Origin of the sequence: Streptomyces hygroscopicus subsp. hygroscopicus (genome assembly GCF_030269125.1) — a bacterium.
GTDB classification, from domain to species: Bacteria; Actinomycetota; Actinomycetes; order Streptomycetales; family Streptomycetaceae; genus Streptomyces; species Streptomyces hygroscopicus_C.
In genome coordinates this window covers 1-56,315 of the sequence record NZ_BSSM01000011.1, presented here as the reverse complement: position 1 = coordinate 56,315, position 56,315 = coordinate 1, and the positions used below count along the sequence as shown (strand labels likewise).

52 protein-coding genes, 1 pseudogene and 2 riboswitches (1 of these 55 running past the window's edge) are annotated in these 56,315 nt (G+C 71.6%); of the genes and pseudogenes, 17 read left to right on the top strand and 36 right to left on the bottom strand.

The window, feature by feature from the left end; translation table 11 throughout:
- The 3 genes in view from QSK45_RS23620 to QSK45_RS23610 are tightly spaced (at most 31 nt apart) and all read right to left on the bottom strand, a layout consistent with a single transcriptional unit that may run on beyond the window.
- Positions 1-526 carry the 5' portion of a methionine synthase gene (locus tag QSK45_RS23620; RefSeq protein ID WP_285560050.1) on the bottom strand. It extends 482 nt beyond the left edge of the window, so 526 of the gene's 1,008 nt are visible here — the first part of the coding sequence; the start codon lies at positions 524-526; its stop codon lies beyond the left edge, outside the window.
- Between the two features lie 31 nt (positions 527-557).
- The gene (locus QSK45_RS23615) at positions 558-1,256 is read right to left on the bottom strand and encodes an SDR family oxidoreductase (RefSeq protein ID WP_285560048.1); all 699 of its coding nucleotides are present in this window, start codon (positions 1,254-1,256) and stop codon (positions 558-560) included.
- Positions 1,257-1,263: 7 nt separating this feature from the next.
- Entirely contained in the window at positions 1,264-1,803 is a 540-nt protein-coding gene (locus tag QSK45_RS23610) for an LOG family protein (RefSeq protein ID WP_285560046.1), read from the bottom strand.
- A gap of 51 nt (positions 1,804-1,854) precedes the next feature.
- Between QSK45_RS23610 and QSK45_RS23605 the strand changes: the two genes are divergently transcribed.
- Together QSK45_RS23605 and QSK45_RS23600 are read left to right on the top strand one after the other, a co-directional pair.
- Positions 1,855-2,178 carry a DUF427 domain-containing protein gene (locus QSK45_RS23605; protein ID WP_285560044.1) on the top strand — a complete coding sequence of 108 codons (324 nt, stop codon included), beginning with the start codon at positions 1,855-1,857 and terminating at the stop codon, positions 2,176-2,178.
- Between the two features lie 37 nt (positions 2,179-2,215).
- Positions 2,216-2,998: an alpha/beta fold hydrolase gene (locus QSK45_RS23600; protein WP_285560042.1), complete on the top strand. Its 783-nt coding sequence runs from the start codon at positions 2,216-2,218 to the stop codon at positions 2,996-2,998.
- Between the two features lie 26 nt (positions 2,999-3,024).
- On the opposite strand, the gene mnmA is transcribed toward QSK45_RS23600, so the two are convergent.
- The 4 genes from mnmA to QSK45_RS23580 form a co-directional block, all read right to left on the bottom strand.
- Positions 3,025-4,146, bottom strand: coding sequence for a tRNA 2-thiouridine(34) synthase MnmA (gene mnmA / locus QSK45_RS23595; protein ID WP_285560041.1), 1,122 nt, complete (start codon positions 4,144-4,146; stop codon positions 3,025-3,027).
- Between the two features lie 315 nt (positions 4,147-4,461).
- Positions 4,462-5,631 (bottom strand): cysteine desulfurase family protein, encoded by a 1,170-nt coding sequence (locus QSK45_RS23590; protein ID WP_285560039.1) that lies wholly within the window; start codon positions 5,629-5,631, stop codon positions 4,462-4,464.
- 390 nt (positions 5,632-6,021) lie between these two features.
- Positions 6,022-6,300 (bottom strand): DUF4190 domain-containing protein, encoded by a 279-nt coding sequence (locus QSK45_RS23585; protein ID WP_285560037.1) that lies wholly within the window; start codon positions 6,298-6,300, stop codon positions 6,022-6,024.
- A 30-nt stretch (positions 6,301-6,330) separates the two neighbouring features.
- Entirely contained in the window at positions 6,331-6,498 is a 168-nt protein-coding gene (locus tag QSK45_RS23580) for a hypothetical protein (RefSeq protein ID WP_285560035.1), read from the bottom strand.
- Between the two features lie 145 nt (positions 6,499-6,643).
- On the opposite strand from QSK45_RS23580, the gene QSK45_RS23575 reads away from it, so the two are divergent.
- Positions 6,644-7,270 (top strand): TetR family transcriptional regulator, encoded by a 627-nt coding sequence (locus tag QSK45_RS23575; protein ID WP_285560033.1) that lies wholly within the window; start codon positions 6,644-6,646, stop codon positions 7,268-7,270.
- Positions 7,271-7,297: 27 nt separating this feature from the next.
- Here the strand turns inward: QSK45_RS23575 and QSK45_RS23570 are convergent, their stop codons facing one another.
- The 5 genes from QSK45_RS23570 to QSK45_RS23550 form a co-directional block, all read right to left on the bottom strand.
- Positions 7,298-8,077 carry an ABC transporter permease gene (locus QSK45_RS23570; RefSeq protein ID WP_285560031.1) on the bottom strand — a complete coding sequence of 260 codons (780 nt, stop codon included), beginning with the start codon at positions 8,075-8,077 and terminating at the stop codon, positions 7,298-7,300.
- On the bottom strand, positions 8,074-9,069 hold the full coding sequence (locus QSK45_RS23565; protein ID WP_285560029.1) for an ATP-binding cassette domain-containing protein: 996 nt from the start codon (positions 9,067-9,069) through the stop codon (positions 8,074-8,076). Before QSK45_RS23565 ends, QSK45_RS23570 begins: the two co-directional genes overlap by 4 nt.
- An 83-nt stretch (positions 9,070-9,152) precedes the next feature.
- Positions 9,153-9,992 carry a DUF4097 family beta strand repeat-containing protein gene (locus tag QSK45_RS23560; protein ID WP_285560027.1) on the bottom strand — a complete coding sequence of 280 codons (840 nt, stop codon included), beginning with the start codon at positions 9,990-9,992 and terminating at the stop codon, positions 9,153-9,155.
- Between the two features lie 78 nt (positions 9,993-10,070).
- The gene (locus QSK45_RS23555; protein ID WP_285560025.1) at positions 10,071-10,577 is read right to left on the bottom strand and encodes a toxin-antitoxin system HicB family antitoxin; all 507 of its coding nucleotides are present in this window, start codon (positions 10,575-10,577) and stop codon (positions 10,071-10,073) included.
- 197 nt (positions 10,578-10,774) lie between these two features.
- Entirely contained in the window at positions 10,775-11,653 is an 879-nt protein-coding gene (locus QSK45_RS23550) for a LysR family transcriptional regulator (protein WP_285560023.1), read from the bottom strand.
- Between the two features lie 140 nt (positions 11,654-11,793).
- On the opposite strand from QSK45_RS23550, the gene QSK45_RS23545 reads away from it, so the two are divergent.
- Entirely contained in the window at positions 11,794-12,159 is a 366-nt protein-coding gene (locus QSK45_RS23545) for a YybH family protein (protein ID WP_285560019.1), read from the top strand.
- A 24-nt stretch (positions 12,160-12,183) separates the two neighbouring features.
- Here QSK45_RS23545 and QSK45_RS23540 read toward each other — a convergent pair whose 3' ends face one another.
- Positions 12,184-13,047, bottom strand: coding sequence for a thioesterase family protein (locus QSK45_RS23540; RefSeq protein ID WP_285560017.1), 864 nt, complete (start codon positions 13,045-13,047; stop codon positions 12,184-12,186).
- Positions 13,048-13,211: 164 nt separating this feature from the next.
- Between QSK45_RS23540 and QSK45_RS23535 the strand changes: the two genes are divergently transcribed.
- On the top strand, positions 13,212-14,510 hold the full coding sequence (locus QSK45_RS23535; RefSeq protein WP_285560014.1) for an alpha/beta hydrolase: 1,299 nt from the start codon (positions 13,212-13,214) through the stop codon (positions 14,508-14,510).
- On the opposite strand, the gene QSK45_RS23530 is transcribed toward QSK45_RS23535, so the two are convergent.
- Both QSK45_RS23530 and QSK45_RS38600 read right to left on the bottom strand, forming a co-directional pair.
- Positions 14,419-15,078: a trimeric intracellular cation channel family protein gene (locus tag QSK45_RS23530; protein WP_285560012.1), complete on the bottom strand. Its 660-nt coding sequence runs from the start codon at positions 15,076-15,078 to the stop codon at positions 14,419-14,421. The genes QSK45_RS23535 and QSK45_RS23530 overlap by 92 nt on opposite strands.
- Positions 15,079-15,125: 47 nt before the next feature.
- The gene (locus QSK45_RS38600) at positions 15,126-15,296 is read right to left on the bottom strand and encodes a hypothetical protein (protein WP_490993608.1); all 171 of its coding nucleotides are present in this window, start codon (positions 15,294-15,296) and stop codon (positions 15,126-15,128) included.
- Positions 15,297-15,330: 34 nt separating this feature from the next.
- Here QSK45_RS38600 and QSK45_RS23520 point away from each other — a divergent pair, with 34 nt between their 5' ends.
- Entirely contained in the window at positions 15,331-15,522 is a 192-nt protein-coding gene (locus tag QSK45_RS23520) for a hypothetical protein (protein WP_285560010.1), read from the top strand.
- 945 nt (positions 15,523-16,467) lie between these two features.
- Here QSK45_RS23520 and QSK45_RS23515 read toward each other — a convergent pair.
- The 8 genes and pseudogenes from QSK45_RS23515 to QSK45_RS23480 all read right to left on the bottom strand — a co-directional run.
- Positions 16,468-17,584, bottom strand: a pseudogene (locus tag QSK45_RS23515) (ABC transporter ATP-binding protein); the annotation flags it as partial.
- Positions 17,581-18,666, bottom strand: a complete 1,086-nt coding sequence (locus tag QSK45_RS23510) for an ABC transporter ATP-binding protein (protein ID WP_285560008.1) — start codon at positions 18,664-18,666, stop codon at positions 17,581-17,583. The pseudogene QSK45_RS23515 and the gene QSK45_RS23510, both read right to left, overlap by 4 nt.
- Positions 18,663-19,670 carry an ABC transporter permease gene (locus tag QSK45_RS23505; protein WP_285560005.1) on the bottom strand — a complete coding sequence of 336 codons (1,008 nt, stop codon included), beginning with the start codon at positions 19,668-19,670 and terminating at the stop codon, positions 18,663-18,665. Before QSK45_RS23505 ends, QSK45_RS23510 begins: the two co-directional genes overlap by 4 nt.
- A gap of 72 nt (positions 19,671-19,742) precedes the next feature.
- A complete protein-coding gene (locus QSK45_RS23500; RefSeq protein WP_490993607.1) occupies positions 19,743-21,491 on the bottom strand; it encodes an ABC transporter substrate-binding protein in 1,749 nt (582 codons plus the stop codon).
- A 53-nt stretch (positions 21,492-21,544) separates the two neighbouring features.
- Complete coding sequence (locus tag QSK45_RS23495; protein ID WP_285560001.1) at positions 21,545-22,543, bottom strand: ABC transporter permease; 999 nt, start codon at positions 22,541-22,543, stop codon at positions 21,545-21,547.
- A 297-nt stretch (positions 22,544-22,840) separates the two neighbouring features.
- Positions 22,841-23,665 (bottom strand): enhanced serine sensitivity protein SseB C-terminal domain-containing protein, encoded by an 825-nt coding sequence (locus QSK45_RS23490; protein WP_285560000.1) that lies wholly within the window; start codon positions 23,663-23,665, stop codon positions 22,841-22,843.
- A gap of 151 nt (positions 23,666-23,816) precedes the next feature.
- Positions 23,817-24,602, bottom strand: coding sequence for an enhanced serine sensitivity protein SseB (locus tag QSK45_RS23485; protein ID WP_285559999.1), 786 nt, complete (start codon positions 24,600-24,602; stop codon positions 23,817-23,819).
- 44 nt (positions 24,603-24,646) lie between these two features.
- A complete protein-coding gene (locus tag QSK45_RS23480; RefSeq protein WP_395484921.1) occupies positions 24,647-25,327 on the bottom strand; it encodes an AAA family ATPase in 681 nt (226 codons plus the stop codon).
- 179 nt (positions 25,328-25,506) lie between these two features.
- A riboswitch (glycine riboswitch) is annotated at positions 25,507-25,604 on the top strand.
- Positions 25,605-25,717, top strand: a riboswitch (glycine riboswitch). It begins immediately after the preceding riboswitch.
- A 44-nt stretch (positions 25,718-25,761) separates the two neighbouring features.
- Here QSK45_RS23480 and gcvT point away from each other — a divergent pair.
- From gcvT to QSK45_RS23455, 5 genes are all read left to right on the top strand, one after another.
- Positions 25,762-26,880: a glycine cleavage system aminomethyltransferase GcvT gene (gcvT, locus tag QSK45_RS23475; RefSeq protein ID WP_285559998.1), complete on the top strand. Its 1,119-nt coding sequence runs from the start codon at positions 25,762-25,764 to the stop codon at positions 26,878-26,880.
- A 131-nt stretch (positions 26,881-27,011) separates the two neighbouring features.
- The gene (gene gcvH, locus QSK45_RS23470; RefSeq protein ID WP_285559996.1) at positions 27,012-27,392 is read left to right on the top strand and encodes a glycine cleavage system protein GcvH; all 381 of its coding nucleotides are present in this window, start codon (positions 27,012-27,014) and stop codon (positions 27,390-27,392) included.
- 14 nt (positions 27,393-27,406) lie between these two features.
- A complete protein-coding gene (gene glyA / locus QSK45_RS23465) occupies positions 27,407-28,672 on the top strand; it encodes a serine hydroxymethyltransferase (RefSeq protein WP_285559995.1) in 1,266 nt (421 codons plus the stop codon).
- Between the two features lie 55 nt (positions 28,673-28,727).
- Positions 28,728-30,095 (top strand): L-serine ammonia-lyase, encoded by a 1,368-nt coding sequence (locus QSK45_RS23460; RefSeq protein WP_285559994.1) that lies wholly within the window; start codon positions 28,728-28,730, stop codon positions 30,093-30,095.
- Between the two features lie 442 nt (positions 30,096-30,537).
- Positions 30,538-31,092, top strand: a complete 555-nt coding sequence (locus QSK45_RS23455; protein ID WP_285559992.1) for a glycoside hydrolase family 25 protein — start codon at positions 30,538-30,540, stop codon at positions 31,090-31,092.
- Between the two features lie 51 nt (positions 31,093-31,143).
- Here the strand turns inward: QSK45_RS23455 and QSK45_RS23450 are convergent, their stop codons facing one another.
- Together QSK45_RS23450 and QSK45_RS23445 are read right to left on the bottom strand one after the other, a co-directional pair.
- Positions 31,144-31,356: an EF-hand domain-containing protein gene (locus QSK45_RS23450; protein ID WP_285559990.1), complete on the bottom strand. Its 213-nt coding sequence runs from the start codon at positions 31,354-31,356 to the stop codon at positions 31,144-31,146.
- 59 nt (positions 31,357-31,415) lie between these two features.
- The gene (locus QSK45_RS23445) at positions 31,416-32,327 is read right to left on the bottom strand and encodes a MerR family transcriptional regulator (protein WP_285559988.1); all 912 of its coding nucleotides are present in this window, start codon (positions 32,325-32,327) and stop codon (positions 31,416-31,418) included.
- 49 nt (positions 32,328-32,376) lie between these two features.
- On the opposite strand from QSK45_RS23445, the gene QSK45_RS23440 reads away from it, so the two are divergent.
- The gene (locus QSK45_RS23440; RefSeq protein WP_285559986.1) at positions 32,377-33,069 is read left to right on the top strand and encodes a GNAT family N-acetyltransferase; all 693 of its coding nucleotides are present in this window, start codon (positions 32,377-32,379) and stop codon (positions 33,067-33,069) included.
- Here the strand turns inward: QSK45_RS23440 and QSK45_RS23435 are convergent.
- The 6 genes from QSK45_RS23435 to QSK45_RS23410 form a co-directional block, all read right to left on the bottom strand.
- Positions 33,040-34,227: a YncE family protein gene (locus tag QSK45_RS23435; RefSeq protein ID WP_285559984.1), complete on the bottom strand. Its 1,188-nt coding sequence runs from the start codon at positions 34,225-34,227 to the stop codon at positions 33,040-33,042. The two genes, QSK45_RS23440 and QSK45_RS23435, sit on opposite strands and share 30 nt — an antisense overlap.
- Positions 34,227-35,027: a polysaccharide deacetylase family protein gene (locus tag QSK45_RS23430; RefSeq protein ID WP_285559983.1), complete on the bottom strand. Its 801-nt coding sequence runs from the start codon at positions 35,025-35,027 to the stop codon at positions 34,227-34,229. Before QSK45_RS23430 ends, QSK45_RS23435 begins: the two co-directional genes overlap by 1 nt.
- A gap of 67 nt (positions 35,028-35,094) precedes the next feature.
- Positions 35,095-35,598, bottom strand: a complete 504-nt coding sequence (locus tag QSK45_RS23425) for an ATP-binding protein (protein WP_285559981.1) — start codon at positions 35,596-35,598, stop codon at positions 35,095-35,097.
- 315 nt (positions 35,599-35,913) lie between these two features.
- Positions 35,914-36,681, bottom strand: coding sequence for an enoyl-CoA hydratase/isomerase family protein (locus QSK45_RS23420; RefSeq protein WP_285559980.1), 768 nt, complete (start codon positions 36,679-36,681; stop codon positions 35,914-35,916).
- A gap of 147 nt (positions 36,682-36,828) precedes the next feature.
- A complete protein-coding gene (locus QSK45_RS23415; RefSeq protein WP_285559979.1) occupies positions 36,829-38,055 on the bottom strand; it encodes a L,D-transpeptidase in 1,227 nt (408 codons plus the stop codon).
- A 172-nt stretch (positions 38,056-38,227) separates the two neighbouring features.
- Positions 38,228-39,451, bottom strand: coding sequence for a L,D-transpeptidase (locus QSK45_RS23410; RefSeq protein ID WP_285559977.1), 1,224 nt, complete (start codon positions 39,449-39,451; stop codon positions 38,228-38,230).
- 268 nt (positions 39,452-39,719) lie between these two features.
- On the opposite strand from QSK45_RS23410, the gene glgX reads away from it, so the two are divergent.
- A complete protein-coding gene (glgX, locus tag QSK45_RS23405) occupies positions 39,720-41,951 on the top strand; it encodes a glycogen debranching protein GlgX (protein ID WP_285559975.1) in 2,232 nt (743 codons plus the stop codon).
- Positions 41,952-42,568: 617 nt separating this feature from the next.
- Positions 42,569-43,066, top strand: a complete 498-nt coding sequence (locus tag QSK45_RS23400; protein ID WP_285559973.1) for an RICIN domain-containing protein — start codon at positions 42,569-42,571, stop codon at positions 43,064-43,066.
- A 187-nt stretch (positions 43,067-43,253) separates the two neighbouring features.
- Here QSK45_RS23400 and QSK45_RS23395 read toward each other — a convergent pair whose 3' ends face one another.
- From QSK45_RS23395 to QSK45_RS23385, 3 genes are read right to left on the bottom strand one after another with little or no spacing between them, the layout of a single operon-like run.
- Positions 43,254-43,811 carry a GNAT family N-acetyltransferase gene (locus QSK45_RS23395; protein ID WP_285559971.1) on the bottom strand — a complete coding sequence of 186 codons (558 nt, stop codon included), beginning with the start codon at positions 43,809-43,811 and terminating at the stop codon, positions 43,254-43,256.
- 14 nt (positions 43,812-43,825) lie between these two features.
- Positions 43,826-45,640: an ABC transporter ATP-binding protein gene (locus tag QSK45_RS23390; protein WP_285559969.1), complete on the bottom strand. Its 1,815-nt coding sequence runs from the start codon at positions 45,638-45,640 to the stop codon at positions 43,826-43,828.
- Positions 45,637-47,424 (bottom strand): ABC transporter ATP-binding protein, encoded by a 1,788-nt coding sequence (locus QSK45_RS23385; protein WP_285559968.1) that lies wholly within the window; start codon positions 47,422-47,424, stop codon positions 45,637-45,639. The genes QSK45_RS23390 and QSK45_RS23385 overlap by 4 nt, the downstream gene beginning before the upstream one ends.
- A gap of 1,468 nt (positions 47,425-48,892) precedes the next feature.
- Here QSK45_RS23385 and QSK45_RS23375 point away from each other — a divergent pair.
- Positions 48,893-50,542: a M4 family metallopeptidase gene (locus QSK45_RS23375; protein ID WP_285559966.1), complete on the top strand. Its 1,650-nt coding sequence runs from the start codon at positions 48,893-48,895 to the stop codon at positions 50,540-50,542.
- A gap of 72 nt (positions 50,543-50,614) precedes the next feature.
- Entirely contained in the window at positions 50,615-51,136 is a 522-nt protein-coding gene (locus QSK45_RS23370) for a DUF1990 domain-containing protein (protein WP_285559964.1), read from the top strand.
- Positions 51,137-51,184: 48 nt separating this feature from the next.
- Here the strand turns inward: QSK45_RS23370 and QSK45_RS23365 are convergent, their stop codons facing one another.
- Both QSK45_RS23365 and glgP read right to left on the bottom strand, forming a co-directional pair.
- Positions 51,185-52,177, bottom strand: coding sequence for a GNAT family N-acetyltransferase (locus tag QSK45_RS23365; protein ID WP_285559963.1), 993 nt, complete (start codon positions 52,175-52,177; stop codon positions 51,185-51,187).
- Positions 52,178-52,312: 135 nt separating this feature from the next.
- On the bottom strand, positions 52,313-54,931 hold the full coding sequence (glgP, locus tag QSK45_RS23360) for an alpha-glucan family phosphorylase (protein WP_285559962.1): 2,619 nt from the start codon (positions 54,929-54,931) through the stop codon (positions 52,313-52,315).
- Between the two features lie 324 nt (positions 54,932-55,255).
- Here glgP and QSK45_RS23355 point away from each other — a divergent pair.
- The coding region (locus QSK45_RS23355; protein ID WP_285559960.1) for a maltotransferase domain-containing protein at positions 55,256-56,315 on the top strand (1,060 nt) is incomplete at its 3' end.

Below are 56,315 nucleotides of genomic sequence, written 5' to 3'. Positions count from 1 at the left end.
GTACGGCGGTGAGGGACGGCTCGTCGAGCTGGAGCACGATCCGGGCGCCGGGGACGCGGCGCCGGACCTCGTCGAGGTGGAGCCTCAGCCCCTCGGCGAGGGAGGCGGCGAGGTCGCGGCACGCCCCGGGGTCGGAGAGGGCGGCCTCGCCGTTCTTCAGCTCCAGGGCGGCGGCGAGCGTCCACGGCCCGACCGCCTGCACCTTGAGGTCGCCCTCGTACCCCTGGGTGAACTCCTCCAGGGCGTCCAGGTCCTCCCCCAGCCAGGCCCGCGCCCGCCGGGTGTCCCTTCCCGGCCGGTCGCCGATCCGCCACCCGCTGGGCTCCACGCGCGCGTACAGCTCGACCAGCATCCCGGCGGTACGGCCGATCATGTCGGCGCCGGGCCCCCGGGCGGGCAGCTCGGGCAGGTACGGGAAGTCCTCGAAGGACCCGGTGACGGTCTTGGCGGCCTCCCGGGCGTCGCCACCGGGCATGGACCCGATCCCGGTGGCCCCGGCGAACCTGAACACGCTGTTTTCGCTCACCAGGGAAGCCTACGGAACCCGTCGGCCCCGGTCAGCGGCCCGGTCGGACCGTCAGGTCGTTGACCTCCGCGTCCCGCGGCAGATCCAGCGCCATCACGATGGTCGTGGCCACCGACTCGGGATCGATCCACCGGGACTCGTCGTACTCCTTGCCCTCCTGCTGGTGCACCTTGGCCTGCATCGGGCTGGCGGTGCGGCCCGGGTACACGGAGGTGACGCGGAGGCCGGCGGCGTGTTCCTCCTGGCGGAGGGCGTCGGCGAGGGCCTTGAGGCCGTGCTTGGAGGCGGCGTAGGCGGCCCAGCCCGCGTGGGCGGAGAGTCCGGCGCCGGAGTTGACGAAGAGCACGTGGCCGCGGGCGGCACGCAGCTGGGGCAGCAGCAGGCGGGTCAGCTCGGCGGGGGCGACGAGGTTGACGGAGAGCTGGTGGTGCCAGGACTTCGGGGTCAGGTCGCCGACCTCGCCGAGGTCCACCACGCCCGCGATGTGCAGCAGGGAGTCCACCCGGTCCGGCAGCGTCTGGTGGGAGAACGCCCAGGAGAGCCGGTCCGGTTCCGCGAGGTCGCCCACCAGGGTGCGCGCCCCCGGGAACTCCGCGGCCAGTTCCTTCGCACGGCCCGCGTCCCGCGCGTGCAGGACGAGTTCGTCGCCGCGTGCGTGCAGCCGGCGGGCGACGGCCGCGCCGATGCCGGAACCGGCCCCGGTGATCACATGTGTAGCCATACCCGCCATGCTCGCATCAGCGGATGCCCGCCTGCTCCTCCAGGTAGGCCAGCGCCCCGACCGGCTCCTCCGCGAAGAACACCAGCTCGGCCAGGGGGCGGGGCAGGAAGCCCTCCTCCTCCATGCGGCGGAACTGCTCGCGCAGGCCGTCGTAGAAACCGGCCGTGTTCAGCAGCACCACCGGCTTCTGCGTGCGGCCGTGCTTCTTCAGCTCCAGGATCTCCGTGGCCTCGTCCAGCGTGCCGGTGCCGCCCACCATGATCACCACGGCGTCGGCCTTGGCCAGCAGCAGCTTCTTGCGCTCGGCGAGGTCGGAGGCGATCACCATCTCGTCGGCGGCGGGCCGCGTCTTGTTGGCCAGGAACTCCACGGACACGCCGACCAGCCGGCCGCCCGCCTCCTCCACCCCGTCGGCGACGACCTTCATCAGACCGACGTTGGAGCCGCCCCAGACCAGGGTGTGGCCACCCTTGCCGAGCAGTTTCGCGAACTCGCGGGCGGGGCGGGTGTACCGCTCGTCGAGGTCGGCGGCGGAGAGGAAGACGCAGATGTTCATGCCCCCTACCGTACGCGGGAAGAACCGACCGCCCGACGGCGCTGTCCGGGTATGACCGAAGGACACACCATCACCATCGAGGCCGACGAGCGGCACGTGCGCGTGGTGCGCGGCGACCAGGTGCTCGCGGAGACCGACCGCCCCCTGCTGCTGCGTGAGACGGGCTGCCCGGTGCGGTACTACATCCCGGCCGAGGACGTGCGCCTCGACCTGCTGACCCCCTCGGAGACCCGTACGGTCTGCCCGTTCAAGGGCACGGCGTCCTACTGGTCGCTGCCGGACGCGCCCGATCTCGCCTGGGCGTACCCGGAGCCGAAGCCGGACGTCGCGCCGATCAAGGACCACCTCTGCTTCTACGACGTCGACGTGTCGTGACCGGTGACTCCGCCGTCGTGCGGCAGTCTGCACGGACATGGACAAGAAGACGACTTCCCGCGACGGCACCCCCCTCGCCTATTCGGTGACCGGCCGGGGGCCCGTGGTGATCCTGGTGAGCGGCGCGATGTCCACCGGCGGCACCCTGGCCCCCCTGGCCGAACGGCTCGCGGACCACTGCACGGCCGTCGTCTACGACCGCCGGGGCCGCGGCAGGAGCGGCGACACGGCGCCGTACGCGGTGGAGCGCGAGGTCGAGGACCTGGCCGCGCTGCTGGACGCGGTCGGCGGCGACGCGGCGCTGTTCGGCGTCTCCTCGGGCGGCGCGCTGGCCCTGGAGGCGTCGGCGAGCGGGCTGCCGTTCACCCGTACGGCGGTGTACGAGGTTCCGTACGCGGATCATCTGCCGGGCGGCGCCGAGCGCGAGGCCGCGTACAAGCGGGATCTCGGGCAGGCGCTCGCGGAGAACAGGCGCGGGGACGCGGTCGAGCTGTTCCTGCGGCTCACCGGGCTCGGCGAGCAGATGATCCAGCGGGCCCGCCAGTCCCCCATGTGGCCCGGCATGGAGGCCGTCGCGCCGAGCCTCGCGTACGACGACGCCGTGATGGGCGACGGACTGCTCCCCCGCGCGCGGCTGGCCGCCGTCGCCGTGCCCCTGCTGGTGGTCACGGGCGGCGCGAGCCCCGAGTGGATGCGGCAGGCCGGCCGGGACGTCGCGGACGCGGCGCCGCGGGGCGAGTACCGGGTCCTGGAGGGGCAGACCCACATGGTGGAGCCGGAGGTGCTCGGTCCGGTGCTGGCCGGGTTCTTCGCGGGTTAGCCGGGTCCCCCGCGGGTCGGGAGGGCCTACGCCGCCGTCGTCGCCCGGGTGGTGGAGGCGATCGTGGCGGAGCCGACGACACGCGTGCCGTCGTACAGGACGATCGCCTGGCCGGGGGCGACGCCGCGGACCGGTTCGGCGAAGGTGACGCGCAGTTCGCCGTCGACGGGCTCCGCGGTCACCTCGGTCTCGCCGCCGTGGGCGCGCAGCTGGGCCGTGTAGGTGCCCGGGGCGGTGGGGGCGGTGCCGCACCAGCGGGGCTTGATCGCGGTGAGGGCGGTGACGTCCAGGGCGGCGGCCGGGCCGACGGTGACGGTGTTGGTGACCGGGGAGATGTCGAGGACGTAGCGCGGCTTGCCGTCGGGGGCCGGGGTGCCGATGCGCAGGCCCTTGCGCTGGCCGATGGTGAAGCCGTACGCCCCCTCGTGCGTGCCGAGACGGGCGCCGGACTCGTCCACGATGGCGCCCTCGGCCTTGCCCAGCCGCTCGGCGAGGAAGCCCTGGGTATTGCCGTCGGCGATGAAGCAGATGTCGTGCGAGTCGGGCTTCTTGGCCACCGCGAGGCCGCGGCGCTCGGCCTCGGCACGGATCTCCTCCTTGGTGGTGACCGTGTCGCCGAGCGGGAACATCGCGTGCGCGAGCTGCTTCTCGTCCAGGACGCCGAGGACGTACGACTGGTCCTTGGCCATGTCGGAGGCGCGGTGCAGTTCGCGGGAGCCGTCCGCGCCGACGAGCACCTTGGCGTAGTGGCCGGTGCAGACGGCGTCGAAGCCGAGGGCGAGCGCCTTGTCCAGGAGCGCGGCGAACTTGATCTTCTCGTTGCAGCGCAGGCAGGGGTTGGGGGTGCGGCCGGCCTCGTACTCGGCGATGAAGTCCTCGACGACGTCCTCGCGGAAGCGGTCGGCGAGGTCCCAGACGTAGAAGGGGATGCCGATGACGTCGGCGGCGCGGCGGGCGTCGCGGGAGTCCTCGATGGTGCAACAGCCCCGCGCGCCGGTACGGAAGGACTGGGGGTTCGCGGAGAGCGCGAGATGGACGCCGGTGACGTCATGGCCGGCTTCCGCGGCGCGCGCGGCGGCGACGGCGGAGTCGACGCCGCCGGACATGGCGGCGAGGACGCGGAGGGGGCGCTGCGGGGTCTCAGTCATAACGCTTCCAGGGTACGGGGCCACGGGAACCGGGCGGCGGGTACCGGACCCCGGAAAAATCATGGATGAGGCCCTTTTATGTCTGGTATGGGTGGGTCTATCCTCTTAGTAGACCTACGGGACGAGTGAGGGAGTTCAAGCGGAGTAGCCGACGTCAGCGTGAGACCGCGAGGGATCCGCTGGTGCCGACGTCGACGCTCGGGCTGAGAGGCTGGAAGGTCGTGAGACCGGAAGGCGACCCCCAGGACCTGATCCGGACAATGCCGGCGAAGGGAACCCGCCTCGTAGGTCGCTTTTCTGCGCTCTCGGTGGGGATCAGGTGAGGCCGGCCGCGCGGGCGCGCTCCACCGCCGGGCCGATGGCCTTGGCGACCGCCTCCACGTCCGCCCGGGTGGAGGTGTGGCCGAGGGAGAAGCGCAGGGTGCCGCGGGCCAGGTCCGGGTCCACACCGATGGCGAGCAGGACATGGCTGGGCTGGGCGACGCCCGCCGTGCAGGCGGAGCCGGTGGAGCACTCGATGCCCTGGGCGTCCAGCAGGAGCAGCAGGGAGTCGCCCTCGCAGCCGGGGAAGGTGAAGTGCGCGTTGGCCGGCAGCCGGCCGCCGGGCGCGGGGTCGCCGCCGAGGACGGCGTCCGGTACGGCGGCGCGCACGGCGTCGGTCAACTGGTCGCGCAAGGCGCCCACTTCCCGCGCGAACCGGTCGCGCTGCCGCGTGGCGATGCGGCCGGCGACGGCGAAGGAGGCGATGGCGGGGACGTCGAGGGTGCCGGAGCGCACGTGCCGCTCCTGCCCGCCGCCGTGCAGGACCGGTACGGGGGTGTACTCGCGGCCCAGCAGCAGGGCGCCGATGCCGTAGGGGCCGCCGATCTTGTGGGCCGAGACGGTCATCGCGGCGAGCCCCGAGGCGCCGAAGTCGACGGGGACCTGGCCGACGGCCTGGACGGCGTCGGCGTGCAGGGGGATACCGAACTCGGCGGCGACGTCGGCGAGTTCGCGGATCGGCATGATCGTGCCGATCTCGTTGTTGGCCCACATGACGGTGGCCAGCGCGACGTCCTCGGGATTGCGGGCGACGGCCTCGCGCAGGGCGTCCGGGTGGACGCGGCCGTGGGCGTCGACGGGCAGGTACTCGACGGTGGCGCCCTCGTGCTCGCCGAGCCAGTGCACGGCGTCGAGGACGGCGTGGTGCTCGACGGGGCTGGCCAGGACGCGGGTGCGGGCGGGGTCGGCGGCGCGGCGGGACCAGTACAGGCCCTTCACGGCGAGGTTGTCGGCCTCGGTGCCGCCGGAGGTGAACACGACCTCGCTGGGGCGCGCGCCGAGCGCTTCCGCGAGGGTCTCGCGGGATTCCTCGACCGTACGACGGGCCCGGCGGCCGGAGGCGTGCAGGGAGGAGGCGTTGCCCGTAACGCCCAACTGTGCGGTCAGAGCCTCTGCCGCCTCCGGGAGCATGGGGGTGGTCGCGGCGTGGTCGAGGTAAGCCATGGTGGGGAGAGTCTACTTTGACCGGGTGGCGTAGCAGGGTCCCAGGCCCGGTGGCGGGGCGCCCGGCACTGCCCGCCACGCCCACCCTCCGCTCACGCGGCGGCCGGTCGTCCTGTGGAACGTCGGCCCACGGCGGGAATCGGAAGACCGCTCACCGCGGGGAACCGGCGGCTGCCACACGGCGGGGAACGGGGACCGCTCACCGCAGGGCATCGGCGGTCGGACGCGGGGGGCATGTCGACCGCTGCGGACTGCGAGCGGCAGCCGGTCGCGTTGCGTGGTGGGGGCGCGGGCCGAGGCGGCAAGGAGCCGGGGGCGCTTGGGGCAGGGGTGGTGTGGCCGGGTCGCGGGGTGCGGGTGCCGCGGGGCGGGGCCGGGGAAGAGCCGGTGTCACAGGCTCCAGGACACCGTGTTCGAGATCTGCATCGCGATCAGCAGGACCGCGAGGTCGGCGACGCCCAGGGTGAGGCCCAGGTAGGCCCGGCCCCGGCGGGACGTGCCGCGCCACAGGGAGACCGCGGCGAGGGCGATGGCGACCGGGCCGAGGAAGATGTTGAGGACGAGGAGGCCGAGGAGGCCGAGGATGAAGGACGCGACGGCCATGCCGTCGGCGTCGCGGTTGCGGGCGGGGGCCGTGGAGCGGCCCGTGGCCGGTGCGGTGAGTTGCATGGTGCTCGACTCCTGATGGTCGGTGGGCGGTCAGTGGGCCGAGGTGCGCCGGCGGCGGCCGATCCGCTCGCGGACGGCGAAGACGCCGAGCCAGACGGCGATGACGGCGGCCAGTGCGCCGGTGACGGTCAGCGGTGCGTGGGCGACGGTGCCCAGCACCACACCGAGCAGCATGAGTGCGGCGACGAGGAACAGCATGGGATCAGATCCCCCTCCGAGATGCCTCGCGTTCCAGGCTCTGTGAAGTTTCGGTGAACAGTTGTAGTAACACTTGTTCACTGACTTCGAGTCTAGCGCGTCCGACGGCTTTTCAATTCCAGAGAACAGTTGTTAACTGGATGACATGAGTCACACCCTCGGCATCCGGCAGGCGCAGAAGCAGAAGACCCGGCAGGCGTTCCTCGACGCCGCGCTCGCGCTGCTGGAGGAGCAGAGTCTGAGCAGCCTGGGCCTGCGCGAGGTCACCCGGGCCGTCGGTGTCGCCCCCACCGCCTTCTACCGGCACTTCCGTTCGATCCCCGACCTCGGTGTCGCCCTGGTCGACGAGGCCCTCGGCAGCCTGCACCCGATGGTGCGCGAGACGGTGTCCACGACCGGCGACAGCGAGGAACGCATCTCGCGCGCCGTGGAGTTGATCGCCCGTCACGTCGCCGCGCACCCCTCGCACGTCCGCTTCATCGCCCGCGAGCGGCACGGCGGGGTGCAGCCGGTGCGCGAGGCCATCGGCGGCCAACTGGCCCGGTTCGCCCTGGAGGTGAAGGCCGAGCTGGCCAAGGACCCCGAGGCGGCGGGCTGGAGCGACGACGACGTCCTGATGCTCGCACGCCTGTACGTCGACCAGATGCTGATCAGCGCCTCCCTGTTCCTGGAGGCGCTGGAGGGTTCCGCGGAGGAGCGGGACCGGGTGACCCGGCTGGCCACCCGGCAGTTGCGGCTCATCACCATCGGCCGGGACCACTGGCTGGACTGAACTCCCGTACGGCCCGGCCCGCTTGGCTCAGCGCTTGGTGTCGCTGTTGAACAGCGACCTCGACCAGAGGTAGCCGGCCAGGGCGATACCCGCGCACCAGGCCAGCGAGATCCACCCGTCATTGCCGATCTCCGTGCCGCAGAGCAGTCCGCGCAGCGTCTCGGTCATCGGCGTGAACGGCTGGTTCTCGGCGAACCAGCGCAGCCCCGGCGACATCGACCCGGCCGGCACGAACGCCGAGCCGAGGAACGGCAGGAACTGGATCAGCAGCGGCTTGTTGCTCGCCGACTCGACCGTCTTGGAGACCAGGCCGAGCGCCACCGACAGCCAGGTCACCGCGAACGCGATGGCCGTGAGCAGACCGGCCGCGGCGAGCCACTCCAGCGGGCTCGCCCCCGAGCGGAAACCGACCGCGAGGGCGGCGCCCACGACCAGCACGGAGCAGAGCATCGTCTGGACGACGCTGCCGAGGACATGCCCCGTCATGAACGACGACCGCGTGATGTCCATGGTGCGGAAGCGGTTGATGATGCCCTCGGTCATGTCGTTGCAGACCGCGATCGAGGTCGACATCGAACCGGCGGCCACCCCCATGATGACGATGCCGGGGGTGAGGTAGCCGATGTACGCGTCCCGGCCGCCCATGCCCGCGCCGATCGAGCCTCCGAAGGCGTACACGAACAGCAGCATCATCAGGATCGGCATCATGGCCGCGCCGAGCCCCACGGACGGGTAGCGGATCGCGTGCTTGAGGTTGCGCCGCAGCATCGTCCTCGAGTCCTGCACGGCGTGGGCGAGCGTGCTCATCGGGTCTCCTTGAGGTGCGGCGGGGTGGCGCCGGAGGCGGTGCCCTCGCCGGTCAGGGCGAGGAAGACGTCGTCGAGGTCGGGGGTGTGCACGGAGAAGCCGGCGGCCCTGATGCCGGCCGCGTCGAGCCGGTCGAGCAGGGCGCGCAGCGCGTCCAGCCCGGCGTCGCCCGCCACCCGCAGGGCCAGGTTGTCGTCGTCCCGGGCGGCCCCGGGGAAGGCGGCGGCCGCGCGCTCGTAGTCGGCGGACTCGGTGAACCGCAGCCGTACATGACTGCCGGGGATGCGCGCCTTCAGCTCGTCGGCGGTGCCCTCGGCCACGATCCGGCCGCCGTCGAGCACGGCGATCCGGTCTGCCAGCTGGTCGGCCTCCTCCAGGTACTGGGTGGTGAGGAAGACCGTCGTACCGCCCGCGACCAGCGCCCGCACCATGTCCCACATGGTGCGGCGGCTGCGCGGGTCGAGCCCCGTCGTCGGCTCGTCCAGGAAGATCACCTCGGGGTCGCCGACCAGTGTCATGGCGAGGTCGAGCCGGCGCCGCATGCCCCCGGAGAAGGTCGCGGCCCGCTGGTGGGCGACGTCCGCGATGCCGAAGGTGTCGAGCAACTCCTTGGCGCGGGCGCGCCCTTCGCGCTTGCCGAGGCGGAGCAGGTCGGCCATGAGGAGCAGGTTCTCCTCGGCGGTGAGCAGGTCGTCGAGCGCCGCGAACTGCCCGGTGACGCCGATCGCGGCGCGCACCCCGTCCGGCGAGGTGGCGACGTCGTGGCCCGCGACCTGGGCCTGCCCGCCGTCGGCGGCGACGAGCGTGGACAGGATCTGCACGGTGGTGGTCTTGCCGGCCCCGTTGGGTCCGAGCAGCGCGAACACGGTTCCGGCCGGGATGCGCAGATCGATGCCGTCGAGGACGGTCTTGTCGCCGTACGACTTGCGCAGGTCGACGGCGGAGACGGCGGCGGGTGACTGCGCGTCACCGTGCCGTCTTGGTGTGGGCATGACAGAAGAAGGCATGGTGCCCCCCGTTCGAAGGCTGGAGTGGGGTGAGGAGGGAGCGAGCCGACGGAGCCCGCTACGACGGCTCAGTGCCGGGCGCGGCGCACGTCGATGTTGCCGTAGCGGGTACGCGCGCGGACCTTGACGGTGTCCTCGGTCCGCTCGGGCGCCTCGGCGGCGGTGAGCGTGTTGCGCACGTGCCCGCGCTCGGAGCCGGCGTCGAGCCAGGCGGCGGTGCCCTCGCGGACGCCGATCTCGATGGCGCCGTAGGAGGTCTCCAACTGCACCTCGCCACGGGCGACTTCGGCAACCCGCAGCGCCCCGTGGGCGGTGGTGGCGACGACGTCGCCCTCGGCGCGCTCGATGTCGATGTCGCCGTTGGCGCCGCTCACCCGCAGATCGCCCGTCACGACGCCGACCCCCGTGCTGCCGTGCGAGTTCTTCAGGGTGGCGGGGCCGTGGACGGTGCCGACGCGCAGGCTGCCGGAGCTGGTGGTGATCTCGGCCCCGCCCTCGGCCCGGCCGACGGTGATCGAGCCGTGGGAGACGGTCAGCCTGAGCGGTCCGGCCTCGTCGAGGCGGACGTCGCCGACCGAGGTCTTCACCCGGGCCTCGCCGAGGCCGCCCTCGCCGAACACTTGGACCCAGGAGCCGTTCACGTCGATGCGCGAGCCCGTCGGCAGTTCGACCGTCACCTCGACGGCGCCGGTGGGTCCGATGAAGGTGCGCTCCTTCGTCCGGACGGTCAGGGCGCCGCCCGCGTACGCGACCTCGGTCTGCTCGGCGGCCCGCACGTCCCGGCCGCGCTTGCCGCCGGGGGTCACCTCCACGACGGTGTCGAGGCGGTCGCTCGCGATGAACCGGATGGATCCCGCGCCCACGTGTGCGGTGACGGAGATCGGTTCGGGAGTGTCGAAAACAGGCATGGCTGTGCCGTCCTCATGAGTCCTCGGGACGTCCCCGCAGGTGGGACGTGGGGTGAAGTGGTCGGGCGTCGGGCGCGGCTAGCGCACCCAGCCCGTAAAGCTCTGTCCGATGGTCTGGACCCTCTCCGCCGGGCGCGGCCGGGCGCCGCCGTCGACCGCCGCCGACACGGCTCGCACGAGCCAGGCGTTGACCGACAGCCCCTCCCGGCTCGCGGCCTCCTCGGCCCGCGCCTTGAGCTGCGCCGGCAACCGCAGATTGACCCGGGCGGTGCCGCCCTCGTCGGCGTCGGCGGGCACCTGTGGCACCGGGACCGGCTCGGCGGCCGCCACGGGCGCCCCGGCGTCCGGCAGCGACACCACGAAGTCGGGGTCCAGCCCCCGCAGCCGCACATCGACCGAGCCGGGCGCCAGATCCCGCGTGACCTCGTCCATCGCCGCGGACAGCACATTGAGCATCGTCAGCCGAGCCGCCGACTCCAGCGGGGCCGTCAGCCGCTCGGCCAACTCCCGGGCTTCCTCTCCACCGGCCTCGGCGGCCACCGAGAGTTCGCGACGGAGGTTGTCGACATAGGGGGTCAGGTCCATGACGCCATAATGGCACCACCATGGCGCCATGCGCAAGGCCCGGTGCTGCCACCCCTTTCGCGGGCCTTCGAATAACGCCTCTGAGCTGGGAAAACATGGCTGCCATCCGATGTCACCGTGATGGCGAGACGAACGCACGGCGCCCAGCCTCGCGCCAGAATGGCACCATGTGGCACCACGCGATGCCACCCATGGACCTATTCGGCGAACGCCCGCCGGCCGTGCGCCACCAGCTCACGCACCGCGGGGCCGGAGGCACCCCTCCACACCAGCGCGAGCACCGCCGGCGTCCCGGCGTCCTCGATCAGGCGCGCGGTGAGCCGCTCGGCGTGGCGGGCCGCCATGGACTCGCTGAGGACGGCGACGGCGAGGCCGCGGGCGGCGAGGTCGGCGACAGCGTCGGCGGCGGTGGCCTGAAGGGTGATCACGGGGTGGAGACCCCGCGCGGCGCAGTCCCGGTCGAACACCGCGCGCAGGCCGGTGCCGGGCGGCATGCAGACGATCGGGTGGGCGAGCAGGTCGGACAGGCGGACCCGGGGCGACCGGGCCAGGGGGTGGCCGGACGGGACGGCCGCGACGAGCCGCTCGCTGACGAGGGTCAGCGCGTCCAGGCCCTCCGGGGCGGAGGCCGCGGCACCGACGAGCGCCAGGTCGACGGTGCCCGCGCGCACCCCCTCGACCAGACGCTCGGAGTCGTCCTCCACGAGCGAGATCTCCACACCGGGATGCGCCCGGTGGAACGCGGCGAGCGCGTCGAACAGCGGGGTCACGGTGCAACCGACGACCATTCCGACGGTGAGCCGGCCCCGGATCAGATCGGTCACCTCGCCGACCGCCTGGCCGACCGCCCCCGCGGCCGCGAGTGCGGCACGGGCGTGTTCGAGCGCGGCCTTGCCCGCGACCGTGAGGGTGACGGCACGCGCCGAGCGGTCGAACAGGTCGGCCCCGAGCTCCCGCTCCAGTTGGCGGATCTGGGCGCTGACGCCGGACTGGCTGATGTGCACGCGCTCGGCGGCCCGGGTGAAGTTCCGCTCCTCGGCGACCGCCACGAAGTACTCCAGCTGCCTCAGCTCCATGACTGAGGATTCTAGTTTCCAGAAGTTCCATTCGTTGGACTTCTGATCGGGGTGCGGCCAGGCTGGATCACGCCGGAATCAGGCGTCAAGCGTCAAGCGTCAAGCGTCAAGCGTCAAGCGTCAAGCGTCAGGAGGAAGCCGTGCCCGAGTACGAGAAGGCCATGCGCCCCGAGGACATCACCCGCTTGTTCGTCGAGCGGTCCAACGCGGGGGACGCGGCCGGCGTCGCCGCGCTCTACGAGGAGGACGCGGTGCTGGCCTACCCGCCGGGCGAGCGCACGGTGGGGCGGGAGGCGATCCGGGTCCTGTGGGAGAAGGTGCTGGCGGGGCGCCCCCGTTTCGAGCCGGAACCGCCGCTGCCGACGCTGGTCAGCGGCGACATCGCGCTCACCGCGACCCCGCCGGGGGACGGGACCGGCGCCCGCGCCCAGGTCGCCCGGCGCCAGCCCGACGGGAGCTGGCTGCGCCTGCTCGACCAGCCCGAGTTCGTCACGCCCGCCCGCTGAACCCGGCGCGCGGGCGGACCCGGCTCAGGCCAGCCTGACCCGCGCCAGCTGCCGGGACTGGGCCACCAGCCGGTCCTCGCCGTCCCAGACCTCCGCGTCCTCCTCCAGGAAGCCGCCCGCGAGATTGCGCGTGGTGATGGAGACGCGCAGCGGGCCGGGGGCGGGGCGGTGGCGGATGTGGGCGGTGAGTTCGACGGTGGGAACCCAGCCCTTGAGGCCCATCTCGAAGGCGGTGGGGGGCAGGGCGTCCACGGCCAGCAGGAGGGAGAGGGGGTCGGCGTCGCGGCCGTCGGCGAGACCGAACCAGGCGCGCATCTCGCCCTTGCCGGAGGGCCGGCCGAGCGCCCAGCCGAGGGTCGAGGGGTCCAGCCCGAGCATCAGGCGCTCGGCGATCGCGGAGGTGCCCTTGAGCGGGTCGGGTCCGTCCGCGGGGCCGAAGCACTCCTCCGGCGACGGGATCGCCGGGGGCACCGCGGTCGTGCGGACGTCGTCGGGCAGGGAGGCGAGGTCGCCGTAGGAGGCGAGGACGCGGATGCGCTCGACCTCGTTGCCCTCGTCGTCGTACTGGAAGAGGGACGCCTGGCCGGTGGAGAGGGTGCGGCCGGTGCGGACGGTCTCCGTGCGGATCACGGCCTTGCCGGGGCGCGACGCGGTCAGGTAGTGCGCGGAGATGGTGAAGGGGTCCGGGTGCGGGAGGGCGTCGCCGAGGGCCCGGCCGAGCACGGCCAGCAGATAGCCGCCGTTGACGGCTCCGAGGATGGTCCAGCCGGCCGACAGATCGATGTCGTAGACGCCGGGCGCGCGGCGGACGACGGCGGTGTCACGGTCGAACTCGCTGTCACCGATCACGGCCCGCGACGGGGCGGGCGCGGAAGCTGCTTCTGCCATGACCGAACGGTACAACAGGTAATTACTAAGCGGTAGCTTTTCCAGGACTCCCGCTGCGCCTTCGACGCGCACGCGGTCTCCTCACAGGTGAGGCTTCGGCAATTTCTCGGTAAGTGTCAGGACACGTCCGTAACCTCGGACCCCTGTTTTCCCTCTATCGGGACATGAGCCTCACCGGGACTCCGTTCCTCTACACGACCGTCGTACTGGCCGTGGTCGCACTCATACTGCCGCTCCTCCTGTGGTCGAAGATGCGCGGCCCCCGGCACCTGCGCACCGCGGCCCGGGTGCTGATGCTGCTGTTCGCCCAGGGTACGGCCGTCACGCTGGTCTTCGTGCTGGTGAACAACCAGAACAACCTGTACGACAACTGGGCCGACCTCTTCGGCACCGGCAACCACGTCCAGCAGGCCGCCGACCTCGGCCGCGACGGCACCGGCGGCATAGCGGTCAAGCGACTGCCCAAGGTCAGGCAGACCTTCACCCAGGCCACGGGGCCCGGTATGCACGCCGCCGGCGGGGTCCGCGTCACCCAGCTCAAGGGCCGGGTCTCGGGCGTCAACGCCGAGGTCTACGTCTGGCTGCCGCCGCAGTACGACGAGCCGGCCTACCGGCACAAGAAGTTCCCGGTGGTCGAGGTCCTGCCCGGTTACCCCGGCTCGGCACGGGCCTGGTTCGGCTCGATGAAGGCCCACGAGCAGTTGCTGCCGCTGATGCGGAGCGGCCAGGTGGCCCCCTTCATCATGGTCGCCCCGCGCACGAACCTGCTGGCCGGCGTGGACACCGGCTGTGCCAACATCCCGGGGCAGGTCAACGCGGACACCTGGCTCAGCATCGACGTGCCCAAGATGGTCATGGACAACTTCCGCGCCCAGCCGGCCCCGCAGGGCTGGGCCATCGCCGGGTACTCGGCCGGCGCCCAGTGCGCGGTCAAGCTGGCCGTCGCGCACCCGGACCGGTACCGGGCCGCGGTGAGCATGTCGGGCTACAACGACCCGATCGGCGAGCGCAACTCCCTCGCCGCCCAGAACCCCGCCCTGCGCGCCGAGAACAACCCGTACCTGCTGCTGAAGAAGGCCGCGGTGCCGCCGCCCGTCGCGCTGTACGTCTCCGGCGAGTCCGGCGACGGCTACGAGGCGGGCATGGCTCTGGAGTCCGTCGCCAAGGCGCCGACCACCGTGCACGTGGTCTTCCTGCCGCGCAGCGCGGGCGGTCACACGATGGCGCTGTGGCGGCCGCAGGTGCCCGCGGTGTTCCGCTGGCTCACCCTCCAGATGGGCCAGAACCACGCCAAGGGGCGGGACCACTCGGTCACCGGGACCCCCGGGACCGGCGTCGGGACCCCCGCGGGTGCGGTCGGCGCCGCCGGTACTACTCCTCGGTCACCGTCGACCGGCGGTTCCACGCGCGCGGAGCTCGCCAGTGGTACCGCATCGCGAGCAGGCGCAGCACAAAAGCCGTGACGGCGGCGAACCCACTGGTGAGGGGGGTCAGCGCGTCGTAGCGGATGCACAGCACCACCATGCCCGCGCCGACCATCGCCGGGACCGCGTACAGGTCGCGGTCCCAGCGCAGCAGCGAGGGCACCTCGTTGGCGAGCACGTCGCGCAGCACACCGCCGCCGACCGCGGTGGCGAGGCCGAGCGTCGCCGAGGCGGTCAGGCCGAGGCCGTAGCCGTACGCCTTCGTCGTGCCGCTGACGCAGAACAGGCCGAGGCCGGCCGCGTCGAAGACGAGCACCGCCGTCTGGATGCGCTCCACGTGCGGGTGCAGGAAGAAGACGACGAGCGTGGCGAGCAGCGGCGTGACGAAGTACCCGAGGTCCGTGAAGGCCGCCGGGGGCACGGCCCCGATCACCACGTCGCGGAAGAGCCCCCCGCCCAGCGCGGTGACCTCGGCGAGCACGGCGATGCCGAACACGTCGAAGTTCTTCCGGACGGCCAGCAGCGCGCCGGAGATCGCGAAGACGAAGATACCGATCACGTCGAGCGTGTGCTGGACGGAGGGGCTGAAGAACTGTTGGAACTGCACCCTGACATTCTCACCTGTCCAGCGGGCTGAACCTTACAAAGCCAGGCTCACAGGGCGGGTTTACCTCTGGTGAACAGCCAGGTGTCGAACAGGTCGCCGAGCCTGGTCCGCTCGGCGAGCCGGACGAAGTCGGCCGTGTCGGCGTCGCCGTGCCGGTGGAGCCTGATCCAGACCGGGAGCAGCCCGAAGAAGGACTCGCGGAGCACCTGGAGGGTCATGGCGCCGCGATCGTAGACGGCGTCGGAGAACATCGTGCCGCGCTTCGGGTCGGCCGCCTCGATCGGCCAGAAGGGCGAGTCGGCGGGCAGCGCGTCGGAGAGGTCCTGGGTGGCGCGCGGTGAGGGTCGTACGACCGTTCAGGCGACCGGTGCCGGGGGCGTACGCGAGGTCGAGGTCGTCGTGCAGCGCGTCGCGAAGCTGCCGTTGCCCCGCTCAGGGACGTAGGGGTCGCCGGGGGCGCCGGGGGTGGGGCCGGGGCGGCGGTCAGGTGGAAGGAGGCCACGGGGTGGCCAGGGCCCCTGCACGTGCCGAACGGGAGAGTGCCATGAGTCGTCCTTTCGGGCGTGTACCGATCAGGTGTCGGACACGGACGACTCCGCACTCCCCCGTTCAGGCATGCGCATGCCCTTCCTCGGCCGTTTCCCGGCTACTTGCCCTTCGGCTTCCGGGACTTGGGGGCCTCGTCGGACTCGGGCTCGGCCTCGGCCTCCGGCTCCGGCGCGGCTTCGGGCTCCGGGTCGGTGGCGGCCTCGGCCTCCGGCTCCGGCGCGGCTTCGGGCTCCGGGGCGGTAGCGGGCTCCGGGTCGGAGTCGGTGGCGGCCTCGGCCTCCGGCTCCGGCGCGGCTTCGGGCTCCGGGTCGGTAGCGGGCTCCGGGTCGGAGTCGGTGGCGGCCTCGGCCTCCGGCTCCGGCGCGGCTTCCGGCTCCGGGTCGGTAGCGGGCTCCGGGTCGGAGTCGGTGGCGGCCTCGGCCTCCGGCTCCGGCACGGCTTCCGGCTCCGGGTCGGTAGCGGGCTCCGGGTCGGAGTCGGTGGCGGCCTCGGCCTCCGGCTCCGGCACGGCTTCGGGCTCCGGGTCGGTGGCGGCCTCGGGCTCCTCCGCGGAGGCGGCCTGCGGCTCCGACTCGGTCCCGGCCTCGGAGTCGGCCTCGTCCTCGGATTCGGCCTCGGAGTCAGCCGCGTCCGCAGCCCCGGACTCGGAGTCAGCCGCGTCCGCAGCCCCGGACTCGGGCGCGCCCTCCGCCGCGTTCGGCTTCGGTTCCGCCTGAGCCTCCGGCTCGTTCTCCGACTCGGCCTCGGTCTCGGCCGCGCGCTCCGCCGCCGGCTCAGCCGCGGCCGGGGTCTCGGACCCGGCCTCCGCCGCGTCCTCCGGACGCCCGGAGATCACCGCGTCCGGCACCAGCTCCGACGCCTCCTTCGCCGCCGACAGCAGGACCGTGTCCTGCGGGGCCTGGTCGGCGAAGTTCTCCGGGTGGTGGCAGGCGACCCGCTGGCCCGGCTTCAGCTCCAGCAGCTGCGGCTCGGTCGTCCGGCAGATCTCCGTCGCCTTCCAGCACCGGGTGTGGAAGCGGCAGCCCGACGGCGGGGCGATCGGCGAGGGCACGTCGCCGCGCAGCAGGATGCGCTCGCTCTTCTGGCCCCGGCGCTTGGTGTCCGGCACCGGCACCGCCGACATCAGCGCCTTGGTGTACGGGTGCATCGGCGCCTCGTACAGCGCGGTGCGGTCGGCCAGCTCGACGATCTTGCCGAGGTACATCACCGCGATCCGGTCCGAGACGTGCCGGACGACGGAGAGGTCGTGCGCGATGATGACGTAGGTCAGGCCCAGCTCCTGCTGGAGGTCGTCCATGAGGTTGACGACCTGGGCCTGGATCGACACGTCCAGCGCGGACACCGGCTCGTCGGCCACGACCAGCTTCGGCTTCAGGGCGAGCGCGCGGGCGATACCGATGCGCTGGCGCTGGCCGCCGGAGAACTCGTGCGGGTAGCGGTTGTAGTGCTCGGGACTCAGACCGACCAGTTCGAGCAGCCGCTGGACCTCCTTCTTCACCCCGCCCTCGGGCTCGACGCCCTGGAGCCGGAAGGGCGCCGAGACGATCGAGCCGATGGTGTGACGGGGGTTCAGGGAGCCGTAGGGGTCCTGGAAGATCATCTGGATGTCGCGGCGCATCGGGCGCATGTCCCCGACGGACAGCCGCGTGATGTCCCGGCCCTCGAAGGTGATCTTGCCGCCGGTCGGGTCCTGGAGGCGGGTGATGACCCGGCCCATGGTCGACTTGCCGCAGCCCGACTCGCCGACGACGCCCAGGGTCTCGCCCTTGCGCACCTCGAAGTCGATGCCGTCGACGGCCTTCACCGCGCCGACCTGGCGGCGCAGGATGCCCTTCTTGATCGGGAAGTGCTTGGTCAGGTTCTCGACCTTGAGCAGCACCTCTCGCTCGTCCGGAGCCGACGCCTGCTCGGGGACCGCGGCCTTCGCGGCGGGGTCCGTCTTCTTCGTCTCACTCACAGCTTCGGCGCAATCTCTTCGGTCCAGATCCGCTCACGGTCCTCGGCCGACAGGTGGCAGGCGGACCAGTGTCCGGCGCCGACCAGCTCCAGCTCGGGACGCACCGTGCGGCTGACGTTCTCCGCGGGGATGTCCGCGTACGGGCAGCGCGGGTGGAAGGCACAGCCCGAGGGGATGTTGATGAGGCTCGGCGGCTGGCCCTTGACCGGGATGAGCCGTTCGGAGGTCTCGCGGTCGATGCGCGGCATCGAGCCGAGCAGGCCCCAGGTGTAGGGGTGCTGGGGCTTCTCGAAGACCTCGGCGGCGGCGCCGCGCTCCACGCACCGGCCGCCGTACATCACGAGGACGTCGTCGGCGATCTCGGCGACCACGCCGAGGTCGTGCGTGATCATGATGACCGCGGAGCCGAACTCCTTCTGCAGATCGCGGATCAGGTCGAGGATCTGCGCCTGGACGGTCACGTCGAGGGCGGTGGTCGGCTCGTCCGCGATGAGCAGCTCGGGGTTGTTCACCAGGGCCATGGCGATCATGGCGCGCTGGCGCATACCGCCGGAGAACTCGTGCGGGTAGCCGTCGACGCGCTTGGCCGGCTCGGGGATGCCGACGCGGTCGAGCATCTCGATGGCGCGCTTGCGGGCTTCCTTCTTGCCGACCTTGTGGTGCACCCGGTAGGCCTCGACGATCTGGTCGCCGACCTTGTAGTAGGGGTGCATGGCGGACAGCGGGTCCTGGAAGATCATCGCCATCTCGCGGCCGCGGAGCTTGCGCACCTCGTCAGGGGAGGCGCCGACCAGTTCCTTGCCGTTCAGCCAGATCTCGCCGGACATCCGCACGTTCTTGCCGCGCGCGCCGAGCCGGTGCAGGCCCATGACGGCGAGCGAGGTGACGGACTTGCCGGAGCCGGACTCGCCGACGATGGCGAGGGTCTTGCCCTTCTCCACCGAGAAGGAGAGCCCGTCGACGGACTTGACGATGCCGTCGTCGGTCGGGAAGTGCACCTTGAGGTCGCGGACCTCCAGGAAGGCCGAGGGCGCCTTGGCGGTGGCGGTCTCGCCCGTGGCGGTCTTGGAGAGTTCGGTCACGAGAGCCTCACCCGCGGGTCGGCGGCGGCGTAGAGCACGTCCACCAGGAGATTTGCGATGACGACGAAGATGGCGGCGAGCAGGGTCACGCCGAGGATCTTCGGCAGGTCGTTGTCGGAGATGCCCTGCACCGCGTACTGGCCGACACCGGGCAGCGAGAACACGTACTCGGTGATCACCGCACCGCCGAGCAGCAGGCCGAGGTCCATGCCGAAGACGGTGATGATGGGGGTGAGGGCGGCCCGCAGGCCGTGCCGGACGACGACCGTGCGTTCGGGCAGGCCCTTCGAGCGGGCCGTGCGGATGAAGTCCTCGTTCATCGTCTCCAGCATGCCCGAGCGGGTGAGCCGGGCGTAGATCGCGGAGTACAGCAGGGCGAGCGAACACCACGCCGGGATCAGGGTGTTGGCCCACTGCGCCGGGTTCTCGGTGAACGGGACGTAGGTGCGGCCGAAGATCGGCCACTTGTAGGTGAAGAGCAGGATCGCCAGGTTGCCCGTGAAGAACATGGGCAGCGAGACGCCGGCGAGGGCGACGCCCATGAAGGTGCGGTCGAACAGCGAGCGCGGCTTGAGCGCGGAGACGACACCGATGGCGACACCGGAGAGCAGCCAGAGCACGGCGGCACCCACCGCCAGCGAGAGGGTGATCGGAATGCGCGAGGTGAGCTGCGGCCAGACCGCGACGTGATCCTTGAAGGAGTAGCCGAAGCAGGGAACGTCGCAGTGCACCGTCTTGGGGCCGAGATTGTAGTCGGCACCGACCACGATCCCCTTGATGAAGTGCCAGTACTGGACATAGACGGGCTGGTCCAGACCGAGGTTGTGCTTGACCGCGACGATGTCCGCCTTGGACGGGCTCTTTCCGATGTACTGCTGCGCCAGCTGGTCCGCTGTCTGGCCCACGAGCCGTGGCAGCAGGAAGAAGATGGCGAAGGTGACCGCGGTGACGACCAGCAGCAGGATCACTGCCGCGAACGTCCGGCGGAGGATGTACGAGATCACGGGGACCGGCGCTGGTGCCCGCGGGCCGCGAAGCCCGCGGGCACCAATGCCTTCACCTGCCTTCCGGGGCTGCTACTTCTTCGTGGTGCCGAGGTTGAGGTAGTCGTACTGACCGCTGAAGGCGGCCGTGGAGACCACGTTGGTGGCGTACGGCGAGCGGTACAGCAGGACCTTGAAGTAGGTCAGCGGGACCAGCACGGCGTCGTCCATCGCCTGGGTGTCGATCTGCGCGTACAGGGCGTTGCGCTTGGCCGGGTCCGGCTCGGCGATCGCCTGCGCGAGCAGGCCGTCGACCTTCTTGTTCGTGTACTGCGACAGGTTGGTGTTACCGGACTGGCTGATCGCCTTGCTGTTCAGGATCTGCTGCAGGAAGCCGTAGCCGGAGGGCCAGTCGGCACCCCACTGCATCATCATCAGGCCGATGTTCTGCTTCTTGTCGAAGCTCGGCACACCCGCGTAGTCGGTGAAGTACTTGCCCTGCGGGTACTGCTTGAGGGTGGCGTTGATGCCGACCTTCTTCAGCGAGTTGATGATCGCGGTGGCCGCGTCCACCTCGCCGGGACGGTCGGAGCGGGCCGTGATGTTGGTGTTGATCGTCTTCTGGCCGCAGGCCTTCAGCTGCTCCTTGGCCTTGGCGACGTCGCCCTTGTTGCCCGCGGTCGCGTAGACGTCCGCCTTCTGGTAGCCGGTGATGTCCGGCGGCAGGACGGTGGAGGCGATGTCACCGCGGATCGGGCCGCCCATGGCGGTCTGCACGGAGACCTTGTCGATCGCGTACTCGACGGCCTTGCGGCAGGCGACGTTGTCGAACGGCTTCACCTTGGTGTTGATCGCCGCGTAGACCAGGCGGCCACCGTAGGTGTTGTCGGTGCTGGCCTTGCCGTCCGCGGAGTTGAGCAGGTCGGCCTGGGTGGAGGCCTGGACACCGGTGCCCGCGAGGTCGACGGTGGCGTCGCCGGACTGGATGTCCTTGTCGATCGTCTCCGGGTTGACCTTCAGGTTGACGACGATCTTGTTGGCCAGCTGCTTGCGCAGCGGGTCGGTCTTCGCGTCCCAGTTCTTGTTCGGGACCAGGACGACCTGCTTGCCCTCCTGGTAGCTCTGGATCTCGTAGGAGCCGGAGGAGACGATGTGCTTGACGTAGTCGACGCCGTCGTCCTTGGACTGCGGCACCGGGGCCGTCTGCGGCGTGGCGACCAGGTAGTCGAACTCCTGGAAGGCGCGGTTCAGGTGGAAGACGATCGTGGTGTCGTCCGGGGTCTCGATCGAGGACAGGCCCTTGGCGCTCTTGTCCTTGTAGGGACCCTTGTACTTGTCGCCGTCCTTCATGAACTGCTGGAAGTAGTTCGGACCGAGCGAGAGCACGTCACGCGCGAAGTTGGACCGCTCGACGGCGTACTTGACGTCCTTCGAGGTGATCGGGGTGCCGTCCTGGTACTTCAGGCCCGGACGCAGCTTGTACGTCCAGGTCTTGCCGCCGTCGCTGGCGACGCCCTTGCCCGCGGCGAGGTCCGGGACCAGGGTGTTGCCCTTGGAACCGGGGGCCGGCTCGAACGTCATCAGCGGACGCGCGTAGAGGCGGCTGAAGTTGTACATGTACGCGTAGTACGTGTTGCCGGGGTCGAACGAGTCCGGCACGTCCGACATCTCGTAGGTGACCGTGCCACCCTTTTTGTCGGACGCGTTGACGACGCTCTTGGTCGCCGCGTTGGCGCCGGCCGCCTTCGGTGTGTCCTTGTTGTCATCGGCCTTGGAACAGCCTGCGAGCAGCAGGCTGGTGGAGCCGATAGCCGCGACCGCGGCCAGCGCTGACCTTCGCATGATGGTCTGCTTCCCCTCCATTGATCGGAAAACTTGATGGGCTCTCTGGCTGCCTAGCGGCTGCGCGGGTCGAGAGCGTCGCGGAGACCGTCGCCGAGCAGGTTGAACGCGAGGACGGTGATGAAGATGGCCAGGCCCGGCACGATCATGTACTGGGGATCGACCTGGTAGTAGGTGACCGCTTCGCGGAGCATGCCGCCCCAGGAAGCCTGCGGGGGCTGGATGCCGACGCCGAGGAAGCTCAGGGACGCCTCGAAGAGGATGTTGGTCGGGATGAGCAGCGTCGAGTAGACGATGATCGGGCCGACCAGGTTGGGCAGCAGCTCACGGAAGAGGATGTACGGGCCCTTGGCGCCCATGCCGCGGGCCGCGTCGACGAACTCGCGCTCGCGCAGGGCGAGGGTCTGGCCGCGCACGATCCGGCCGAGATAGGGCCAGTTGAAGAAGCCGATCACGAAGATGAGTACGGCGAGGTGGAGCGGAAGTCCGTTCAGACCGAAGGCGCCGCCCTGGAGGGTTGCGGAGATCGCGATGGCGAACAGCAGCAACGGGAAGGCGAGGAAGACGTCCATCAGCCGGCTGATGATCGAGTCGACCCGGCCGCCGTAGTAACCCGCGATCACACCCATGATCGCGCCGATCACGTTGGACAGAACCGTGGCGCCGAAGGCGACGACCAGCGAGACCCAGGAGCCCTCCAGGATGCGGGTGGCGATGTCCCGGCCGAACTTGGGGTCCACGCCGAGCGGGTGGTCCGCGCTCATGCCGCCCCAGCCGCCCTTGGGCAGCGAGGTGTTGGCGTCGATCAGGTCCTGGTGGAAGGCGTTGGGGTCGAGGCCGAGGACGGCCTGCAGGGGACGCGAGAGGATGGCCAGGAGGATCAGCAGGATCACGATGACGCCGCCGGCCACGGCGACTCTGTCCCGCTTGAAGCGGGTCCAGGCGATCTGGCCCAGGGAACGACCCTCGATCCGCCCCTTCTCGGCTCCCGCGAGCACAGCCTCAGGCTGCGCGTCGGCTGCCGCCCCGGTGGTCTCGATCGGTGCGGTCACGATGTGCGACCCCTCTCGCCGGTGGTGACCGGCCTGCGCTGCCGCGGTTTGCGGCTTTGTCGACTTGCAAGCGAACACGAGTTCTCAAGCCTCGTGGTCTGAGTGGGGAGTCTTCAGCGTCTTCGCGATCACTCGCCAGAGCTGACGGTGAAAGTATGCGCAACCGTGATGCACTGCGGAGGATTCCGTTATCCGGACAGTGGGTAACGGCCCTCGGACACGGGTCAGTTGGGACACATCGCCGTAATGCCGCGGTTCGGGAGGTACGGCGGGAACGGCGTCGGAAGCGGCGGAACCTCAGTAACCACCGCGCACCGGCGGATAGCCGTAGCCCGGCGCCGGGGACTGGAGTTGGGGCTGGGGCTGCGCGGCGGGCGCGGCGGCATGGGCCTCGCGGTCGTAGAACGGGCGGGCTTGGGCCCGCATCCACATCACGACCGGGTCGTGGTCGTCGGTCAGCGCGACGGTGGACACCGGCAGGCCCTCCGGAACGGCGCCGACCGAGCGCTGCATCATCGCGCGCACCGAGTCGACCGCGGCGGGCGAGGTCTCGTACAGGTCCAGACCGATCGCGAGGTACGGCGCCCCGAGCGCGGGCTGCACCCAGGCCCGGCGCAGGGAGCGCAGGGCGGGGGTGCGGTGGGCGTGCTGGGCGAGCAGGGCGTAGAACTGGGGGATCTCGATCCCGGGTTCGGACAGCCGGAGCGGTCCAGCGGGCTGGCGGTCCAGGCCGGTGGCGATGCGGCGCAGGTCCAGCCAAGGGATGCCGACGCCGCCGCCGGGGGCGTGCGGGTTGAGCCAGAGGCCGTAGTGGTCGGGGTAGAGGGTGCGGGCGACGTCCAGGCCGTCGACGACCTCGTACGAACGGCTCCAGCCGCTCGCGGACAGCTCCTGGGCGGAGGTCACGCAGGGCGCGTAGTGGACGCCGTCGACCTCCATGTCCCCGTACTGGGCGTCCGGGGAGCCGGCCTGCCCGTGCCACAGCAGCATCCAGATCTGGCCCGCGGAGGGGGTGGCGAGGGCGCGGAGAAGGGCCTCGTAGGCGTCGTAGCGTCCGGGCGTGACATGGCGGAGCGTGTGTTCGACACCGCCGCCGACGCTGCCGCTGTGGCTCGCGCTCACCTTGTCGTGCCCTTCTTTTCCATACTCCGCGTGTGGGGACAGCTTAAGCGCCTGGTGGCTCGGGGCCCCTGTGTTCGTGCGCGGGTGCGCGTCGTGGTGGGCCGGTCGCGCGTCTTCCGCCCCTTCGGGCCGGGCCTCGCACCGCCGGGTTCTAGTGGGCGTGGAAGGGGCGGACATTCGCCCGCAGCCATTCCGCCACCGGGTCGTCCGTCGCGTCCAGCAGGATCAGGTTGACCGGCCAGGGGACCGGGACACGGCCGAGGGCACGGCCCAGGGCCTCCAGGGGGAGGGCGCGGAAGTCGCCGTCCCACTGGGACAGCTCCACGCCGACGAACATGACCGGGTCGGCGGTCTCGATCGCGGCCAGGCAGCGGCGGGCGGTGAGGACCACACCCGTCGCGGCGAACTCGGCGGACGCGGCGGAGAGGAAGTCGACCGGGTCGTCCTGCCAGTCGGGCTCGAAGAGGCGGACGCGGCCGCCGGTGGCCGGGCCGTCCAGCGGGGTGCGGCCGGCGCGGCAGAGCTCGGCGACGGCGTCCGGCGGGAGCGGGATGCCGACCGTGCCGCCGGGGTTCACCGCGATGCCGGCCTGCGGGGGCAGGCCGCGGGCGAACTCCACGGCCGGGGCGATGGTGTACGTCATGGGGGAGCCGACCGCCTGGCGGAACTGCTCCTCGGAGCTGAACACCGGGACGTACGCCTGGCCGTCGATCTCCAGGGTGGGCAGGTCCAGCGGGCCGCCGCCGGGTCCGCCGCCGGACGGCAGCGGCACCCAGACGAAGCTGCGGCCGAGTACCTCGATGATCCGGCCGCCCGCCGCGGGTATGCCGAGGGAGGCCGACAGCACCTCCTCCAGCTCGTTGCCGGGCCAACCGCCGTGCGGGTGGGGGTGCGCCTGTGCCGGGAAGTCCGCGGGAATGTCCGCCGGGAAGTCCATCTGCCTACCGCCTGCTGGGAACCACTGCTCTGTGACCATGAAGGCTAGCGGGTACCGGTGACAGAGCCGTACTCCGTGAACACGATCCGCTGCACGGCGTCCGCCGCGGCCCGGTCGAGCAGCACCGCCGAACCGCAGCCCGCGGGCAGTTCGCCCCGCTCCACCGCGCCGAGCAACCGGGCCGTCGTACGGCGGTGGCGGCCGAAGGCGAGCCGGGAGACGGACCGGCCGCGCTCGCGCTGGCCCGCGCGGGCCGTCTCCTCCGGCACGTCCAGCAGGAGCAGGTGCAGGGTGCCGCCGGAGCGGCGGGCGGCGCGGGCGAGCCAGGCGCGCACCCAGGGCTGGGTGCCGCAGTCGTGCACGACCAGGCCCTGTGCCGTGCGCAGGGCGCGGCGCAGTCCCAGGTAGTGCGCGGCGCGCACCAGGGGGCGGTAGAGGGCGTACGGCAGCAGGCGGGGCAGGCGGGCGGCGAAGCGGGCCCGGGTGTCCTGGGAGTCGACGCGGCGGGCGGTGACCGCGCGGCGCATCAGCGTGGACTTGCCGCTGCCGGGCAGGCCGGTGAGCACCACCACGTCACGGGGGCCGAAGCGGAGGACGCGCGGGCCGGGGGCCGCCCGGCCGCGCAGGTCCCGCACGACGGACACGGGGCGGGCGGCCCCGCGCTCCCGGGCCGCGAGGCTCCTCGGCGCCGGGACGCCGGTCGCGTGCGCCATGGTCCTGTTCACCATGATCGTCCTCCCCTTGTGGTTCGGTAATCTCCCTGCCCGGCCGACGTAAAGGGAAGGTAATACCCGGTGTGCCACGGGCGGGTGCGCGTACCGCCACAGCTCGGTTACGGATACGGCCCCTGACGGGCGGGGGTGCGACGTGCAATGATGTGGCGGCCAACTGCATACCGGCCGTTTGAATCCGCGCGGGAGAGTCCCCGGCACGCTTCGCTGGGGCGCCGAAGGAGCAAGTCCCTCCCTTGAATCTCTCAGGCACCGTTACCGCGCGGGCGAGGCACATCTGAAAAGCGGGCCGCTGTGACAGCGGCCCCACCCAAGGTGCAAACCGTGATCGCCCCCCTGGCGGTCCCGGCGAACCTCTCAGGTTCCGATGACAGATGGGGAGGAACGTTCCTCGCCCCATCCCTGTTGCCCTGGGAGACGACCGACCGATGAGCAGTACCGAACTCCGACACACCGCGCTGGACGCCGTACACCGCTCGCTCGGTGCGACGATGACCGACTTCGCGGGCTGGGACATGCCCCTGCGCTACGGCTCCGAGCGCGACGAGCACGTGGCCGTGCGGACCAAGGCGGGCCTGTTCGACCTCTCCCACATGGGCGAGATCACCGTCACCGGCCCCGAGGCGGCCGACTTCCTGAACATGGCCCTGGTCGGCAACATCGCCTCCATCGGCGTCGGCCGCGCCCGCTACACGATGATCGTGCAGGCCGACGGCGGCATCCTGGACGACCTGATCGTCTACCGGCTCGCCGAGACCGAGTACATGGTCGTGGCCAACGCCTCGAACGCCCAGGTGGTCCTGGACGCCCTCGACGAGCGGTCCGGCGGCCTCGACGTCGAGGTGCGCGACGACCGGGACGCCTACGCCCTGATCGCCGTCCAGGGCCCGGCCTCCCCCGGCATCCTGAAGTCCCTCACCGACGCCGACCTCGACGGCCTGAAGTACTACGCGGGCCTGCCCGGCACCGTCGCCGGCGTCCCCGCTCTGATCGCCCGCACCGGCTACACCGGCGAGGACGGCTTCGAGCTGTTCGTGAAGCCCGAGCACGCCGTCGAGCTGTGGCAGGCGCTGACCAAGGCCGGCGAGGGCGTCGGCCTGGTGCCGTGCGGCCTGTCCTGCCGCGACACCCTGCGCCTGGAGGCGGGCATGCCGCTGTACGGGCACGAGCTGAACACCTCGCTGACCCCCTTCGACGCCGGGCTCGGCCGCGTGGTCAAGTTCGAGAAGGAGGGCGACTTCGTGGGGCGTGCCGCGCTCGTCGAGGCCGCCGCCCGCGCGGAGCAGAACCCGCCGCGCGTCCTCGTCGGCCTGGTCGCCGAGGGCCGCCGCGTCCCGCGCGCCGGGTACTCGGTCGTCGCCGGCGGCGAGGTCATCGGCGAGGTCACCTCGGGTGCCCCCTCCCCCACCCTGGGCAAGCCGATCGCCATGGCCTACGTCGACGCGGCGCACGCGGCGCCCGGCACCGAGGGCGTCGGCGTGGACATCCGCGGCACCCACGAGCCCTTCGAGGTCGTGGCGCTGCCGTTCTACAAGCGCCAGAAGTAGACAGCGAGCCCGGTCGCGCCCCCGCCCCCCGCCGGGCGGGCACGTGACCCTGCGCACATTCGCCCGCCCATCGGCGGTCACCACCGTCCCCCCGTCATCAGCACTCCCGCGCGTACAGGAGAATTCAGGCCATGAGCAACCCCCAGCAGCTGCGCTACAGCAAGGAGCACGAGTGGCTGTCGGGCGCCGACGACAACGGCGTCTCGACGGTCGGCATCACCGAGTTCGCGGCCAACGCGCTCGGCGATGTGGTCTACGCCCAGCTCCCCGAGGTCGGCTCCACCGTCGAGGCAGGCGAGACCTGCGGTGAACTGGAGTCCACCAAGTCGGTCTCCGACCTGTACTCCCCGGTCACCGGCGAGGTCACCGCGGTCAACGAGAACGTCGTCGACGACCCGTCGCTGGTGAACTCCGAGCCCTTCGAGGGCGGCTGGCTGTTCAAGGTACGCGTCACGGACGAGCCGGCCGACCTGCTCTCCGCCGACGAGTACGACGCCCACACCGCCGGCTGAGGAGTCGTAGCCGTATGACTGTCCTGAACACGCCCCTGCACGAGCTGGACCCGGAGATCGCCGCCGCGGTCGACGCCGAGCTGCTCCGCCAGCAGTCCACGCTCGAGATGATCGCGTCCGAGAACTTCGCGCCGCTCGCGGTGATGGAGGCGCAGGGCTCGGTCCTCACCAACAAGTACGCCGAGGGCTACCCGGGCCGCCGCTACTACGGCGGCTGCGAGCACGTCGACGTCGCCGAGCAGATCGCCATCGACCGGATCAAGGAGCTGTTCGGCGCCGAGTACGCCAACGTGCAGCCCCACTCCGGCGCCTCCGCCAACCAGGCGGCCCTGTTCGCGCTGGCCCAGCCCGGGGACACCATCCTCGGCCTGGACCTGGCGCACGGCGGCCACCTGACCCACGGGATGCGCCTGAACTTCTCCGGCAAGCAGTTCAACGTGGTCGCGTACCACGTGGACGAGGAGACCGGCCTGGTCGACATGGCCGAGGTCGAGCGGCTCGCCAAGGAGCACCGCCCCAAGGTGATCATCGCGGGCTGGTCGGCGTACCCGCGGCAGCTGGACTTCGCCGCCTTCCGCCGGATCGCGGACGAGGTCGAGGCGTACCTGTGGGTCGACATGGCGCACTTCGCGGGCCTGGTCGCGGCCGGTCTGCACCCGAACCCGGTCGAGTACGCGGACGTGGTCACCTCCACGACGCACAAGACCCTGGGCGGCCCGCGCGGCGGCATCATCCTCGCCAGGAAGGACTTCGCGAAGAAGCTGAACTCGTCCGTGTTCCCGGGCTTCCAGGGCGGCCCCCTGGAGCACGTGATCGCGGCGAAGGCGGTGTCCTTCAAGGTCGCGGCGTCCGAGGAGTTCAAGGAGCGCCAGCGCCGTACCGTCGAGGGTGCCCGCATCCTCGCCGAGCGCCTGACGGCCGCGGACGCCCGTGAGGCCGGGGTGAACGTGCTGTCCGGCGGTACGGACGTGCACCTGATCCTGGTCGACCTGCGCGCCTCCGAGCTGGACGGCCAGCAGGCCGAGGACCGGCTCCACGAGGTCGGCATCACGGTCAACCGCAACGCGGTCCCGAACGACCCGCGCCCCCCGATGGTCACCTCGGGCCTGCGGATCGGCACGCCCGCGCTCGCGACCCGCGGCTTCGCGGCCGAGGACTTCTCCGAGGTCGCGGACGTGATCGCCGAGGCGCTCAAGCCGTCCTACGACGCGGAGTCCCTCAAGGCCCGGGTGAAGGCCCTGGCCGACAAGCACCCGCTGTACCCGGTTCTGAGCAAGTAAGTCCCTGGTGGGGCACTCGACGGAGAGTGCCCCACCTCTGCCCCAAGGAGTGACCGTGGCCATCTCGGTCTTCGACCTGTTCTCGATCGGCATCGGCCCGTCCAGCTCCCACACGGTCGGCCCGATGCGCGCGGCGCGCATGTTCGCCCGCCGGCTGCGCAACGAGGACCTGCTGGCCTCGGTCGCGTCCCTGCGCTGCGAGCTGTACGGCTCGCTCGGCGCGACCGGACACGGCCACGGCACCCCCAAGGCGGTCCTGCTCGGCCTGGAGGGCGCCTCCCCGCGCACGGTGGACGTGGAGGGCGCCGACGAGCGGGTGGAGTCGATCAGGGAGTCGGGGCGCCTGGCGCTCCTCGGCGAGCACGAGATCGCCTTCTCCTTCGACGACGACCTCGTCCTGCACCGCCGCAAGGCCCTGCCGTACCACGCCAACGGCATGACGATATGGGCGTTCGACGCCTCGGGCGCGGAGCTGCTCAGCAAGACCTACTACTCGGTCGGCGGCGGCTTCGTCGTGGACGAGGACGCGGTCGGCGCGGACCGGATCGTGCTGGACGACACGGTCCTGAAGTACCCCTTCCGCACCGGCGACGAGCTGCTGCGCCTCACCAAGGAGACCGGACTTTCGATCTCCTCCCTGATGCTGGAGAACGAGCGGGCCTGGCGCACCGAGGAGGAGATCCGGGCGGGCCTGCTGGAGATCTGGCGGGTGATGCGGGCGTGCGTGCAGCGCGGCATGACCCGGGAGGGCATCCTGCCGGGCGGGCTCAAGGTACGCCGCCGCGCCGCCGTCTCGGCGCGCCAGCTGCGGGCCGAGGGCGAGCCGTCGGCCCGCGCGATGGAGTGGATCACGCTCTACGCGATGGCGGTGAACGAGGAGAACGCGGCCGGCGGCCGGGTGGTGACCGCCCCGACGAACGGCGCGGCCGGCATCATCCCCGCGGTGCTGCACTACTACATCAACTTCGTGCCGGGCGCGGACGAGGACGGCGTGGTCCGCTTCCTGCTGGCCGCGGGCGCGATCGGCATGCTCTTCAAGGAGAACGCCTCCATCTCCGGCGCCGAGGTCGGCTGCCAGGGCGAGGTCGGCTCCGCGTGCTCCATGGCGGCGGGCGCGCTCGCCGAGGTGCTGGGCGGCACGCCCGAACAGGTCGAGAACGCGGCCGAGATCGGCATGGAACACAACCTGGGCCTGACCTGCGACCCGGTCGGCGGCCTCGTCCAGATCCCGTGCATCGAGCGCAACGGCATGGCCGCGGTGAAGGCGGTCACGGCCGCCAAGATGGCGATGCGCGGCGACGGCTCCCACATGGTCTCCCTCGACAAGGTCATCAAGACCATGAAGGAGACCGGCGCGGACATGTCGGTGAAGTACAAGGAGACGGCGCGGGGCGGGCTCGCGGTGAACATCATCGAGTGCTGAGGCCACGACCCTCCCCCGACGAGGCCAGCCCACGCCGGATGATCCCGTAGCGGGCGACCGCGAGAACCATCTGCTGCGGGTCGGCCTCAAGACCGGTCAGACGGTTCTCGGCTAACACGAATTGTCAGGGCTGCTGGCCAACGTGTCCCCGCCGTCACATCCATCCCGTCCCCCTGGCCGGCCATGCCGGGGAGCATCACACCGGCCCCTCGCGCGTCGCAACGCGAATCAGGAGGGAGTGGCCGGAAACGGATACAGGGAACGGCGCCCGGAGATCGCGCGCGAGCCGGTGAACGCGCCCATGCGCCGTCCTCCCTCGCCGGTAGGGTTCATCGCGCCCCGGCGCGAGCGTGTGCCACCGTCGGTGGCTCTCCGGCCCCGGTCAACGCGCCGCGACCGGGGGCAAGTTTCCGGGGGGCCGTGCGGCGGGCACTAACCCTGCATGCTCCACGGCATCGACGTAAGTTCCTTCCAGTCCGCGTCATATGACACGGACGGTCTCTCCTTCGTCTTCATGAAGGCGACCGAGGGCCGTTCGTACGTCAACCCCCGCCTCGCCGCCCAGACCAAGACCGGCCGCGACGCCGGGCTGGTCGTCGGCTTCTACCACTTCCTGTGGCCGGGCAACCTCACGGCCCAGGCCGACTACTTCCTCCAGCACGCCCCGGAACGCGCCGGCGACATCCTGGCCGTCGACTGGGAGACCACGAGCGACGGCACGCACGCCGGCAACGCGGAGAAGGACATCTTCATCCGCAAGCTGAAAGAACTGCGGCCGCACAACCGGGTCGTGCTCTACACCAACCGGGACTTCTGGCTGAACATCGACCGCACCTCGTACGCGGGCGACGGTCTCTGGATCGCCGACTACGTCACCGCGGGCAAGCCCCGCATCAAGGCGAAGTGGCGCTTCCACCAGTACGCGAGCGATCCCCACGACAAGGACCTGGCCGACTTCCCGTCGGAGGCCGCGCTCAAGGAGTGGGCGGCCGGGTGACGCACGCAGGGGTGCCCGCTGCCGGAAGAAGGGGCACCCCTGACGGGCAGGTCACTTGTTCAGGTAGGTCCAGAACTCGTCGAAGGACAGGACCTGGTCGCCGTTGAGGTCGCGGGTCTTGATGATGGCTTCCGCGACCGCGTCGGTGACGTTCCAGTCGCCCCCCTGGGCCAGGGCGGACTTGAACTCGGCGGCGGTGATGAATCCGTCACCGTTCGCGTCGATCCGCTGGAACTGCTTGCGTGCTTCCTCGATGTCCGCCACCGATCCGCCCCTTTTGTTCGTGTTTCTCGTGCCATGCTGGCGTACTGACGCTGGTCAGATTAACCGTCCGCACGGGCACGGAGTGCCGCGACCACCCAGGCGAAGTCCTCGGCGTGCGGCGGCGCCGGGGTGCGGTTGACGATGGCGACCAGTTCACGGTAGCGGGCGACGCGGTCGTTGAAGCCTGCCGTCATGCGGTCGAGTACGGCGCCCATGTCGGCGTCGCCGAAGAGGTCGCGCAGGACCGTCTCCGCCTCCGGCGACCCGGGGGCGGTGCCGCGCTCGCGGGCCGGGGCCACCAGCTCCACCAGGCGCTTGGCGAACCAGAGGGAGCGGCCGCGCGCCTCCCCCGATGCCCCGTCCGCCGCGTTGAACTCCATCGCGCGGCGCATCTGCGCCCGGAAGTCCGGGTCCTGGAGCATCTCCGCCAACTCCACCCACGCGTCGACCTGTTCGGGCGTGGGGTCGTCCGCGAGGTCGACGGTGGTGGCGCGCATCCGTTCCTGGACCTCGGGGTCCACGGCGTCCAGCCCCTCAAGGGTCTCCGCCACGAACTCCGCCATGATCCGCTGCCGTTCGGCCGCCGACAGCCGTGCCAGTCTGTTCATCAGGGTCATCTCCTCCGCGGTCGAGCCGCGTCGCGCGACGGACGACAGCACCGCACGGGTCACCCGCAGCGACCTGATTTGCGCGTCCAGCGCCGCGACGTGCGTCGCCGCGACCTCCGCCACGGTCCGCTCCCCCGCCAGCACCCGCCGGACGTCGTCCAGACCGAGACCAAGCTCACGCAGGGTCCGGATCAGCTCCAGGCGGGCGACGTCCGTGGCGTCGTACAGGCGGTAGCCGCCCGCGGAGCGGGTCACCGGGGCGAGCACGCCCTCGTCGGACCAGTAGCGGATGGTGCGCACGGTCAGACCGGTGGCCCGCGCCAGCTCGCCGATGGTGAGAAGTGCGGTGCCGTCGTCGTTCATGTCTGGGAGTCTGAGCCTTCCAGTGGGTGGAGACTCAAGGAGCGGCGCCTTGGAGACCTTGCGGGACATTCTCGACGGTGCGGCCCGGGGCGTGTTCCCGGCGGCGGACGGCAGTACGACGGTCGTACCGCAGCCCTCGCCGCGGGACGCGGGCGTACTGGCGTTCACCGCGCACTCCGTCGTCGTCACGGACGAGGACCCCGCGTGGGTGTACGAGGCGCTGCGCGGCCCGGACTGCGATCCGCTGGCGGCCGCCCTGCACCCGCGCTTCCTGGCCGCGCTGCTGGAGCGCACCGGCCGGCGCTCGGAGACGGTGGACGCGCTGCTGGTGGGCGCCCCGCTCCCCGGTGGGCCGCCGCCCGCGCTGACGGAGATCCGGGACGCCGGCCATCCGCGGATCCGGTACGCCCTCGGCCGCCGGGACGACGTACGCGCGTGGCGGACGGAGGGCGGGGTGCTGGTCATGGGGCGCGGGATGGCCGGGCGGCTGGAGGTGTCGGTGGAGGTGGACGAGGGGGCCCGGGAGAAGGGCCTCGGTCGGCTGCTGGCGGGCGCGGCCCGGAGACTGGCCGACGAGCCGCTGTGGGCGCAGGTGGCACCGGGGAACGCCCGGAGTCTGCGGGCGTTCCAGGCAGCCGGTTTCCGTGCCGTCGGCGCGGAGCTGCTGCTTCGGCCCGCCGCCTCGGCCGCGGACTCGCCCCCGGGCCCGGCCTCAGCGGAAGACGCCGGTGTGCCCCAGTGAGTAGCGGCCCGGCTGGGGGTAGACGGCGAGGCCGTGCGGGCCGCTGCCGACCGGGATGCGGGCCAGTTCCTTGCCGGTGCGGGTGTCGATGGCGTACACCTCGGCGTCGTAGCGGCCGGACAGCCACAGGACCTTGCCGTCGGCGGAGACGCCGCCCATGTCGGGGCTGCCGCCGCCGGGCAGCTCCCACTTCTTGGTGAGCTTGTTCCGGGCGAAGTCGAAGACGGAGATGGTGCCCTCGCCCCGGTTGGAGATGTACATCTCCCGGGAGTCGCGGCTGACGTAGAGACCGTGCGCGCCCTTGCCGGTGTAGAGGAGCGTCGGCATGGTGAACCTGTCGCCGTCCAGGATCCACACCCCGTTGGCCATCATGTCGGCGATGTAGAACCGCTTGCCGTCCGGGGAGACCTTGACGTCCTGCGGCATGGAGCCGTGCACGGGCAGTTTCTCCTGCCCGACCACCCGCATCCTCGCCGTGTCGACCTTGAGGATCTCGCCGCTGAACTCGCAGGAGACGATGAAGTAGCGGCCGTCGCGGGAGAAGTCGGCGTGGTTGACGCCGTAGCAGCTGACCGGTAGCGCCTTGACCGTCTTCATGGTGTGCGCGTCGCGGAACACCAGCTGGCGGTCCATGGAGGCCATGACGACCGCGTACTTGCCGTCGGGCGTGAAGTACAGGTTGTACGGGTCGTGCACGTCGACCGGCTTGCCCGCCTTCCCGGTGCGCGGGTCGAGCGGGGTCAGGCTGTTGCCGAGGTCGTTGTTGACCCACAGGGTCTTCAGGTCCCAGGAGGGCACGACGTGCTGGGGCTGGCGGCCCACCGGGATGGTCTCGATGACCTTGTAGGTGCTGGGGTCGATCACGGTGACGGTGTCGGAGTTGGTGTTGGGCACGTACACCCGGGAGGGGAAGTCCCTGACCACCGGCGAGAACCGGCCCGGACGGTCCGCCGAGTAGATGTCCGCCGGGTCCTCGACCGGGGGCATGCCGGGCAGGACGTCCACCCGCGCCTCGTTCACCTGCGGCTGGACCGGCGGTTTGCTGCCGAGGGCCTCGTTCTCGCGGTGCTCGGCCCGGCCGCTGCACGCGGACACCAGGGCGAGCGCGGTGAGGGCGGCACCGGCGGCCAGCCGGCGGGCGGCTTTCGTGGTTCGCATCAGCTCAGCAGCTCCGTGGTGGTGACGGCGCGCAGTTCGCGGCGGTCGAGTTCCTCAAGGACGTCAGGGAGGGCGGCGACCGTGTCCTCGTACCCGAAATGCAAACTCACCACCGAGCCCCCGCGCACCTCCGAGAGGACCTTGCGGGTGACGGCGGCGGCGCCGGGGCGGGTGTAGTCGAGCGAGTCGACGTCGTACGACAGCACGTGCGGGTAGCCGGCCCCGCGGGCCAGGCGGGCGACGAGTGCGGAGGCGGTGGGCGCGCGGGAGGGACGGAACCAGGTGCCGATGGAGCCGGTGAGCCGGCTGAGCCGGTCGGCGCAGTCGGTGATCTCCTTGCGGGCGTCGGCCTCGGCGAGGTCGTTGACGGAGATGTGCCGCTGGGTGTGGTTGCCGAGGTCGTGGCCGCCGTCGAGGATGCGGCGGGCCATTCCGGGATGCTCGTCCAGCCAGGTGCCGACGGCGAGCACGGTGAGGCGGGCGCCGTGCTGTTCCGCGGTGGTGAGCAGGGCCTGCGCGAGATCCGGGTCGCCCTGGCCGTGGAAGGTGAGGGCGACCCGGGGGCGGGTGCGCGGGCCGTGGGTGATCTGGGCGGGCTGTCCGGGGTAGGCGCGGGGGGCCGGGGCGGGGGATGCCTTCACGGGGGCGGACGGGGCCGGTGGGGTGGCGAGGGGGGATGCGGTGGCGGTGGTCGGGGCGGTCGAGCCCGTACCGCACCCGGCGGCGAGCGCGCCGCCCGCGACGAGCCCGGCACCCGCGCGCAGCGCGTCGCGACGGTTGGTGGTGGTCACCCACGCCATTCAAAGGGCGAAAGGTAAGAAAAGGGCGGATTACCCGAAGAGTGGGCATCTTGCGTCGCGCCCCGCCCTACCGCTCGTTCACCCGCATCTCGAACCACGTCGTCTTGCCGCGCGGCAGCAGGTCCACGCCCCAGCGGTCGGAGAGCTTGTCGATCAGGAACAGCCCGCGGCCGCTGACGTCCAGTTCCTGAACCGGCATCAGGCACGGCAGCCCCCGCGAGGGGTCGCGGACCTCGACGCGCATCCAGCCGGGGCGGCAGCGCATGCGCAGGCCGAAGACGCGGGCGCCGGTGTGCCGTACGGCGTTGCCGACCAGTTCGGACACGAGCAGGACCGTATCCTCGGCCAGCTTGGGGGTGAGCCGCCAGGTGCGCAGGACCACGACCTGGGCGAGGCGGCGGGCGGTGGCGGCGGATTCCGGGCGGGACGGCAGCTGCACCTCCCGCTCCGCTGGATCGCCGAACAGTTCCAGCGCCTTGAGCGCCCGCTCGTCCTCGACCGTGGGCGACCAGCGTGCCGCGGACGCGCGGCTGTGTCCCCGCGGCTGCTCGATGCCCTCCAGCCCCGCCATGCCCCCATGATGGCCGTCCTGAGCCGCGTTGGGGGCCGTTCCAGAGGAATACGCCCCCCGCACGCCCCTGTTCCACGCCGACCTGTTGGCATATGCCGATGGCATGTCACTGGCCGGTAAGGCCCTGCTGACCTGCGAGGACGACTCACTTTCGGGCAATCGCGGGGCTCCCTCGACCGGACAGACTTAAGGGTGCCTCAAGGCTCCCATAATCCGCCCCAACGAGGGACCCGGACGCGACGGTACGTCAATTACCGGTGTACGCAAGGGAGTTCATTCCCAGGAACAACCCCCTTGCGTCCTCCCGTGCCTGGATTAAAGGAACTTGGCCTTGCCCGGTCCTTCCTCGACGAAGCTGCGCATGCCGCGCTCACGGTCCTCGGTGGCGAACAGGCCCGCGAACCAGTTCCGTTCGACCGCGAGACCGGTGTCGATGTCGGTCTCCAGACCGGTGTCGACGGCCTCCTTCGCGGCGCGCAGCGCGATGGCCGGGCCCTGCGCGAGCCTGGCGGCCCAGGCGTGCGCCTGCTCGTAGACCTCGGCGGCCGGGACGACCCGGTCCACCAGGCCGATGGCGAGGGCCTCGTCCGCCTTGACCATGCGGCCGGTGAAGATGAGGTCCTTGGCCTTGGAGGGGCCGACCAGGCGGGGCAGGCGCTGGGTGCCGCCGGCGCCCGGGATCAGGCCGAGCAGGATCTCGGGCTGGCCGAGCTTGGCGTTGTCGGCGGCGATGCGGTAGTCGGCGCACAGGGCGAGTTCGCAGCCGCCGCCGAGGGCGTAGCCGGTGACGGCGGCGACGACGGGCTTGGGGATGCGGGCCACGGCGGTGAACGCGTCCTGGAGGCCGCGGGAGCGCAGGACCATCGCGGTGTGGTCCATGTTCTGCATCTCCTTGATGTCCGCGCCCGCCGCGAACACCCGCTCCCCGCCATAGATCACCACGGCGCGCACGTCGTCGCGGCGCGTGGCCTCCTCGGCGAGTTCCCTCAGCCGGTCCTGGGTGGCGACGTCCAGCGCGTTCATCGGGGGGCGGTCGAGACGCAGCGTGCCGACGCCTTCGGCGACATCAAGAGTGACGGTCATGCGGTTCAGGTTAACGGCGACTAACGGCGGCGGGCCCGGTGCCGTAGGTCACAGCACCGGGCCCGCGCACCGCGCGAAGCCTGCCTCAGGCCCCGGAGGGCTTGCCTCTCCGGGGCCGCGCAGGGCGTGCCTCAGGCCCCGAAGGGTTTACTTCTTCCAGTCCGCCCACGACATGTTCCACCCGTTGAACCCGTTCGCCGGGTCCACGGTCTTCTCGTGGGAGTGCTTGACGACCACCACGTCGCCGAGGATCGAGTGGTCGAAGAACCACGCGGCCGGCGTCGAGGAGTCGTAGCCGCCCTTCACGTCGCGCAGTCCGATGCAGCCGTGGCTGGCGTTGTAGTTGCCGAAGGCGCCGCCGCCCCAGTAGTTGCCGTGGGCGAAGGTGCCGGAGGTGGTCAGGCGCATGGCGTGCGGGACGTCCTTGATGTCGTACTCGCCGCCGTAGCCGACCGTCTCGCCGTTCATCCGGGTCACGGACAGCTTCTCGCTGATGACCATCTGGCCGTTCCACGTGTCGTAGCCGGGCTTGCCGGTGGTGACCGGGAGGTTCTTGATGACCTTGCCGTCGCGGGTGACCTGCATGGTGTGCTTGCTCGCGTCCACCACGGAGACCTGGCTGCGGCCGATGGTGAACGACACCGTCTTGTGCTGCTTGCCGTAGACGCCGTCGCGGCCCTCGACGCCGTCGAGGTCGAGGTCCACGGTGACCTTGGTACCGGACTTCCAGTAGTGCTCGGGGCGGAAGTCGAGGCGGTCGTTGCCGAACCAGTGGCCCTCGACGTCGACCGGCGGATCCGTCTTGATCCTGATGGACTTCTCGATGGCGTCGGGATGGGTGATGCCCCGGCTGAAGTTGACGGAGAACGGCATGCCGACGCCGACGGTGGAGCCGTCCTCGGGGGTGAAGTACCCGAGGAAGGTGCTCTTCGGGGTGAGGGTGGTGAAGCGGGAGTCCTTGGTGGTCTCGCGGCCGTCGGTGTCCTTGGCGACCGCGTGCACCGTGTACGTGGTGCCGGAGGCGAGGTGCGCGGACGGCTTCCAGGAGGAGCCGTCGCCGCTGATGCTGCCGTCGACCTTCGCGCCCTTGCCGTCCTTGACGGTGACCTCGGTCAACCTGCCCCGGGCCGCGCTGACTCTGAGGGCGCCGTCGGTGTCGACGCCCGTGGCACCGGACTGGGGCGCGATGCTGACGGCCGCGGTGGACGGGCGGCCCTGCTGGGTCGCGGCGCCCTTGCCGTCGTCGCCCTTGCCACCGCCACCGCCACCGCCGCACGCCGCGAGCGACAGCACCAGGGAGCCGGCTATGAGCCCCCCTGCCGCGCGCCGCCGCCGCCTCGCCACCGACGCCCCCGATATCGGCCGCACGTTCAAGTTGTTCTCCCCTCGCCGGGCCTGCTCGGCCCGCTCCCCACCACATCGGTGCGCGCATATTAACTGCCCGGTTTTGAGCGGGGTGTCAGGCGAATGTCACTGTTCCGTCGCAACTTCCGCCTGTCACCCGCACCGTTCCCCCGCGCGCGCCGCCTTGTGGCCGTCCCCGTGGTCATCTCACCGCGGAACCCGCCTTCCACGCCTGCCAGGACAGGTTCCACCCGCCGTAGCCGTTGCCCGGGTCGACGGTCTTGTCCTGGCTGTTGACGATCTCCACGACGTCACCGACCAGACTGCGGTCGAAGAACCACCCCGCGGGGGTGTCCGAGCTGCCGCCCTGGACGTCCCTGAGGCCCACACACCCGTGGCTGACGTTGGCCACGCCGGGAGCGGTCGGGTCCCAGTAGTTGCCGTGCAGGAAGGTGCCGGAGTCGGTGAGCCGCATGGCGTGCGGGACGTCGGGGATGTCGTACTCGCCGCCGAAGCCGACCGTCTGACCGTTCATCCGGGTCTCCTCCAGCATCTCCATCACCACCATCTTGCCGTTGTAGGTGGGGTTCTCGGGGGCGCCCGCGGTGATCGGGACGGTGGCGAGCAGCCGCCCGTCGCGCCGCACCTCCATGGTGTGCGCCGCCACGTCGACCAGGGAGGTCTGGCTGCGCCCGATGGTGAAGGAGAAGCTCTTGTCCTGGAGCCCGTAGACGCCCTTGGCGGCCTCGACGTCGCGCAGCCCGAGGTCGACGGTGACCTTGGTGCCGGGCTTCCAGTATTTCTCCGGGCGGAAGTCCAGCCGGTTCTTGCCGAACCAGTGGGGGCGGATCTCCACGGCGGGCCGCGCCCTGACGCGCACGGCCCGTTCGACGGCGGCCTTGTTCACGATGTCCGTGCTGAAGGCCAGGGAGACGATCTCCCCGGTGCCGACGACCGCGCGGTTCTCGGGGGTGGCGTAGGCGATGAACCGTTTGTCGGGGACGCGGGTGGTGAAGGTGGCGTGCCGGGCCGAGCGCCGGCCCCGCGAGTCCAGCGCCACCGCGTCCACGGTGTATCTGGCGGCGAGCGCCAGTCTGTCGTCGTCCGGCCGCCAGGTCAGCCCGTCCGCGCTGAGGTGCCCGGGGACCGGGGTGGCCCGCGCGTCCTGCTCCTTGACGACCTTCACCTTCTCCAGGCGGCCGTCGGGCACCCGCACCCGCAGCCGCTGGGTCTGCCGGACGGCCGTGCTGCCGTCGTCGGGGGCGACGCGGATCGCGTCGCGAGGGGCCGGTGTCCCGCCGGGTCTGCCGCCCAGGCCCAGCGGGCCCGAGCCGCCCGCGGTGCATCCGGCCAGCAGTCCGGCCCATGTCAGTACGGCGGCCAGTGCGGCCCCCGCGCGCCGTGCGCGTCGTTGTACGTGCCTCACGCGGTACCCAACGACCGGGCACGCTCCGGGGAAACGTGAGTGCGAGCCATGCGGTGGGCAGAACTGTGGGAAGGACGACACGTCGGGGAGCCGACCGCCGCGCCCGCACCGGAGCCGAGGGGCGCGGCCGCACCGGGTGGCCGGACCTGCCGGCGGCCCGGTACGGCGGGCCGCGCCGGGTCCGTCCGGGTGCCTCAGGGCATGCCCGGCGGCCCGGCTCGGCGGGCTGCGCCGCTCCCGGCCGAGGCACGGGAAGAGGGGCCGACAGGTGACGAGCGCAGCCGAGCAGCGGGCACCGGCCGGACAGCGGGCCGCGGTGCCCCCGACGAACGGCGCCCGACGCGCCCCGGTACCCGTCCCGGCCGCGTGGCCGGGGGCCCCGACGCCGCTGGGGGCCCGCTTCCGGGTCGGTCCCGACGGGGTGGCGGGCACCAACTTCGCGCTGTGGGCGGCCGGGGCGGAGGCGGTCCGGGTCTGCCTCTTCGACGCGGACGGCGGGGAGACACGGGTCCCGCTGACCGAGCTGACGCACGAGATCTGGCACGGCTTCGTGCCGGGCGTCCTGCCCGGCCAGCGGTACGGCTACCGGGTGGACGGGCGCTGGGACCCGTGGACCGGCGCCCGCTGGAACCCGGCGAAGCTGCTCCTCGACCCGTACGCGCGCGCCGTGGACGGCGAGTTCACCCTGCCGGCCGAGGTGTACGGCCATGTGCGCGACTGGCCGGAGCAGCACGTCGCCGACACGGTGCGCGACGAGCGGGACTCGGCGCCGTACGTCCCGAAGGGTGTCGTCGTCCACGATGACGACGACTGGTCCGACGACCGCCGCCCCAAGACGCCCTGGGCGGACTCGGTCATCTACGAGCTGCACGTGCGCGGTTTCACCAAGCTGCACCCCGCGATACCCGGGCCGCTGCGCGGGACGTACGCCGGTCTCGCCCACCCGGCCGCCGTCGACCACCTGGTGAGTCTGGGCGTGACGGCCGTGGAGCTGCTGCCCGTCCACCAGTTCGCCCACGAGGACCATCTGCTGCGCCGGGGGCTGCGCAACCACTGGGGCTACAACTCCATCGGCTACTTCGCCCCGCACGCCGCCTATGCCGCCTCCGGTACGGCGGGACAGCAGGTCGGCGAGTTCAAGCGGATGGTGCGCGCGCTGCACGCCGCCGGCATCGAGGTGATCCTCGACGTGGTCTACAACCACACGGCGGAGGCGGGTGAACTGGGGCCGACCCTTTCCCTCAAGGGCATCGACAACCGCGCCTACTACCGGCTCCAGGACGACGCCCGCCGCTACGCCGACTACACCGGCTGCGGCAACACCCTGCACGTGGTCCGGCCCCAGGTGCTGCGGCTGATCACCGACTCGCTGCGCTACTGGGTGACCGAGATGGGCGTGGACGGCTTCCGCTTCGACCTGGCGGCGGCACTCGCCCGCTCGATGCACGACGTGGACATGCTGTCCCCGTTCCTCGCGGTGATCGCCCAGGACCCGGTGCTGCGCCGGGTCAAACTCATCGCCGAGCCCTGGGACATCGGCTCCGGCGGCTACCAGGTGGGCGCCTTCCCGCCGTTGTGGGCGGAGTGGAACGACCGCTACCGCGACGCCGTCCGGGACTTCTGGCGCCACGCGCTGCCCGATGTGCGCGAGATGGGCTACCGGCTGTCCGGCTCCAGCGACCTGTACGCCTGGGGCGGCCGGCGCCCGTACGCCTCGGTCAACTTCGTCACCGCGCACGACGGTTTCACGCTGCGCGACCTGGTGTCGTACGAGCGCAAGCACAACGAGGCGAACGGTGAGGACAACCGGGACGGCGCCGACGACAACCGGTCCTGGAACTGCGGCGCGGAGGGCGAGACGGCGGACGAGGGCGTCCGGGCGCTGCGCCGCCGCCAGTTGCGCAATCTGCTCACCACGCTGCTGCTGTCCACGGGCGTGCCCATGCTGGTGGCCGGCGACGAGTTCGGGCGCACCCAGGGCGGCAACAACAACGCGTACTGCCAGGACAACGAGATCGGCTGGCTGGACTGGTCGCTGCTCGAAGAGCCGGGCTGGCGGGCGCTGTTCGAACTGACCTCGCGGCTGATCGCGCTGCGCCACCGCCATCCCGTGCTGCGTCGGCGCGCCTTCTTCTCCGGCCGGGCGCAGACCGCGGACGGGCTGCGGGACCTCGCGTGGTTCACGGCGCGGGGCGCGGAGATGACCGAGGGCGACTGGTACGCCCCCGCGGCCACCCTCGGCATGTTCCTCTCCGGGCGGGACATCCCGGGCCGCGACGAGCGGGGCGCGCGGGTGGTGGACGACAGCTTCCTCGCCCTGCTGCACGCGGGCGGGTCCCCGACCGCCTTCGTGCTGCCGGGTCCGCCGTGGGCCGAGCGGTACGAGGTGGTGGTGGACACCTCCCGCGAGGACCAGTCGGCGGCGCCGGGCACGGTGCGTCCGGCGGGCACGGAACTCGTGGTGCCGGGGCGGGCGGTGCTGCTGCTGCGGGTCGTCTGAACCCGCGCGCCACGCGTGACGCGGATCACGCCCGCGGGGTGCAGCGCGCGAGGGGGTCCAGGGACTCTCTCCCTCCGGAGAACGCCGACGCGAAGCGGGGACCGTACGAATGGAGCAGGCGCATGTCGTGCCGGAACTTTGCCGCGACGCCATGCGACAAGATCTCCGCGGTTGCACTCCACCAGTCCCCGCAAGACGCCGAAACGGGCTGCAAAAGCAGCCCCGCCTCCCTCGAGGCAGGTGCAAGGTTTCCCAACCGGAGCCCCAAATCAAGTAAGCGACAACCCCAGCAGTCGAGCTGGTTCACCGTCAAGGCCCCGCGGCCGACACTTCGTGCGCATGCGCCTCCACAGCTGAAATCAGCCATTCACCGCAAGGTTTGAGTTCCGTCACGCCGAGCATGCACGACGGCCTGACGCGGCGTCAAAAGATCAGTAGTGTATGTTCTCGATATCGGGCAGCACATGCGACGATGCGAAGGTCCGCGATTGAGAGTGCGGCCGAGGTTTTCGGCATACCGAATCGCCGGACAGGCGGGCCAAGGATGACCCTTAGGCGGCTCAGCCATATGCCCCGGTCGCGAATGCACTCATCGATAGTTCCTGGAGGGTTTAAATATGAACAAGTTTGCGCGCACGGCGACCGTGGCGGGCGCCATATCGGCCGCAGTAATGACGGTCGTCGGGCTGGCGCCGACGGCATCGGCGGCGGGCGGTCATAGCCTGAAAAGCGGTTACGGCTATTGCCTGGGAAGCCTTACCGGCGCTGACCGCACAGTTGGGTACATGTGGTCTTGCAATGGCAACCGTGATCAAATCTGGAGCTTCAACTACATCGGCAAGGATGCCCGCGGGAGCTTCTACCAGATAATCAACCGCAACGGCCAGTGCCTGGGCGTCTATGGCGGCTCGAAGTCACGGGGTGCAGACATCTCGGTGTGGGATTGCAATGGAAATCCCGACCAGAAGTGGTACTGGAAGTCGGGTAACGGAGCCGAGATTATCAACCGGAATTCAAAAATGTGCCTTGCCGGGTACGGAAGCTTCGGCAAGGGGTCGACCGCAATCCAGTGGAGCTGCAACGGCAATAAAGATCAGAAATGGTCGTGGGTATAGCAGACAACGGTCGTCGAGTCGCTGCGATAAATACTGGTGACCGCTGCTGCCAGCACGGGAAGTAACCGAGCGCATGATGGTCAGGCTGGATACACGCAACTGCTGGACGTTCGGCGAGTCGAGTCCGGAGTGCGGCAGTGAATCGAGTGCACGCACCCCGATCACTCGCCTCCGGCTCCTACGCGGGCTACGCCCTCTTCGAGTTGGGCGTGCCGTGACCGGGCCCCCGCCACAGCACCTCGCCGTCGGCGATCCGGTCCGTGGCCCGCAGGCCGAGCGCCCTCGCGATGGCCATGGACGCCTCGTGTCCGGGGTGGATGTGCGCGGTGAACCGGTCCACCCCGTGGTCGCGCAGCCAGTCGGCCATGGCGAGCGCGCCCTCGCGTCCGTAGCCCTCGCCCTGGTGCTCGACGCCGATCACCCAGGCGAGCGCGGCCTCGGTCACGCCCGGTTCGTCGTCCGCGTCCGGGTGGGAGAGGGTGGCCTGGACGGTGCCGACGAGCCGTCCGTCCGTCAGCCGCCGCAGCATCCAGTTCAGCCAGCCCTGCCGGCCGTCCGGGGAGTGCCCGGCCGACTGGCGCCGGTACCGGGCCTCGAGTTCCTCCGGGGTGGCGGGCGCGCCGCCGGTCCACGTGTGCAGTCGTACGTCGTCGAACAGGCGGACCGCCTCCGCCGCGTGCGCGACCCGCAGGGGTTCGAGGCGAAGGCGCGAGGTGCCGGTGGGGGCGGCGGCCGGCCAGGTCACGGTGGGTCCCTCCCTCAGGCCAGGCTGTCCTGCCACGCCTGGTGCAGGTCGGCGAACCTGCCCGCACCGGCGATGAGTTCGGCGGGCCGGCCGTCCTCGACGATGCGGCCGTCGGCCATCACCAGGACGCGGTCGGCGATCTCCACGGTGGACAGGCGGTGGGCGATGACCACGGCGGTGCGGCCGCGCAGGACGGTGGACATGGCGCGCTGGACGGCCCGTTCGCCGGGGACGTCGAGGGAGCTGGTGGCCTCGTCCAGGATGAGGACGGCCGGGTCGGCGAGCAACGCGCGGGCGAAGGCGACCAGTTGGCGCTGGCCCGCGGAGATGCGGCCGCCGCGCTTGCGCACGTCGGTGTCGTAGCCGTCGGGCAGGGTGCTGATGAACTCGTGGGCGCCGATCACCTTCGCGGCCCGCTCGATCTCCTCCCGGGAGGCGTCCGGGCGGCCGATCGCGATGTTGTCCGCGACGGTGCCGGAGAACAGGAACGCCTCCTGCGTCACCATCACCACCCCGCGCCGCAGTTCGGCCGTGGACAGGTCGCGCAGGTCCACCCCGTCGAGCAGCACGCGCCCGTCGGTGGGGTCGTAGAAGCGGGCGAGCAGCTTGGCCAGCGTGGACTTGCCCGCGCCGGTGGCGCCGACGACGGCCACGGTCTGCCCGGCCGGAAGGGTCAGGTCGAAGCGGGGCAGCACCTCGCCGCCGGTGCGGTAGGCGAAGCGGACCCCGTCGAAGGTCACCGCCCGGCCCGGGAACGCGCCGGTGGACGGCGGCAGTTCGCGCGGCTGGTCCGGCTCGGGCACGGACGGCGTCTGGGCGAGCAGTCCGGCGATCTTCTCCAGGGAGGCGGCGGCCGACTGGTAGGAGTTCAGGAACATCCCGAGCCGGTCGATCGGGTCGTACAGGCGGCGCAGGTACAGCACCGCCGCCGCCAGCACACCCAGTTCCAGCGAGCCGGACGCGACCCGGTAGGCGCCCCAGAGCACGATGCCCGCGACCGCCGTGTTGGCGACGAGCCGGGAGCCGACCACATAGCGGGCCATCTCCAGCAGCGAGTCCCCGTTGGTCCGCTCATGGGCGCGGTTCAGCTCCGCGAACGCGGCGTCGTTGGCCGCCTCCCGGCGAAAGGCGCGCACCGGGCGGATGCCGTTCATCGTCTCCACGAACTTCACGATCACCGCCGCGATGGCCGTGGACCGCGCCCGGAACACCCGTCCCGCGCGCCGCTGGTAGAGCCGGATCAGGAAGTACAGCGGCACGAAGGAGGCCACCGCCACCGCGCCGAGCCCGAGGTCCAGCCACAGCAGCAGGGCCGAGATGTAGAGGAACGACAGGACGACCGTCACCAGTTCCTGGAGTCCGTCCTCCAGGAGTTCGCGCAGCGACTCGACGTCGGTGGTGGAGCGGGAGATCAGCCGCCCGGACGTGTAGCGCTCGTGGAAGTCGATGCTCAGCGCCTGCGCGTGCCGGAAGATCCGCCCGCGCAGGTCCAGCAGCACGTCCTGGCTGACCCGGGCGGACGTCCGGACGAACGCGACCTGGAGCCCCCCGGAGAGCAGCGCGCACAGCAGATAGCCGACGCCCACCGCGATCAGCGGCCCGAACCGGTCCTCCCGGAACGCCGGTACGGCACGGTCGATGGCGTACGCCACCAGGAGCGGGCCCGCCTGCGCGGCCGCCTGCTGGAGCAGCAGCAGGGTGGTGGTGAGGACGGCGCGGGCCTTCATCGGCGCGAGCAGCGAGCGCAGCAGGGCGGCGGTGGCGCCGGGCGGGGAGGGCAGGACGTCCCGGTCGAACGGGTTGTCGGGGCTCGGGCTCGGGGCGGTCAACGGGAGTCCTCCTCGCCGGACATGAGGTGCGCGTACTCGGCGTTGGTGCGCAGCAGCTCCTGGTGCGTGCCCACGGCCGCGATCCGGCCCCCGGACAGCAGCGCCACCCGGTCGGCGAGCAGGACGGTGGACGGCCGGTGGGCCACGATCAGCGCGGTGGTGTCCGCGAGCACCCGGCGCAGCGCGGCCTCCACGGCGGCCTCCGTGTGCACGTCCAGTGCGGACAGCGGGTCGTCGAGCACCAGGAACTCCGGCCGGCCCACGACGGCCCGCGCCAGCGCGAGCCGCTGCCGCTGGCCGCCGGAGAGGCTGAGGCCCTGCTCGCCGACGCGGGTCGCGGTGCCCTCGGGGAGGGCGTGCGCGAAGTCGGCCTGCGCGATGGAGAGGGCGCGGTCGAGCTCGGCCCGGCCGGTGCCGTCCGGCGCGCCCATGAGGACGTTCTCCCCGACGGTCGTGGAGAAGAGAGTGGGTTCCTCGAAGGCGACGGCGACCTTCTCGCGCAGTTCCTCGCGGGGCATCGCGGTGATGTCGACGCCGTTCAGGGTGATGCGGCCCGAGGTGACCTCGTGGAGGCGCGGGACGAGGGCGGTCAGCGTGGTCTTGCCGCTGCCGGTGGCGCCGACGAGGGCCATGGACTCGCCGGGGCGGATGTGGAGGTCGACGCGGTCGAGGAGGGGCGGGGAGCCGGGGTCGGCGTCGGGGTAGCGGAACCGGACGCCCTCGAAGCGGAGTCCGGCGTCGGTGGCCGGGTCCGCCTGCCCGCGCTCGCGGGGCGGTGCCGCGGCCGCGTCCTCGGGCGCCTCGTCCATCGCCTCGAAGTACCGCTCGGTGGCCGTGGCCGCCTCCTGGCTCATGGCCAGGAGGAAGCCGATGGACTCGACCGGCCACCGCAACGCCAGCGCCGTACTGAGGAAGGCCACCAGCGTCCCCGCCGAGAGATCCCGGTCGGCGACCTGCACCACCCCGAGCACCAGCGCCGCCCCGATCGCCGCCTCCGGCAGCGTGACGATGACCCCCCAGATCGTGGCCAGCAGCCGCGCCTTGTGCAACTCGGTCCCGCGCAACCGCGCGGACAGGGCGCCGAACGCCCGCGCCTGGCTCCGATGCCGCCCGAACCCCTTGATGATGCGGATGCCGAGCACGCTCTCCTCGACCAGCGTCGTCAGGTCCCCCACCTGGTCCTGGGCCCGCCGCGCGACCCGCGCGTACCGCCCCTCGAAGACCACGCACGTCCACAGCACGGGCACGGCGGGCACGAGCACGACGAGTCCGAGCGTCCAGTCCTGGACGAGCATGATGACCACGCCGACGAGGATCGTGACGCCGTTGACCAGGAGGAAGGTCAGCGGAAAGGCGAGGAACATGCGCAGCAGCATCAGATCCGTGGTGCCGCGCGAGAGCAACTGCCCGGACGCCCAGCGGTCGTGGAAGGCGACGGGCAGCCGTTGCAGATGCCGGTACAGATCGGCCCGCATCTCCGCCTCGACATGCGACAGCGGCCGGGCCACGAGCCAGCGTCGTACGCCGAACAGCACCGCCTCGGCGATCCCGAGCAGCAGCAGATACAGCGCCCCGAGCCACACCCCGGCCGGGTCCCGGTCGGCGACCGGTCCGTCCACGATCCACTTCAGGACGAGCGGGATCACCAGCCCCGTGCACGAGGCGACGACCGCGACGAGGGCCGCGGTGAACAGCCGGGCGCGCACGGGCCGCACGTACGGCCACAGCCGCATCAGGCTGCGTACGGCGGATCGGTTCCTGGGGGTGGCGGGTGTCGTGGACATCAGGGGCGAGCGTACGGACCGGCGCGGACATCGCCCACCGAGTTTCGGCCCGACCCGCCTCCGCCGCTGGTCCTACGTCCCCGGGCCCCCGTCGCTCCCCGCCGTTCGCCGGTGGAGCCCCGCGGGAGGGGACCGCTGCCGCCGAGGTCTGCTCTGCGGCGGTGCACGGTAGGTGGAGGGCCTGGGGGTCGCCGCGGACGGGGGGCCGGGAGCGGCGGACACGCACGGCGGGTGGTGGTACCCGTGGCCTGGGACCCGGGGAACGCCGACGCGCGGGGAGCCGGTTCCCGAGCACCCGTGAGACCCGCTGCCCGCCGCCGATCGCGCGGGCGTGCGGCCGGCCGTGCTGGTGCGCGCCGCCCGGCGGGCCTTCGCCGGCACACCGCCGCTGAACGTGCTCGCCGCGGCGGCCTGGCTCCCCGGGCCCCGGCTGGTCGGCCGGATCACCGACGAGGTGCGAGTCGGGCGCGGTGGGCCGCCGGTCCTGGGATGCTGCCGTGCTCACCGGCCGCGCTGTTGCCGGCCCGTTGGGCGCGCCGGGCGGGCGACCGATTCGGCGAGCGGACGCGGGCCCGGGTGCGCGAGGGTCAGGTCGAGGACGTGCCGGCGCCGTCCTCCTCCGTCGTGGAGCGGGTCGGCGCCGGCGACCTGACGGCGCGTGGCACGGCGGACGTCGCCACCGCCGGCGCGACCCTGCGGGACGCGGTCCCGAGCTGCCGATCAACACCGTGCGGGGCCCCTTCGTGCGCGACGCGGTGTCCGTCCTCGGTGCCCGGGAGCACCGCGTCTTCCGCGGCACGGTCCGCGGGGACCTCCGCATCGCCGAACCCGCCGCCGGAGCCGTCCTGTGGGCCGCCCGCACGGCGGTCGGCGCCGACGCCCGGGTCCGTGAGCCGCCCGTCGGCCCGGTACCGGCGGCCACCCGACCGCCGGCTCCCAGTCCCGGCAACTCGCCGTCGGAGGTGCTGTGTTGGACGACTCCCCCGCCCGGTCCTGGACGGGGCGACCGCTCTCCCCGACCCGGCGACCGCACGCCGCGCCGAACGCGCCCTCGCCGCCGTCCCGCACGGCCGCACCGCCATCACCGGTCCGCCGGCCGCGCACCGCCCGGTCGTGCACCGGATGGCCAAATCGGCCAATGAGAGGGAAGTTCGCGGGGGCGGGATCCGGACACGTACGCCATGCCACGGACGGTCGACCGGAATCTGATGTTCTTGTAAATCACACGTCAAGAGCCTGACAACTTGCGGGAGTTGAGGGTCGCGAAGCACTCGCGCGCCACCTGTTTACACCACTGCAATGTTTCCCTGGACATCGCTTTTAGGCCAACATCACTTCAGGGTCCTGACATGTACGCGCCCGGGATGTCACTCTCTCTCCACGCCGCAAGCAGCACAGCAGCTTCACAGCGAAACACCTCCCGGCCAGTAACCCCACGCTGGTCGGCCTCCCCCACGAAGGAGCTTGCGTGAGCCCCCTCTACGCGCGTCACAAGCGCACCAGCCTGGTCATCGCCACCGCCGTCGCCGCCGGAGCCCTCGTCTCCGCCGGTCTGGCCACCAGCGCCTCGGCGGCCCCGGCCGCCGCCAAGCCCCTGGCCGCCGCGCCGACCGCGCTGTCCGCCACCGCGCACGCCTCGCTGATCAAGCAGGCGCAGGCCGACGCCTCGGAAACCGCGCAGCAGATAGGCCTCGGCGCCAAGGAGAAGCTGGTCGTCAAGGACGTCGTCAAGGACGTCGACGGCACGCTGCACACCCGCTACGAGCGCACCTACGCGGGCCTGCCGGTCCTCGGTGGCGACCTGGTCGTGCACACCGCCAAGTCCGGCAAGACCGAGGGCGTCACCAAGGCCACCAAGGCCACCATCAAGGTGGCCTCGCTCACGCCCAAGCTCACCCCGGCCGCGGCCGAGAAGCAGGCCGTGTCCGCCGCCAAGACCCTCGGCTCGGCCAAGTCCACCGCGGACGGCGCCCGCAAGGTGATCTGGGCCGGCTCCGGCAAGCCCGTCCTCGCCTACGAGACGGTCGTCGGCGGCCTCCAGGACGACGGCACCCCGAACCAGCTGCACGTCATCACCGACGCCGCCACCGGCAAGAAGCTCTTCGAGTACCAGGGCATCGAGAACGCCACCGGTACCGGCAAGACCCTGTACTCGGGCACCGTCAGCCTGGACACCACCCTGTCGGGGTCGACGTACCAGCTCACCGACGCCACCCGCGGCGGCCACAAGACCTACAACCTGGCCCACAAGACGAGCGGCACCGGCACGCTGTTCACCGACGCCGACAACATCTGGGGCACCGGCACCGCCTCCAGCTCCTCGACGGACCAGACCGCCGCCGCGGACGCCGCCTACGGCGCCCAGGAGACGTGGGACTTCTACAAGAACACCTTCGGCCGCAGCGGCATCAAGAACAACGGCGTCGGCGCCTACTCCCGCGTCCACTACGGCAACTCGTACGTGAACGCGTTCTGGGACGACAGCTGCTTCTGCATGACCTACGGCGACGGCTCCAGCAACACCCACCCGCTGACCTCGCTGGACGTGGCCGGCCACGAGATGAGCCACGGCGTCACCTCCAACACCGCGGGTCTGAACTACAGCGGCGAGTCCGGCGGTCTGAACGAGGCGACCTCCGACATCTTCGGCACGGGCGTCGAGTTCTACGCGAACAACAGCTCGGACGCCGGTGACTACCTCATCGGCGAGAAGATCAACATCAACGGCGACGGCACCCCGCTGCGCTACATGGACAAGCCCAGCAAGGACGGCGGCTCGGCGGACTACTGGTCCTCCTCCGTCGGCAGCCTGGACGTCCACTACTCGTCCGGTGTCGCCAACCACTTCTTCTACCTGCTGTCCGAGGGCAGCGGCTCGAAGACGATCAACGGGGTGACCTACAACTCCCCGACGTACAACGGCTCCACGGTCACCGGTATCGGCCGGGCCAAGGCCCTGCAGATCTGGTACAAGGCGCTGACGACGTACTTCACGTCGACCACCAACTACAAGTCGGCCCGCACGGGCACGCTGTCCGCGGCGGCCGCCCTGTACGGCTCCGGCAGCACCGAGTACAACGCGGTGGCGGCGGCCTGGTCCGCGGTCAACGTCAGCTGACGCCGGCAAGGATGTGAAGAGGGCGGCACCCGGAGCGGATCTGCTCCGGGTGCCGCCCTACCCTTGTGCCCCATGTCCTCGGCACCCTTCACCTATGAACCGGTCGGAGCGACCCGCGACGACCTGACCTTCTGCCCGCCCGGGTTCCGCCCGCTGCTGGTGCGCGCCCGCCTCGGCGAGGGCCGGAAGGTCTTCAGCCGGGCCGCCGAGGCGGTCCTCACCTGGGAGATGCACCGCGCGCTCGGCGTGGGCATCGACGCCACCGCCGACCGCGCCGCCCCCGGCGTGGACGTCACGGTCACCCTGGCCGGCCTGGTCAGGGCCCCCTGCCGCATAATCTGGTCCGCCGAGGAACCACGCCGCGCCGGCTGGGCCTACGGCACCCTCCAGGACCACCCCGAGTGCGGCGAGGAGGCCTTCCTCGTCGACCGCACCGGCGACGGCACGGTCTGGCTGACCGTCGCCGCCTTCAGCCGGCCGGCCAAGTGGTACGCCAGGGCGGCCGGCCCGGCGACGAGGGGCCTTCAGCACGCGTACGCGCGGCGGTGCGGGGCGGTGCTCAGGAGGATATGCGCGGGGTACGACACGAACTGACCGCGCACCGAGGCGCTCGGCGGCGACGGCGCCCGACCGCCCGGACGGTCAGCGCGCGAACACGAACGCGAGGACGCCCAGCCAGGCCAGGCCCACCAGCAGCGGCAGCGCGATCATGACGATGCCGGTGGGCGACTGACGCAACCAGTCGTTTCCCGCCATCTCCGCGTCCCGGCCGACGACCCGCTGCCCGCCGTGCCAGGCCAGCACCTCCTCCAGCTCCATCGCCGAGCGCTTGCGGGCGCCGAGGTAGCGGCGCCCGAAGCGCAGCATCTGGGCGAAGGACAGCGCGGACACGAGGCCGACGAAACAGATCGCCGCGGCCAGGACGCGCGCGTTGTCGGGTGACACCGAACCCTTGTCCGCGCCGAACGTGAAACCGAGCGCCGCCGCGAGACCCGCGGTGATGTACAGGAAGTTGTTCAGCTTCTGCCAGTTGGTGTTGTCCTCGTGCTTGTACAGGTCGACGGCGACCGTGTACTGCGTCTGGAGCAGCTGCTCGCGCGGCTTGCGCGCCACCCACACCATCCGCCGTCTGCCGTCCGGCGGGGTGAGCCGGGTCAGCTCGTCGAAGCCGAGCTTGCGGTGGAATGCCACCGAGGCCCCGTTGTACGGCTCGCAGACGACGGCCGCTATCACCGGGCTCCGCGTCCACCGCTCCATGACGTGGTGATAGAGCCGCGAGGCGACCCCGCCACGGGCCACCGACTGCGCGACACAGATCTGCTTGATGACGAGGAAGGCGCCCATCGTGCTCTTGATCCGGTGGTTGAGCCATTCCTCGGGCCCGATGCGCGCGTCGCTGTAGGCGAGCAGGAAGCCGACGACGTCCGTGCCCTTGACGGCCACCCAGAAGTGCTCCGCGCTGGTCAGCCGCTCACGGTAGTCGTCGATGGTGTAGTCGGAGACCAGGAATCCGTTCCGGCCGGCCTTCTCGGGGTCCGCGGGGTCGAGCCGCCAGTACTCGGCCAGCGCCACGACGGCCTCGAGATGCTCCTCCCGCGCCCGCACGATCTCGATGGTGCCGTCCGCCGCGACCATGTCTCCCCCAGCCCGTCCCGGAAACCGCTGCTCGACTCAACTTAGCGACTCCCAGTGGCAGTTGGGTCTACTTCCACCGGCCAGACCCGAACGGCCGAGCGCCCCCGGGCGCCCGGCCGCCGTACCGGACGCGCGCTACCGCAGCAGCACCCCCGCCCCCTCCCCCTGTTCCTCCGCCGGCAGCGCCACCAGGCCCGGTTCCGCCGCCGAGGCGAGCAGCCGGTGGGCCGGCAGGACGCGGATCGTGTAGCCGTAGGGGCCCGTGCGGTCGAGGGCGAGATGGCCTTCGTAGAGGCGGTGTCCGTCCAGGTCGGGGGTGCCGGCCGGTTTCAGGGGGACGACGGTGGCGTCGGTGATGCGGTCCTGCGCGTCCACGCGGCCGGACACCGCCTGGACCTCGACGTCGTCCGGGGTCAGCGCGCCGAGGCCGACCCGCACCCGCAGGCCGACCGTCGTGCCCAGTTCCGCGGTGGCCGCCGTCTCGGTCGTCTCCACGTGGTCGACGCTCACGGCGCCCCAGGCGGCGCGCACCCGCGCCTTCCACTCGGCCAGCTCCCGCGCCGCGTCCGGGACCAGCGCGCGGTGGGAGTGTGCGGCCGGAGTGTAGAGCCGTTCGACGTACTCGCGCACCATGCGGCCCGCCAGCACCCTCGGGCCGAGCAGGGCGAGGGTCTGGCGGACCATCTGGATCCAGCGGTCGGGCAGTCCGCCCCGGCCGCGCTCGTAGAAGCGCGGGGTGATCCGCTGCTCCAGCAGGTCGTACAGGGCCGCCGCCTCGATGTCGTCGCGCCGCTCGGCGTCCGTGCCGGTGCCGTCCGCCGTCGGGATGACCCAGCCGAAGTCCGGCCGGAACCACTCGTCCCACCAGCCGTCGCGCACCGAGAGGTTGAGGCAGCCGTTGAGCGCCGCCTTCATCCCGGAGGTGCCGCAGGCCTCCAGCGGGCGCAGCGGGTTGTTCAGCCAGACGTCGCAGCCGGGGTAGAGCCGCTGTGCCATCGCCATGCCGTAGTCCGGGAGGAAGACGATCCGGTGCCGCACCCGGGTGTCGTCCGCGAACCGCACCAGCTCCTGCACCAGCCGCTTCCCGCTGTCGTCGGCCGGATGCGCCTTGCCCGCCACCACGATCTGCACCGGCCGCTCGGGGTGCAGCAGCAGCTCGCGCAGCCGGTCGCGGTCGCGCAGCATCAGTGTCAGCCGTTTGTACGACGGCACGCGCCGCGCGAACCCGATGGTCAGGACGTCCGGATCGAGCACCCCGTCGATCCAGCCCAGCTCGGCGTTGCCGGCGCCCCGTTGGCGCCAGGACGCGTCGAGCCGCTCCCGCACCTCCAGCACCAGCTGTTCGCGCAGGGTGCGGCGCAGCTCCCAGATCTCCTGGTCCGGGATGTCCGCCACCGAGTCCCAGCGGTCGAAGCCGCCGACGGCGAGCGCGTCCTCGGCCCGCTGGGCGCCGATCCGCCGGGCGCCGAGCCGCAGCACTTCCGGTGCCACCCAGGTGGGCCCGTGCACCCCGTTGGTCACGGAGGTGATCGGCACCTCCTCGGCGTCGAACCCCGGCCACAGCCCCGCGAACATCTCCCGGCTGACCCTGCCGTGCAGCAGCGAGACCCCGTTGGCCCGCTGGGCGAGCCTGAGCCCCATCACGGCCATGTTGAACAGGTTCGGCTCGCCGCCCGGGTACGTCTCCATGCCGAGCGCGAGGACACGCTGGGTCTCGATGCCGGGCAGCTCGGCGTCGGGCCCGAAGTGCCGGGCGACCAGGTCCCGTTCGAAGCGGTCGATGCCGGCCGGGACCGGGGTGTGGGTGGTGAACACCGTGCCGCCGCGCACCGATTCGAGCGCGGCATCGAAGTCCAGCCCCCGCGCGCACAGTTCGGCGATCCGTTCCAGGCCGAGGAAGCCCGCGTGGCCCTCGTTGGTGTGGAACACCTCCGGCTCCGGGTGCCCGGTGAGCCGGCAGTACGTGCGCACCGCGCGGACACCTCCTATGCCGAGCAGCATCTCCTGAAGGAGCCGGTGCTCGCCGCCGCCGCCGTAGAGCCGGTCGGTGACGGAGCGTGCGCCGAGGTCGTTCTCCTCCACGTGCGAGTCGAGCAGCAGCAGCGGCACCCGGCCGACCTGCGCCAGCCAGATCCGCGCGTTCAGGGCCCGGCCGCCGGGCAGGGCGAGGGAGACCCGGGCGGGCGTCCCGCCGGCCTCCGCCAGCGGGGTGAGCGGCAGTTCGTTGGGGTCCAGCACCGGGTAGTGCTCCTGCTGCCAGCCGTCCCGGGACAGGGTCTGCCGGAAGTACCCGTGCCGGTACAGCAGACCGACCCCGATCAGCGGCACGCCGAGATCGCTGGCCGCCTTCAGATGGTCGCCGGCGAGGATGCCGAGCCCCCCGGAGTACTGCGGAAGCGCGGCCGTGATGCCGAACTCGGGGGAGAAGTAGGCCACGGCGGCGGGCAGTCCCTCGGACTGCGCCTGGTACCACCGGTCACCGGTCAGGTAGTCGTCCAGGTCGTCGGCGGCCGCGTTCAGCCGGCGCCGGAACCGCCGGTCCCCGGCCAGCTCGGCCAGCCGCGCGGGCCGCACCCGGCCGAGCAGCCGCACCGGGTCGCACCCGGCCGCACTCCACGCCTCAGGGTCGACGGACTGGAACAGATCGCGCGTTTCCGCATGCCACGACCAGCGCAGGTTGTGCGCCAGCTCACCCAAGGGCCGCAGCGGTTCGGGGAGTACGGGACGGACGGTGAACCGACGGATCGCCTTCACATGCCACCTCGGCGGGCGCGTTACGGAGTGAGACGCACGGCGGCGTACGTCTCGTCGTCCCTCTCGACGGTAGTGGTTACCGGGGCGTCGGTGGGGACGTGCCGGCGGGGGTGTCGGAGCGTGGGGAGGCGGGCCGGGGGCACTCGTACAAGTGGGCCGGTCCGGTGGGTGGACATACGCGCGAGTAGTTAACAAAGTTCCGGATTGCCCACCCGAAAAGGATGGGAAGGCTCCACCGGTACCCACCCCACGGGCACCACCCGGTACCCCCCCGCAGGACCCACCTCCCCTGGTCATCCCACGTTGACGCGGACAGGAGCGGTCATGCCCGCCACGCACCACTCGTCAGCCGCCACGCACACCTCGTCCTCACCCCCGCCGGCCGGCGCCCCCAGGGCCGCGGCGAAGAAGGCGGCGGCCCGAAAACGCGCCGGGTCCGCCGCCGGGACACCACCGGGGCGGGCCACCGCCCTCGGCCGCATCCCGGTCCTCGACGTACGCCCCGTGGTCCAGCACGGGCGCAGGCCGGCCAAGGCCGTGACCGGGGAGGCGTTCGAGGTCTCGGCCACCGTGTTCCGCGAGGGGCACGACGCGGTGGCGGCCAACGTGGTGCTGCGCGATCCCCGGGGCCGCCCCGGCCCCTGGACGCCGATGCGCGAACTGGCCCCGGGCACCGACCGCTGGGGCGCCACCGTCACCGCCGGTGAACCCGGCCGCTGGACGTATACGGTCGAGGCATGGGCCGACCCGCTCGCCACCTGGCGGCACCACGCCCGGATCAAGATCCCGGCCGGCCTCGACACCGAACTGGTCCTCGAAGAGGGCGCCCGGCTGTACGAACGTGCCGCCGCCGGGGCCCCCGCGGCACACCGGCGCGGGATCCTGGACGCGGTGGCCGTCCTCCGGGACGGGGAACGCCCCGCCGCCTGGCGGCTCGCGGAGGCGCTGTCGCCCTCCGTGCGGGAGGTCCTGGACCGTTACCCGCTACGGGAGTTGGTCACCGCCTCCGACCCGATGCCGCTGCTGGTGGAGCGGGAGCGCGCTCTCTACGGCTCCTGGTACGAGTTCTTCCCGCGCAGCGAGGGCACCGCCGAGCGGCCCCACGGCACCTTCCGCACCGCGGCCCGGCGCCTGCGGGCGATCGCGGAGATGGGCTTCGACGTCGTCTACCTCCCACCGGTCCACCCCATCGGCAGCACCTTCCGCAAGGGCCCCGACAACACCCTGACCGCGGGACCCGACGACGTCGGCGTGCCATGGGCGATCGGCTCCCCCGAGGGCGGCCACGACGCGATCCACCCGGACCTCGGCACCCTCGACGACTTCGACCACTTCGTCGACGAGGCACGCGGGTCGGGCCTGGAGATCGCCCTGGACTTCGCCC

Excerpts from the sequence above, each read along its gene's own strand:
- QSK45_RS23385 (WP_285559968.1), bottom strand. The coding sequence starts at position 47,424 with ATGTCCACGACACCCGCCACCCCCAGGAACCGATCCGCCGTACGCAGC.
- mnmA (WP_285560041.1), bottom strand. The coding sequence starts at position 4,146 with ATGACTGAGACCCCGCAGCGCCCCCTCCGCGTCCTCGCCGCCATGTCC.
- QSK45_RS23575 (WP_285560033.1), top strand. The coding sequence starts at position 6,644 with ATGAGTCACACCCTCGGCATCCGGCAGGCGCAGAAGCAGAAGACCCGG.
- QSK45_RS23600 (WP_285560042.1), top strand. The coding sequence starts at position 2,216 with ATGGACAAGAAGACGACTTCCCGCGACGGCACCCCCCTCGCCTATTCG.
- QSK45_RS23615 (WP_285560048.1), bottom strand. The coding sequence starts at position 1,256 with ATGGCGGGTATGGCTACACATGTGATCACCGGGGCCGGTTCCGGCATC.
- QSK45_RS38600 (WP_490993608.1), bottom strand. The coding sequence starts at position 15,296 with ATGACCCTCCAGGTGCTCCGCGAGTCCTTCTTCGGGCTGCTCCCGGTC.
- QSK45_RS23560 (WP_285560027.1), bottom strand. The coding sequence starts at position 9,992 with ATGCCTGTTTTCGACACTCCCGAACCGATCTCCGTCACCGCACACGTG.
- glyA (WP_285559995.1), top strand. The coding sequence starts at position 27,407 with ATGACTGTCCTGAACACGCCCCTGCACGAGCTGGACCCGGAGATCGCC.
- QSK45_RS23365 (WP_285559963.1), bottom strand. The coding sequence starts at position 52,177 with ATGGTCGCGGCGGACGGCACCATCGAGATCGTGCGGGCGCGGGAGGAG.
- QSK45_RS23500 (WP_490993607.1), bottom strand. The coding sequence starts at position 21,491 with ATGCGAAGGTCAGCGCTGGCCGCGGTCGCGGCTATCGGCTCCACCAGC.
- QSK45_RS23485 (WP_285559999.1), bottom strand. The coding sequence starts at position 24,602 with ATGGACTTCCCGGCGGACATTCCCGCGGACTTCCCGGCACAGGCGCAC.
- QSK45_RS23540 (WP_285560017.1), bottom strand. The coding sequence starts at position 13,047 with ATGGCAGAAGCAGCTTCCGCGCCCGCCCCGTCGCGGGCCGTGATCGGT.
- QSK45_RS23580 (WP_285560035.1), bottom strand. The coding sequence starts at position 6,498 with ATGCTGTTCCTCGTCGCCGCACTCATGCTGCTCGGTGTGGTGCTGGGC.
- QSK45_RS23430 (WP_285559983.1), bottom strand. The coding sequence starts at position 35,027 with ATGGCGTGGGTGACCACCACCAACCGTCGCGACGCGCTGCGCGCGGGT.
- QSK45_RS23425 (WP_285559981.1), bottom strand. The coding sequence starts at position 35,598 with ATGGCGGGGCTGGAGGGCATCGAGCAGCCGCGGGGACACAGCCGCGCG.
- QSK45_RS23570 (WP_285560031.1), bottom strand. The coding sequence starts at position 8,077 with ATGAGCACGCTCGCCCACGCCGTGCAGGACTCGAGGACGATGCTGCGG.
- gcvH (WP_285559996.1), top strand. The coding sequence starts at position 27,012 with ATGAGCAACCCCCAGCAGCTGCGCTACAGCAAGGAGCACGAGTGGCTG.
- QSK45_RS23555 (WP_285560025.1), bottom strand. The coding sequence starts at position 10,577 with ATGGACCTGACCCCCTATGTCGACAACCTCCGTCGCGAACTCTCGGTG.
- QSK45_RS23565 (WP_285560029.1), bottom strand. The coding sequence starts at position 9,069 with ATGCCCACACCAAGACGGCACGGTGACGCGCAGTCACCCGCCGCCGTC.
- QSK45_RS23610 (WP_285560046.1), bottom strand. The coding sequence starts at position 1,803 with ATGAACATCTGCGTCTTCCTCTCCGCCGCCGACCTCGACGAGCGGTAC.
- QSK45_RS23585 (WP_285560037.1), bottom strand. The coding sequence starts at position 6,300 with ATGCAACTCACCGCACCGGCCACGGGCCGCTCCACGGCCCCCGCCCGC.
- QSK45_RS23420 (WP_285559980.1), bottom strand. The coding sequence starts at position 36,681 with ATGACCGTCACTCTTGATGTCGCCGAAGGCGTCGGCACGCTGCGTCTC.
- QSK45_RS23455 (WP_285559992.1), top strand. The coding sequence starts at position 30,538 with ATGCTCCACGGCATCGACGTAAGTTCCTTCCAGTCCGCGTCATATGAC.
- QSK45_RS23370 (WP_285559964.1), top strand. The coding sequence starts at position 50,615 with ATGTCCTCGGCACCCTTCACCTATGAACCGGTCGGAGCGACCCGCGAC.
- QSK45_RS23605 (WP_285560044.1), top strand. The coding sequence starts at position 1,855 with ATGACCGAAGGACACACCATCACCATCGAGGCCGACGAGCGGCACGTG.
- gcvT (WP_285559998.1), top strand. The coding sequence starts at position 25,762 with ATGAGCAGTACCGAACTCCGACACACCGCGCTGGACGCCGTACACCGC.
- QSK45_RS23550 (WP_285560023.1), bottom strand. The coding sequence starts at position 11,653 with ATGGAGCTGAGGCAGCTGGAGTACTTCGTGGCGGTCGCCGAGGAGCGG.
- QSK45_RS23400 (WP_285559973.1), top strand. The coding sequence starts at position 42,569 with ATGAACAAGTTTGCGCGCACGGCGACCGTGGCGGGCGCCATATCGGCC.
- QSK45_RS23445 (WP_285559988.1), bottom strand. The coding sequence starts at position 32,327 with ATGAACGACGACGGCACCGCACTTCTCACCATCGGCGAGCTGGCGCGG.
- QSK45_RS23535 (WP_285560014.1), top strand. The coding sequence starts at position 13,212 with ATGAGCCTCACCGGGACTCCGTTCCTCTACACGACCGTCGTACTGGCC.
- QSK45_RS23590 (WP_285560039.1), bottom strand. The coding sequence starts at position 5,631 with ATGGCTTACCTCGACCACGCCGCGACCACCCCCATGCTCCCGGAGGCG.
- QSK45_RS23435 (WP_285559984.1), bottom strand. The coding sequence starts at position 34,227 with ATGCGAACCACGAAAGCCGCCCGCCGGCTGGCCGCCGGTGCCGCCCTC.